General features: G+C 66.1%; 49 protein-coding genes and 1 riboswitch (1 of these 50 cut by a window edge). Of the genes, 16 read left to right on the forward strand and 33 right to left on the reverse strand.

The features are described 5' to 3' along the window. The first annotated feature begins 23 nt into the window (after window positions 1-23). Genes C8J25_RS05975 through C8J25_RS05990 form a run of 4 tightly spaced genes read left to right on the forward strand, consistent with a single transcriptional unit; the run spans window position 24 to window position 5307 of the window. Window positions 24-1388, forward strand: coding sequence for a lipopolysaccharide biosynthesis protein (locus C8J25_RS05975; RefSeq protein ID WP_244186823.1), 1365 nt, complete (start codon window positions 24-26; stop codon window positions 1386-1388). Then, entirely contained in the window at window positions 1385-1942 is a 558-nt protein-coding gene (locus C8J25_RS05980; protein ID WP_244186825.1) for an RNA polymerase sigma factor, read from the forward strand. Before C8J25_RS05975 ends, C8J25_RS05980 begins: the two co-directional genes overlap by 4 nt. Beyond that, on the forward strand, window positions 1932-2927 hold the full coding sequence (locus tag C8J25_RS05985; RefSeq protein WP_167397670.1) for a FecR family protein: 996 nt from the start codon (window positions 1932-1934) through the stop codon (window positions 2925-2927). Before C8J25_RS05980 ends, C8J25_RS05985 begins: the two co-directional genes overlap by 11 nt. Further along, window positions 2887-5307, forward strand: a complete 2421-nt coding sequence (locus C8J25_RS05990; RefSeq protein ID WP_167397671.1) for a TonB-dependent receptor — start codon at window positions 2887-2889, stop codon at window positions 5305-5307. Before C8J25_RS05985 ends, C8J25_RS05990 begins: the two co-directional genes overlap by 41 nt. A gap of 4 nt (window positions 5308-5311) precedes the next feature. Here the strand turns inward: C8J25_RS05990 and C8J25_RS05995 are convergent, their stop codons facing one another. Continuing rightward, window positions 5312-5809, reverse strand: a complete 498-nt coding sequence (locus C8J25_RS05995; RefSeq protein ID WP_244186827.1) for a DUF2141 domain-containing protein — start codon at window positions 5807-5809, stop codon at window positions 5312-5314. Between the two features lie 233 nt (window positions 5810-6042). Between C8J25_RS05995 and C8J25_RS06000 the strand changes: the two genes are divergently transcribed. Further along, window positions 6043-6264, forward strand: coding sequence for a hypothetical protein (locus tag C8J25_RS06000; RefSeq protein ID WP_107953156.1), 222 nt, complete (start codon window positions 6043-6045; stop codon window positions 6262-6264). Window positions 6265-6311: 47 nt separating this feature from the next. Here C8J25_RS06000 and C8J25_RS06005 read toward each other — a convergent pair whose 3' ends face one another. The 3 genes from C8J25_RS06005 to C8J25_RS06015 form a co-directional block, all read right to left on the reverse strand. Further along, window positions 6312-7208 (reverse strand): glycoside hydrolase family protein, encoded by an 897-nt coding sequence (locus tag C8J25_RS06005; protein ID WP_107953417.1) that lies wholly within the window; start codon window positions 7206-7208, stop codon window positions 6312-6314. Continuing rightward, on the reverse strand, window positions 7208-7981 hold the full coding sequence (locus C8J25_RS06010; protein WP_107953158.1) for an SDR family NAD(P)-dependent oxidoreductase: 774 nt from the start codon (window positions 7979-7981) through the stop codon (window positions 7208-7210). Before C8J25_RS06010 ends, C8J25_RS06005 begins: the two co-directional genes overlap by 1 nt. Before the next feature lie 69 nt (window positions 7982-8050). Continuing rightward, on the reverse strand, window positions 8051-8959 hold the full coding sequence (locus tag C8J25_RS06015) for a LysR family transcriptional regulator (protein WP_107953161.1): 909 nt from the start codon (window positions 8957-8959) through the stop codon (window positions 8051-8053). 100 nt (window positions 8960-9059) lie between these two features. Between C8J25_RS06015 and C8J25_RS06020 the strand changes: the two genes are divergently transcribed. Beyond that, a complete protein-coding gene (locus C8J25_RS06020; protein WP_107953163.1) occupies window positions 9060-10265 on the forward strand; it encodes an MFS transporter in 1206 nt (401 codons plus the stop codon). 91 nt (window positions 10266-10356) lie between these two features. After that, entirely contained in the window at window positions 10357-11274 is a 918-nt protein-coding gene (locus tag C8J25_RS06025) for an EthD domain-containing protein (protein WP_107953165.1), read from the forward strand. 4 nt (window positions 11275-11278) lie between these two features. Here the strand turns inward: C8J25_RS06025 and C8J25_RS06030 are convergent, their stop codons facing one another. The 3 genes from C8J25_RS06030 to C8J25_RS06040 all read right to left on the reverse strand — a co-directional run bounded on the left by C8J25_RS06030 (window position 11279) and on the right by C8J25_RS06040 (window position 14350). After that, entirely contained in the window at window positions 11279-13447 is a 2169-nt protein-coding gene (locus tag C8J25_RS06030; RefSeq protein WP_107953167.1) for a histidine kinase dimerization/phosphoacceptor domain -containing protein, read from the reverse strand. 174 nt (window positions 13448-13621) lie between these two features. After that, window positions 13622-14065 (reverse strand): hypothetical protein, encoded by a 444-nt coding sequence (locus tag C8J25_RS06035; RefSeq protein ID WP_107953169.1) that lies wholly within the window; start codon window positions 14063-14065, stop codon window positions 13622-13624. Window positions 14066-14158: 93 nt separating this feature from the next. Beyond that, window positions 14159-14350 carry a hypothetical protein gene (locus C8J25_RS06040; protein WP_107953171.1) on the reverse strand — a complete coding sequence of 64 codons (192 nt, stop codon included), beginning with the start codon at window positions 14348-14350 and terminating at the stop codon, window positions 14159-14161. A 273-nt stretch (window positions 14351-14623) separates the two neighbouring features. Here C8J25_RS06040 and C8J25_RS06045 point away from each other — a divergent pair, with 273 nt between their 5' ends. Next, window positions 14624-15340: a prolyl hydroxylase family protein gene (locus C8J25_RS06045; protein ID WP_107953173.1), complete on the forward strand. Its 717-nt coding sequence runs from the start codon at window positions 14624-14626 to the stop codon at window positions 15338-15340. A 144-nt stretch (window positions 15341-15484) separates the two neighbouring features. Here the strand turns inward: C8J25_RS06045 and C8J25_RS06050 are convergent, their stop codons facing one another. The 12 genes from C8J25_RS06050 to C8J25_RS06110 form a co-directional block, all read right to left on the reverse strand. Further along, a complete protein-coding gene (locus C8J25_RS06050) occupies window positions 15485-16207 on the reverse strand; it encodes a L,D-transpeptidase (RefSeq protein WP_244186828.1) in 723 nt (240 codons plus the stop codon). A gap of 1 nt (window position 16208) precedes the next feature. After that, a complete protein-coding gene (locus tag C8J25_RS06060) occupies window positions 16209-19061 on the reverse strand; it encodes a two-partner secretion domain-containing protein (protein WP_208622523.1) in 2853 nt (950 codons plus the stop codon). 55 nt (window positions 19062-19116) lie between these two features. Further along, window positions 19117-20799 (reverse strand): ShlB/FhaC/HecB family hemolysin secretion/activation protein, encoded by a 1683-nt coding sequence (locus tag C8J25_RS06065; RefSeq protein WP_107953175.1) that lies wholly within the window; start codon window positions 20797-20799, stop codon window positions 19117-19119. Between the two features lie 549 nt (window positions 20800-21348). Next, window positions 21349-22731 (reverse strand): PepSY-associated TM helix domain-containing protein, encoded by a 1383-nt coding sequence (locus C8J25_RS06070; protein WP_107953177.1) that lies wholly within the window; start codon window positions 22729-22731, stop codon window positions 21349-21351. Window positions 22732-22745: 14 nt separating this feature from the next. Continuing rightward, complete coding sequence (locus tag C8J25_RS06075; protein WP_107953179.1) at window positions 22746-24971, reverse strand: TonB-dependent receptor; 2226 nt, start codon at window positions 24969-24971, stop codon at window positions 22746-22748. 147 nt (window positions 24972-25118) lie between these two features. Next, window positions 25119-25556, reverse strand: a complete 438-nt coding sequence (locus C8J25_RS06080; protein ID WP_167397672.1) for a DUF2946 family protein — start codon at window positions 25554-25556, stop codon at window positions 25119-25121. Window positions 25557-25620: 64 nt separating this feature from the next. Continuing rightward, window positions 25621-27015, reverse strand: coding sequence for a PepSY domain-containing protein (locus C8J25_RS06085; protein WP_244186829.1), 1395 nt, complete (start codon window positions 27013-27015; stop codon window positions 25621-25623). A gap of 34 nt (window positions 27016-27049) precedes the next feature. Continuing rightward, on the reverse strand, window positions 27050-29230 hold the full coding sequence (locus C8J25_RS06090) for a TonB-dependent receptor (RefSeq protein ID WP_107953183.1): 2181 nt from the start codon (window positions 29228-29230) through the stop codon (window positions 27050-27052). A gap of 232 nt (window positions 29231-29462) precedes the next feature. Next, a riboswitch (cobalamin riboswitch) is annotated at window positions 29463-29693 on the reverse strand. Next, window positions 29657-31612: a glycoside hydrolase family 9 protein gene (locus C8J25_RS06095; protein ID WP_167397674.1), complete on the reverse strand. Its 1956-nt coding sequence runs from the start codon at window positions 31610-31612 to the stop codon at window positions 29657-29659. Its footprint overlaps the riboswitch before it by 37 nt. Further along, the gene (locus tag C8J25_RS06100) at window positions 31600-34128 is read right to left on the reverse strand and encodes a glycoside hydrolase family 3 protein (protein ID WP_107953185.1); all 2529 of its coding nucleotides are present in this window, start codon (window positions 34126-34128) and stop codon (window positions 31600-31602) included. The genes C8J25_RS06095 and C8J25_RS06100 overlap by 13 nt, the downstream gene beginning before the upstream one ends. Before the next feature lie 86 nt (window positions 34129-34214). Next, a complete protein-coding gene (locus C8J25_RS06105; protein ID WP_107953187.1) occupies window positions 34215-35309 on the reverse strand; it encodes an SGNH/GDSL hydrolase family protein in 1095 nt (364 codons plus the stop codon). Window positions 35310-35344: 35 nt separating this feature from the next. Continuing rightward, window positions 35345-36682, reverse strand: a complete 1338-nt coding sequence (locus C8J25_RS06110; protein ID WP_107953424.1) for a glycoside hydrolase 5 family protein — start codon at window positions 36680-36682, stop codon at window positions 35345-35347. A 279-nt stretch (window positions 36683-36961) separates the two neighbouring features. On the opposite strand from C8J25_RS06110, the gene poxB reads away from it, so the two are divergent. Continuing rightward, window positions 36962-38710 (forward strand): ubiquinone-dependent pyruvate dehydrogenase, encoded by a 1749-nt coding sequence (gene poxB / locus C8J25_RS06115; RefSeq protein ID WP_107953189.1) that lies wholly within the window; start codon window positions 36962-36964, stop codon window positions 38708-38710. Between the two features lie 30 nt (window positions 38711-38740). Here the strand turns inward: poxB and C8J25_RS06120 are convergent, their stop codons facing one another. The 4 genes from C8J25_RS06120 to paoA form a co-directional block, all read right to left on the reverse strand. Further along, on the reverse strand, window positions 38741-39700 hold the full coding sequence (locus C8J25_RS06120) for an NAD(P)H-dependent flavin oxidoreductase (RefSeq protein WP_107953191.1): 960 nt from the start codon (window positions 39698-39700) through the stop codon (window positions 38741-38743). 91 nt (window positions 39701-39791) lie between these two features. Continuing rightward, a complete protein-coding gene (gene paoC, locus C8J25_RS06125; protein ID WP_107953193.1) occupies window positions 39792-41984 on the reverse strand; it encodes an aldehyde oxidoreductase molybdenum-binding subunit PaoC in 2193 nt (730 codons plus the stop codon). Window positions 41985-41989: 5 nt separating this feature from the next. Next, the gene (locus C8J25_RS06130) at window positions 41990-42940 is read right to left on the reverse strand and encodes an FAD binding domain-containing protein (RefSeq protein WP_107953195.1); all 951 of its coding nucleotides are present in this window, start codon (window positions 42938-42940) and stop codon (window positions 41990-41992) included. Next, window positions 42937-43584, reverse strand: a complete 648-nt coding sequence (paoA, locus tag C8J25_RS06135; protein ID WP_107953197.1) for an aldehyde dehydrogenase iron-sulfur subunit PaoA — start codon at window positions 43582-43584, stop codon at window positions 42937-42939. Before paoA ends, C8J25_RS06130 begins: the two co-directional genes overlap by 4 nt. 110 nt (window positions 43585-43694) lie before the next feature. Here paoA and C8J25_RS06140 point away from each other — a divergent pair, with 110 nt between their 5' ends. Beyond that, the gene (locus C8J25_RS06140) at window positions 43695-43895 is read left to right on the forward strand and encodes a hypothetical protein (RefSeq protein ID WP_107953200.1); all 201 of its coding nucleotides are present in this window, start codon (window positions 43695-43697) and stop codon (window positions 43893-43895) included. A 167-nt stretch (window positions 43896-44062) separates the two neighbouring features. Here the strand turns inward: C8J25_RS06140 and C8J25_RS06145 are convergent, their stop codons facing one another. Then, window positions 44063-45478: a dihydrolipoyl dehydrogenase gene (locus C8J25_RS06145; RefSeq protein ID WP_107953203.1), complete on the reverse strand. Its 1416-nt coding sequence runs from the start codon at window positions 45476-45478 to the stop codon at window positions 44063-44065. A 102-nt stretch (window positions 45479-45580) separates the two neighbouring features. Here C8J25_RS06145 and C8J25_RS06150 point away from each other — a divergent pair, with 102 nt between their 5' ends. Beyond that, entirely contained in the window at window positions 45581-46207 is a 627-nt protein-coding gene (locus C8J25_RS06150) for a glutathione S-transferase family protein (protein WP_107953205.1), read from the forward strand. Between the two features lie 27 nt (window positions 46208-46234). Here the strand turns inward: C8J25_RS06150 and C8J25_RS06155 are convergent, their stop codons facing one another. The 3 genes from C8J25_RS06155 to C8J25_RS06165 are packed head-to-tail and all read right to left on the reverse strand — an operon-like array spanning window position 46235 to window position 47903. Beyond that, window positions 46235-46804: a DUF1190 domain-containing protein gene (locus C8J25_RS06155; RefSeq protein WP_107953207.1), complete on the reverse strand. Its 570-nt coding sequence runs from the start codon at window positions 46802-46804 to the stop codon at window positions 46235-46237. A gap of 11 nt (window positions 46805-46815) precedes the next feature. After that, window positions 46816-47229: a DUF350 domain-containing protein gene (locus C8J25_RS06160; RefSeq protein ID WP_056049217.1), complete on the reverse strand. Its 414-nt coding sequence runs from the start codon at window positions 47227-47229 to the stop codon at window positions 46816-46818. Between the two features lie 32 nt (window positions 47230-47261). After that, on the reverse strand, window positions 47262-47903 hold the full coding sequence (locus C8J25_RS06165) for a DUF2491 family protein (RefSeq protein ID WP_056481639.1): 642 nt from the start codon (window positions 47901-47903) through the stop codon (window positions 47262-47264). 128 nt (window positions 47904-48031) lie between these two features. Here C8J25_RS06165 and C8J25_RS06170 point away from each other — a divergent pair, with 128 nt between their 5' ends. From C8J25_RS06170 to C8J25_RS06185, 4 genes are read left to right on the forward strand one after another with little or no spacing between them, the layout of a single operon-like run. Continuing rightward, window positions 48032-48466, forward strand: coding sequence for a YjfI family protein (locus C8J25_RS06170; RefSeq protein ID WP_107953210.1), 435 nt, complete (start codon window positions 48032-48034; stop codon window positions 48464-48466). Between the two features lie 25 nt (window positions 48467-48491). Next, complete coding sequence (locus tag C8J25_RS06175) at window positions 48492-49241, forward strand: PspA/IM30 family protein (RefSeq protein WP_056049207.1); 750 nt, start codon at window positions 48492-48494, stop codon at window positions 49239-49241. Further along, entirely contained in the window at window positions 49241-50410 is a 1170-nt protein-coding gene (locus C8J25_RS06180; RefSeq protein WP_107953212.1) for a glutathionylspermidine synthase family protein, read from the forward strand. The genes C8J25_RS06175 and C8J25_RS06180 overlap by 1 nt, the downstream gene beginning before the upstream one ends. After that, a complete protein-coding gene (locus C8J25_RS06185; RefSeq protein ID WP_107953426.1) occupies window positions 50403-50921 on the forward strand; it encodes an ankyrin repeat domain-containing protein in 519 nt (172 codons plus the stop codon). Before C8J25_RS06180 ends, C8J25_RS06185 begins: the two co-directional genes overlap by 8 nt. A gap of 82 nt (window positions 50922-51003) precedes the next feature. Here C8J25_RS06185 and trhO read toward each other — a convergent pair whose 3' ends face one another. The 5 genes from trhO to hppD form a co-directional block, all read right to left on the reverse strand. After that, window positions 51004-51978 (reverse strand): oxygen-dependent tRNA uridine(34) hydroxylase TrhO, encoded by a 975-nt coding sequence (gene trhO, locus C8J25_RS06190; protein WP_107953215.1) that lies wholly within the window; start codon window positions 51976-51978, stop codon window positions 51004-51006. Window positions 51979-52033: 55 nt separating this feature from the next. After that, window positions 52034-52399: a Rieske (2Fe-2S) protein gene (locus C8J25_RS06195; RefSeq protein ID WP_107953218.1), complete on the reverse strand. Its 366-nt coding sequence runs from the start codon at window positions 52397-52399 to the stop codon at window positions 52034-52036. Beyond that, a complete protein-coding gene (gene maiA / locus C8J25_RS06200) occupies window positions 52396-53040 on the reverse strand; it encodes a maleylacetoacetate isomerase (RefSeq protein ID WP_107953220.1) in 645 nt (214 codons plus the stop codon). The genes C8J25_RS06195 and maiA overlap by 4 nt, the downstream gene beginning before the upstream one ends. After that, on the reverse strand, window positions 53037-54371 hold the full coding sequence (gene hmgA / locus C8J25_RS06205) for a homogentisate 1,2-dioxygenase (protein WP_107953222.1): 1335 nt from the start codon (window positions 54369-54371) through the stop codon (window positions 53037-53039). The genes maiA and hmgA overlap by 4 nt, the downstream gene beginning before the upstream one ends. A gap of 203 nt (window positions 54372-54574) precedes the next feature. Beyond that, window positions 54575-55645: a 4-hydroxyphenylpyruvate dioxygenase gene (hppD, locus tag C8J25_RS06210; protein ID WP_107953224.1), complete on the reverse strand. Its 1071-nt coding sequence runs from the start codon at window positions 55643-55645 to the stop codon at window positions 54575-54577. A 79-nt stretch (window positions 55646-55724) separates the two neighbouring features. On the opposite strand from hppD, the gene C8J25_RS06215 reads away from it, so the two are divergent. Beyond that, on the forward strand, window positions 55725-56225 hold the full coding sequence (locus C8J25_RS06215) for a MarR family winged helix-turn-helix transcriptional regulator (RefSeq protein WP_208622524.1): 501 nt from the start codon (window positions 55725-55727) through the stop codon (window positions 56223-56225). On the opposite strand, the gene C8J25_RS06220 is transcribed toward C8J25_RS06215, so the two are convergent. Continuing rightward, a protein-coding gene (locus tag C8J25_RS06220; protein ID WP_107953226.1) for a LysR family transcriptional regulator crosses the window boundary here: on the reverse strand, window positions 56180-57045 show its 3' portion. Its footprint extends 10 nt past the window's final position; the window shows 866 of its 876 coding nt (coding positions 11-876); its start codon lies off the right edge, out of view; its stop codon occupies window positions 56180-56182. The genes C8J25_RS06215 and C8J25_RS06220 overlap by 46 nt on opposite strands.

Raw genomic sequence — 57045 nt, forward strand, 5'->3', positions numbered from 1 at the left:
CGATGGGCGTCTAAGCGCTCGCGATGCGTTCGCTTCTCCACCGTATGACGTCCCGGCAGGCGGACTCCGCCAAAGCTGGGGCGAGACGCGGCGATCGGTCGGGGCTGTGGCTGGTGCTGGCGAACCTCGGCCACCTGCTCGGCGGTAAGGCGGCGGCGGGCGTCATGAGCCTCGTCTACCTCGTACTCGTGACGCACCGGTTGGGCGCGGCCGAGTACGGCGTGCTTGTGCTGGTCAACGCCTACGCCGTCCTGATCGGCAGCGTCCTCGCGTTCTCTGGATTCCACGGCGTGGTGCGGTATGGCGGGCTGGCGCTGGAGGCGGGCGATCGGGCCGGGTTCGCGCGGATCGTCCGGTTCATGGCGGTGATCGAACTCGGCTGCGGTGCCGCCGCGGTGGTCGTGGCGGCGCTGCTGGTGCCGCTGATCGGACCACGGCTCGGCTGGTCGCCCGACACGATCCGGATTGCCATTCCCTATTCGCTCGCGGTGATCGCGACGGTCCGCGCGACTCCACAAGGACTGCTGCAGATCGCCGACCGGTTCGACCTGATCGGCATCCACCAGGCGGTGTCGCCGCTGATCCGCCTGATCGGCGCTCTGGGAGTCTGGTTCGCGGGCGGTGGGTTGGTCGGCTTCATCGCCGTCTGGCTGGTCGCTGCCGTCGCCGAGGGCCTCGCAATGTGGGGATTCGGCTGGGTCGCATGGCGCAAGCTTGCCGCCGGCGAGCGGTTGCGCGGACCGTGGCGCGGTGCGGCGCGCGATACCGAGGGGCTCAAGCGCTTCATCCTCATCACCAACTTCGACATCACTGTCCGGGAACTCGCGCCGAACCTCGCGCCGCTGACGGTCGGCTGGCTGCTCGGGCCGGCGGCGGCAGGATTGCTCGCACTGACGCAGCGCGCGACGTCGTTGCTCGCCCAGCCGACGGTGTTGCTGAGCCAGGCCAGCTACGCCGTGCTCGCGGCCCAGGTCGCGCGCGGCGATCTGAAGGCGTTGCGGCACACGGTCTGGCGCAGCGCGGGGCTGGCTCTCGCAGTGGCGCTGCCGATCGTTCTGGTACTCGCCTTTGCGGGCAATCGCCTGCTCGTGACGCTCGGCGGCGCGAGCTTCGCGGGTGGCACGGTCCTCCTGATCCTCATTGCCGGAGCGCGTGCGGCGGGGCTCGCAAGCGCACCACTGGCCTCGGGTCTGACCGCACTCGGGCTGCCGGGCCGATCGATGACTATAGGCCTGGTCACCAGCCTCGCGCTCTACCCGCTTCTGCCCGCGATGCTGTGGGCGTTCGGGACCGACGGGGCAGGGTGGCACGCGCTGCTCCAGAACGGTGTCGCGATCGTCGCGCTGGCGGTGCTGTTCCGCCGCGACGCAAAGGCCGACCCGGCGTGACCTTGGGCGGACTCCGTGCCGTGTTCCTCGCCGAGCGTGCGATGCTGCTGCGGCTGCTGGTCGCGCGACTGGGCAGCGTCGAGGAGGCGGAGGATGCGTTGCAGGATCTGTGGCTGAAGCTGGAGACGGTGACCGGCGGCCCGATCGCCGAACCGCTCGGCTACATCTGCCGGATGGCGAACAACATCGCGGTCGACCGCCGCCGTCGCGCGGCGCGGCGGGCGGACCGCGATACCGGCTGGATGGAAACGCAGGCCGGCGCCGACGAGCAACCCGACGCCGAACGCGCGATGATCGCGCGCGAGCGGCTGGCGCGGGTCGAGGCGACGCTGACGGGCCTGCCCGAGCGGGTCGCGACCGCGTTCCGCCTCTACCGGTTCGAGGACCTGCCGCAGAAGGCCATCGCCGAGCAGATGGGCATCACCGTTAGTGGCGTCGAGAAGTTGCTGCACCGCGCGTATTTGCGAATTCACTTGCAACGAAGCAATTCCGGTGCGGATATCCCGCAGGCAGGACGTCTCACTCATGAGGAGGACCAGCGAGATGGTCGATGAGTGGGGCAAGGACGGCGATTACGGCCCTGGTTACGGCGAACACGCCGCGGCCGAGGCGGTCGCGTGGCACCTCCGCTTGCCGACTGCCGATGGTGGCGCATGGACGGCGTTCGCCGACTGGATTGAGGCTAACCCGCAAAACGCAATCGCGTATGACGCGCTGGCGGTCGCGGACGCGGAACTGACCGACGCGCTGAGCCCGCCAGACTGGTCGCGAGCAATACCGCTGGTTGCCGCCAACGACGACCGACCGACACCGCGGCGGCGCTGGGTGTTGGGAACCGTCGGCGGACTGGCGGCGGCGGGGATCGTCGGAGTCATGCTGCCGCTCGAAAACCCGTCAAAGACGGCGGCGCGGATCATCGAGACACCCGCCGGGGTTCGCCGCAGCGTGACGCTCGCCGACGGCAGCCGTATCGACCTGAACGGCGGCACTAGGCTCGCGGTCGACGACAGCAGTGCGCGGCTGGTCACGCTGGAACGCGGCGAAGCGATCTTCCGCATTACGCACGACGCCGCGCATCCGTTCGTCGTCCAGTCGGGGACGATGCGGTTGCAGGACGTCGGCACCGTCTTCAACGTTGCCCGCGTGGGCGCGCATCTTGGCGTCCAGGTCGCCGAGGGTGCGGTGATGTTCCAGCCCGAACAGGATCGCATCATGCTGACCGCGGGTGCGGCGCTGTCGCATGTCGATGGCGGCGCACCGCGGATGTCGGGTATCGCGATCGACGACGTCGGCAGCTGGCGTAAAGGTCGGCTGGTTTTCCAGCAAACGCCGGTGCGACTCGTGGCTGCGGCGCTGGAACGCAGCACCGGCACGGTCGTGCGCGTCGCACCCGGACTTGCGGAAACGCGGTTTACCGGATCGATCGGCATTACGGGTGGTGCCGACAGCCTGATTCCTCGCGTCGCAGCGCTGATCGGCGCTCGGGCGGAGCATGTTAATGGCCGCTGGCGTCTGGTCGGAGGCCATGCCGGTCCGTAAATTCAACCTGGCCGTATCACTCGTCGCCGCCACCCTGATCACACCGTCGCTGTCTACGCCCGCTCATGCAGCGGAGCGGCGGGCGATCGCCGTCGCGCCAGAGCCGCTCGATCGCGCGATCGCGGTGCTTGCGCAGCAGGCGGGCGTCGACATCGGCAGTGCGGAGCCCGGATTGTCGCGGGTCATGACGCGGGGCGTAAAAGGTCGAATGACCGCGGGTGCAGCGCTCGACCAGATACTCGTCGGCACGCCGTACACAGCGCAAAGACTGGGCGAGGGCAGCTTTCGGATTATTCGTCGCCCGATCATCTCCCAGCCAGTCGCACGCGAACGCCAACCGAAACCGAGCCCCCCCCTGACGCCGCCGCCGGTCGAGGTATCGCCCGAAATCATCGTCACCGCGACCAAGCGCGCGACGTCGCGACTACGCTTCCCCGGTGCTCTCACCATCCTGCGGCCGGCAAGCGGGGTGAACATCCGCAACGATGCCGCGAACGGCATGGACGAGGCGATCGCCGCGACGCCGATCCTGCAGAGCACAGCGCTGGGTGCGGGTCGCAACAAGCTGTTCATCCGCGGGGTCGCGGACAGCAGCTTCACCGGCCCCACGCAATCGACCGCCAACGTCTATTTCGGGGAGGTGCCGGTCGCGTATAACGGTCCCGAACCCGGCCTCAACCTGTACGACGTCGATCAGGTCGAAGTCCTCGAAGGGCCGCAGGGCACGCTGTACGGCGCAGGCGCGATCGGGGGAATCGTCCGGCTGGTGCCGCACGCGGTGGATCTGTCAGGGGTGTCGGCCAATGTGTCGGGCGGCGTCAGCGCGACCAAGTCGGGCGATCCGGGCGGCGATATCGCCGGGATGGTCAACATACCGATCAAGGCTGGCGTCGCTGGCGTACGCGCGGTCGGCTACCGGGTCGTCGAAGGTGGCTATATCGACGACGTGCGTCGCGGCCTGCGCAACGTCAACCGAGTGGCGACGACGGGTGGACGTCTGGACGTGCGCGTCGCTCCGGCGAGCGGGTGGACGATCGACGCGGGCGGAGTGATCCAGAACGTGACCGCGCCCGACCTGCAATATGCCGAGCGCGGTATGGGATCGCTCTCGCGCGCGTCGCTGCTGGCGCAGCCGTTCAGCCAGCAATATTTTCTCGGGCGTGTTGTGGTCGACAGGCGTTGGGAGGACGGGCTGCACCTCGTCTCGGCGACCGGGTTCGTCCACCGCGATGCGGAGAGCCGGTTCGACGCCACGCGGCCGATCCGTCCGAACGCGCCGATCGCCTATGACACGGACGAACGCAGCCGCTTGTTCTCGCACGAGACACGGCTCTCCCGCGCAAAGCCGAACGGCGCCGGTTGGCTGGTCGGCGTCGCGCTCATTCACGCGCGCGACGCCTATGCACGCAGATACGGTGCGCCCGACAAGCTGCGCGACATCGTCGGTGTGACCAACCGGACGCTCGATGCGGCGGTGTTCGGCGAGGCGGGAATCGCGATCAGCCCGGCGTTGACCATTACCGCGGGTGCACGACTGACGCATCAGCGCACCGACGGCGACCCGATCGCCAAGCTCAAGACGACGACATACATCCGCGGACTCAGTTCGACCCGGCTCGATCCGACGCTCGGCGTATCCTGGCTGCTGACCCCGACGCTGGCAGCATATGCGCGCTATCAATCGGGTTTCCGGACCGGGGGGATAACCGTGGCGCCGGGCGTCGGCCGCGTTACCGATCTCGTTCGCGATACCATTCACGTCGGGGAGATCGGCCTGCGCAAGGAGCGGCATGGACCGCTTGGGCTTTCGGCATCGATCGGTGCATCGCTGACCGACTGGCGGCACATCCAGGCGGATCTGGTCGACAAATCCGGTTTTCCGTTCACCACCAATCTCGGCAACAGCCATATCTATGGACTGGAGGCGAGCGCCAACTGGGTGCCGCTGACCGGCTTGAAGATTGACGTGGCGATGTTTCTCAACGAGACTCACGTCGCCGACCCAGACCCTGCACTACGCCGGCAGGTCGGCGCGCGACTGCCCAACACGCCGCCGTTCGCGGTGTCGGGGAGTGTCGGCTATGAATGGACGCTCAGCGCTGATACGCACGCCAGCGTCGACGCGGGATGGCGCTATGTTGGGCGATCGACCGTCGGCACCCAGGCGCCACTCGACGTGTCGCAGGGCGAATATGGCAGCGCCCATCTTGGCGGTACGTGGACGCGGAATAGCATTCGTCTGACCGCCACCGTCGAGAATGTGTTCGACGTCAAGGGAGACCGCTTTGCGGGCGGCAACCCGTTCGCGCTGGCGGCGCGTAACGAATACACGCCACTGCGGCCGCGCACGTTCCGGCTAGGCGGCGCGATCGGCTGGTGATCGATCAGCGGATCGGCTGCAGCGATCCGCCTTGTAGGTAGGTAAGGGTAACCGGCACGACCGTCGTGCCCGATCCGACACGCACCTGGACGATCTTCGGATCGGGCTTGCGCGAGAACAGCATGTCGAACAGCGTGACATGCGGATTGCCCGACGCCCCGCCGCCGTCGCTGCGGTCGGTCTTGTCGTTGGCATTGATGTCGTGGCGCACGTCGACCGCATAGACGCCCGGCCGATCGACTGGCATACAGATCGCGACCCGGCCTTCGCGCGGCGTCGGAACTTCGGTGCGCAACAGCGTCTTTTTCTTGTCGAAATAGGTTGAGGGCGATCCCCCGAACGTGCGGACACGAACGGTTCCGGTCCTCGCCCTGAACCCTTCGACGATGACCAGCATCGCCGGATGGGTGCTACCCGCTGTGCATTTCGCCGCGTCGGGACCGATCGGTTTCAAGGCGGCATTGGACGTCATCGACAACGCCGCGAGATACAGGGCAATCATGGTTCGTGGCTTTCGACTCTTTCGGATCGGGGTGCAACGCGGGCGCGTCATACCCCGGATCGGTGGATGTACCGCTCGTTAGAGGACTACCGCATCTTCAATATCTTACGGCGGACAGTTCGTATCGTTGGCGAGAACCTCGCGCATGTCGATCATGACGAATTTCTCACGGAACACGGTGGCGGCTTGAACAGTATTTCAGGTCTTCATGCAGTGCTTTCAAGGATACCGCCATGCGCTTCATCACCCTGCTCGCTCTTCCGCTCCTCGCGATGACGGCGTCGCCCGTATTGGCGAAGGGCTGTATCCGCGGCGCTGCCGCTGGCGGCGTTGGCGGGCATTTCGTCGGTAAGGGCCATGCCGTTGCTGGTGCCGCCATCGGGTGCGTCGTTGCGCATCACCACTACGCCAAGCAGGCACGCGCGCAGAAAGCCGCTGCTCGCACCCACGGCTGATGATCAAGGGTCGCGGACGGTACGCCGTCCGCGACCCTTCTCCGTAGTCAGCGGCTATAGCGTCCGATCAACGCGCGCCGCAGCATGCGGTCCTCGAGCGAATAATATAATGCGATCCGGTCGCCTTCCGCGACGGAGGACGCGGCGAACGCGATATCGGTCGCTTCGCGGCTCAGCGCAGGTGGCGGCACGAGGAGGGGTTCTAACCCGCGCCCCGTGACCCGTGTCAGATCGGCGCTGAAGCTGATCCAGCCGATCCGCCACCGCGCATCGTGCGTTGCGCCGTTGTAGAACATCACCGGGTCGGCGCCCTCCGCCTGCCAGATCGGCCCGGTCGACAGATGCCAATTGTCCCAGCTGTCCTCGCGGATGCCGAACGGATCGGGCAGCACGGTCCACGGTCCCTTGGCGGTAGGACCGCCGGCCATGCCGATCCGCGACGCACCATTCGCGGCGTATTCGTAGAACAGCCGCCAGTCGCCCGCGCTGGTCTGCACGAGCGTGGCCTCCTTGATATTGCCCTCGCCCGGCGGTGCCTTCAGCACCAGATCCTCTTTGACCAGCGCCGTCAGGTCGCGGCCCGCGGCAAGGATCATGCAGCCTTGCGCGCGGTCCGCATCGACGCCAGTGTAGTAGATCAGATATTCGTGATCGGGCGTCACCAGGACGGTCGGGTCCTCGCATCCCCCCATGTCCTCGGCGCCGGGACCGGGGGTGATCGCGAGCCCCGGATCCATCGTGAACGACAGGCCGTCGCGACTTTCGCCGCGGGCGATGATCCCGGTCGGGTCGTGCGGTCCGAGCGGATGGGGAACACCGCGGACCATGATCCGGTAGAGGTTGCCTTCCTTCCATACGAACGGGCTCATCAGGTCCATGCCGTCGATCACCGAATTGGCCGAGATCGCGACGGTGTCGAGCTGCTCGACCGCGTAAGTGACCATCACGCGCCCTGCGCCACGGTCAGCGACAGCGCGCCGTCGATCGTCACCGTCGTGCCGGTGATATAGTCGGCGGCGGGCGACAGCAGGAACGTCACCAGCGATGCGACCTCGTCGGGCCGCCCGGCACGCTTCCAGGGGATCGCGGCCTCCTTGGCGGCGAGCTCCTGCGGATGATCGAGCGCGGACTGGTTCATCGGCGTCAGGATCATGCCCGGTGCGACACCGTTGACCGCAATGCCCTTCGGCGCAAGTTCCAGCGCCAGCGTCGCCGTCAGTTGCGACAAGCCTCCCTTCGCGGAGTCATAGTCGACGCCGCCGGGTCGCGGTGCGCGTTCGTGGATCGACGAGATGTTGACGATGCGGCCCTTGGCGTTCTTGGCTTCGAGGGCGCGCACCATGCGGCGGCAGGTCAGGAACGGGCCGTACAGGTCGGAGCGGATGACCCGGTCGAACTGAGCCAGTTCCATGTCCACCAGCATCACGCCGCTCATGTTGAGGCCCGCAGAATTGACGAGCAATGTGACCGTGCCGAACGCTGCTTCCGCCTGCGCGAACAAATGTTCGATCGCGGTCTCGTCGCCGACGTCGGCCTGGACGGCGATGGCGCGGTCGGATCCGCCGATCGCCACGCATACCGCGTGCGCCGCCGCCGCGTCCTTGAAATAGGTGATGGCGACGCGCGCGCCGGCCTCACCTAGAGCCTTGGCGCAAGCGGCGCCGATCCCGGATTCACCGCCGGTGACGATAGCGATTGGATCGTTGAAGATGGTCATCCTTCCCCAACAGGCGATGCCACCCCGAGTTGCAGGAAATGGCGGGATGACGCGCTTTTCACCTCGCCGTCATGCAATCCGAAGGCCGCTGGTCAGTGCGTCGAGCAGCGCATCCACCTTCGGACTGAGCTGCCGCCGACGGGGCCAGACCAGATGCAGCGGAAGCCCCGCCGTCGCCAGTTCGGGAAGAACCTCTACCAAGTCGCCACGCGCGAGTTCGTCCTCGATCAGCCAAGTCGCGAGTTGCGCGATACCGAACCCGGCCTTGACCGCTTCGACCTGGGCTTCGGCACTGCCGAGGACGATGCGGCCCTCCATGGCCCGCTCGTCGATACCGCCAGAGCCGTCGGCGAAGCGCCACTTGATCGTGCTGCCGTCGCCGCGCCCGTAGAGGATGCAGTCGAACCGGGCGAGATCGTCCGCCGATGCCGGTGTCCCGCGCCGTGCGAGATAGGCGGGGGCGGCGCAGATTATGACGCGTTCGCTGCCGAGATAGCGATGGCCGAGATTGTCCGGCCAGGGCTCCGACGCGCCGATCCGGATCGCGACGTCGATGCCCTCCTCGACGATGTCGATCTTCCGATCGGTGAAGGTGATGCTCGGGCGTAAATTCGGATGGCGTTCGGCGAAGGCGAGCAACAGCGGCATCGCCTGCATCCGCCCGAACGCGATCGGCACGTCGACCTTCAGCCGCCCGACGATCTCCGACCGGTGCGCCGCCAGCACCGCTTCGGCATCGGCGAGATCTTCGAGAACGCGGACGCAGGTCTCGTAGAAGGCGGCGCCGACGTCGGTCAGCGTCAACCGGCGGGTGGTCCGTTCGAACAAGCGGCTACCCAGCCGCGCCTCCAGCCTGGCGACGCTCTTGCTGACCGCCGAGTTGGTCAGGTTCAGCCGTACGCCCGCCGCGGTGAAGCTGCCGGCGTCGGCGGTACAGACAAAGGCTTCGATGCCCTTGAGGCGTTCGGAGGGGATCATGCGAGTCCATTCTGGAATTATTGTCCCGCCATACGCGAAAACATGCCGCAGGACGTCGCTTTTCGTCGCGCGTAGAGACGGCACCTACAGGAGTTTGCCAATGTCGTCCCCCGTTCGTCCTCTCAATGTCGCGCCACCCAGCGCCAAGTCCGCAGGGCATGGCTTGGCCGTGCTGCTGCTGGCGATCTCCGCGTTCGTGATCGTCACGACCGAGTTCATCATCGTCGGCCTGCTCCCGAGCCTGTCGCGCGACCTGGGCATCTCGATCGCCGTCGCGGGGCAACTCGTGACGCTGTTCGCGTTCACCGTGATGCTCGCCGGACCGTTCCTGACCGCGATGCTGTCGCACTTCGAGCGCAAGCGGCTGTTCGTCGTCATCCTCATGATCTTCGCGGGCGCGAACGCACTCGCCGCGGCCGCGCCGGACATCTGGGTACTGGGCCTCGCGCGGTTCCTGCCGGCGCTTGCCCTGCCGGTGTTCTGGGGCACCGCGAGCGAGACCGCGGGCGAACTCGCGGGGCCCGAGAAGGCGGGGAAGGCTGTCGCCAACGTCTATCTCGGCATTTCCGGCGCGATGGTCCTCGGCATTCCGCTCGGGACGCTCGCATCGACCGCCTTCGGCTGGCGTGGGACGTTCTGGGGATTGTCGGGACTGTCGCTGCTGATGGCGGTGCTGTTGCTTGTCGTGATGCCGACGCTGGCCCGCCCCACGCGCGTCAAGCTGGCCGAACAGGCGCGTATCCTGAAAGATCCGTATTTCCTCGGCAACGTCGTGCTGTCGGTGATCGTCTTCACCGCGATGTTCACCGCCTATACCTATCTCGCCGACACGCTGGAGCAGATCGCGCACATTCCGGCGGGGCAGGTGGGCTGGTGGCTGATGGGCTTCGGCATCGTCGGTCTCGCAGGCAACTGGCTGGGCGGACAGTTCGTCGGCCGCGGACCGTTGCTGGTAACGGCGATCACGTCGCTCGTGCTGGCGGTCGGCATGGCGGCGACGACGTTGGTCGCGGGTTCGCATGCCTGGCTCGCGGTGGCGCTGGCGGTCTGGGGCATTGCCAACACTGCGCTCTACCCGATCTGCCAGGTCCGCGTGATGCAGTCGGCGAGCCACGCACAGGCACTGGCCGGCACGCTCAACGTGTCGATGGCCAACGCCGGCATCGGTCTCGGTGCGATCATCGGCGGCTCGGTGATCCAGCATCTCGGGCTAGGCGCGGTCGGTTATGTCGCCGCCGCGATCGCGATACTCGCGGTGCTCGTGACGCCGGTAGTCAACCGGCTGAAAAATCAGAGCATCGCGTAACGATCGGGTTTGGTGCGGAAATTAACACGCCTGCACGGACCCTGCATCCTGCCTTCGACCGTTCGACCTTTCCGTCATCAGGAACCCAGCCATGCCCAAAGCTTCGACCACGACCGACTATGCACAGCGCGATGCCAGCATCGTCATCAACAGCTACACGACGGTATTGCGCCGTCCCCGGGTGCCGCACGAAGTCTTCGCGACCTATTGGCGCGACGTCCACGGTCCGCTCTGTTCGCGCATCCCGGGGCTCGGTTGGTACGTCCAGAACCATCTGGACCGCGAGCAGGACGCGCATCTCTGGCCGGTGATCGACGGTATCGCGCCGTTTGCGGACTATGAACTCGATGGCGGGGTCGAGATCGGCTTCGCATCGAAAGCGGACCAGGACGTGTTCAATGCTGCGAGCCACATCCTGTTCGCCGACGAACAGAACATGTTCGCTGCCACCGTCGCCTATGCGCTGCCGAGCGGATCACGCACGCTGGTCGACCGGATCGCGGATCCGATCCCCAACAGCGACGACGGCTTCGACCGTATCCACGTCCATTTCGGCGCGGCGGGCGACGATGCGGACGCGTTCGGTACGTTCATGACGAGCTTTGCCGAAACGCTCGCCGCGGACCCTGCGGTGCTAAAACTGCGGCTGCACTTGCCGGACCGCTACGACAATGCCGAGCCCGCCCCGCCCGCACCCAATGTCGATCATCTCGTACCGGCCGAGCGTGCGCTGATCGCGGTGATCGAGCTGGCCTTCGAGAGCCCGCTCGCACGCCGCGCTTTCTTCGAGTCCGACATTTTCGTCGCGACGCAGGCTGCGCAGAAGGCGAACATCGCGCATGTCCAGGCGTTCGCGGTCAGCGGCGTCTACACCTATGTCCGCGACAAGCAGCTGACGACGGCAGGCCTGCGGGGCAGCCGTCAGGCGCAGTTGATCGAGCGCCTCGGCGCCAACAACCAGGTCGCGGACGATGTGCGTCACCTGATGCATACGGGCTCGCCCCAGTAGCGGATCAGGCGTGCGGCGGGTCGTCGGCGATCGGCGCGCCGATGGTGACGCGGAGGCCGGGATCGTTGTCGGCCTCCTCGATCGTGCCGGACAGTCGCGCGACCATCGACGTGAGCATTCGCGACCCGAACCCGGTCCCGGAACTCGCCTTCCCACGACCGCGATCGGCGACGATCAGGCGGAAGCGATTGCGGTGCTGTTCGAGCGCGATCGTGATCGGTCCCGACGCGCCGGCATAGGCATATTTGTTGGCGTTGATCACCAGTTCAGTCAGGATCAGCCCGACGCTGACCGCACGATCGGTGGAGATCAGGATCGGCGCGAGCTCCAGCTCGATCTGGCCGCCCCATGACTTGTCCATCGTCGATTTGATCTCCGTGCAGAGGTCGCCGATGTACCGCGCCAGATCGACCGCCTGGACGTGCTCGTCGGAATGCAGTCGGCGGTGGACCATCGCGACCGCCGAGAGCCGACGCTGCGCCTCCGCAAGATGCGCGGTCAGCACGTCGTCTCCGACCGCCCGCGCCTGAAGGCCGAGAAACGCGGACACGAGTTGCAGGCTGTTCTGGACGCGGTGATGGACCTCCTTGATGAGATAGTCCTTCTGCAGCAACAGGCTTTCGTTATCGGCGATCGTCGCGGTCAACTCGCGGTTCACCTCGAAAAGGCGGCGGTTCTGGCGGGCATCGAACATCGTCCGCTTCAGCCGCCCGGCGGCCTCGATCTCGAACAAGGTCCACGGTACCGATCGACCGCGAACCGCCTCGCTCCAGCTTTCGAACGACGCGCGGGGTGTCAACGGGATGTGAGGATCGACGCCCAGATCTTTGTGCGGGTTGCCGGCCCAGTTCATCACCTCGATCTGCTCTGCGCGAAACCAGATCAGGATCGTCGGCTCGTCGGTCGACATCGTCACCGCGAGAACGCCGCTGGCGAGATCCTGGAAACCGGTGGCTGCGGGCAGCTGTTCCGACAGCCGGTCGGTCGAGAAGGGGAGCGCCCGGCCGAGATCGATCACATGATCGGCGACCGCGCGGATGTCGTCATGGCGCGGCGAGCGGCCGGCGACGAACAATTCGGTCCCGCGAACCGCCGCGAAACTGTCGGCGCCCAGCATCCGGCACATGTCGTCGCCCGCGGTCGCGAAGAAGCCGGCGAGCGAGATGTCGCTGCCGAGCCGAAGCACGACCGCGTCCTCCGCGGTACGGAGGCGAATGCGCTCGCGGTAGAGCTCGGCATCCTCCTTCGCGCGGATCTGGCGGGCAAGGCTCCCGGCGAGAGCACGGCAGGCCATGCGGACATGCAGTGGCAGGAACTTCGGCGTCGGATGGTGGCAGGCGACAAGGCCCCACAGCGCGCCGTCGCGGACGATCGACACCGACGCCGACGCCGCGACGCCCATGTTGGCGAGATATTGCAGGTGGATCGGCGATACGCTGCGCAGCGCGAGATCGCTCATGTCGAGCGGTGTCGCACCGGCTGGACGGAGCAATGCGGGTTCATAGGTGATGTCGGGAATGATGCGGACGCGGTTTCGGACGTACAACGCGCGCGCCTGCTTCGGAATGTCGGACGCCGGGAAATGCTGGTTCAGGAAACTGCCGAGCGCGGGATCGCGGTCCTCGGCCAGGACGACCCCGGCGTCATCGTCGAGAAAGCGGTACAGCATCACCCGGTCGAACCCGGTCAATTGGCGAAACGTTCTCGCCGCGCGCTCGCACAGTTCGCGTAAGCCAAACGCCTGTTCGAACGTTGCCGCGGCTTCCTCCATCTCCACCAGAACGTCGATCGGGGACGGCATCGCTATGGGGGCGGGCTCGAGTTCGACGACGATTGTGTTCGACACGCGGTGTGCGATTGCGTCGAACGGCGTTTCGAGACCGACCACCCGCGTGAGCACGACCGTGCTGGCGTTGGGCTTGGCCGCAAGTTGCGCCGAGACGGTTTGGCCGAGAAGGTCGTCGAGGTTCGCGCCGAGCCAATGCGGCGCCAGCAATTTTTCGATGTCGCCCGCGCCCGCCATGATCTTGAAGGTGCAGGCGTCGGCGACGAGGACGAGGCCGTGCGGCTGGATCGATCCTGGCCGGTGGATAGGTTCGCGGTCGCAGGCGGAAACGTCAGGGCCGTGCGATCGTGCACCGCCGTCTATCGCCTCGGGTAGAGAACCAGGCATGGCGTGTGCAATCCAGACGGAGGCGATCCGACACCGTAATGGGCCGTATCGTTACGCTAACGATACAGAAGCCGTCGGTAGGATCTTGTCAACGACCTGGATCAGCCGGAGAATACTTATTACGTTGTCGGCACATGCAGTCTTGAGTGTCTACTTTTCAACGTGCTCGCTCGACTATCGTGCGAAGCAGGCGTCCATTGCCACGACCCGCGCCGCGCCGTCGGTATGCGTCGCGTCACCTGGATAATAGCGCATCGTTCCACCCAGCTTCGCCAGTTCGTCTCGTGTGAGCCAGCCCTGGATCTTGCCCTGTTGTACCGCCCAGCAATCGGCGGCGGCTTCGCCCGGCCCGAAGATCTGGTGCGCGCATTCGTGCGTGTACCAGAAGAGTTGCTGTGCGCGCGGCAGGTCGAGGACGCGCGGGTGCAGGATGATGCGCCCCTTGTACGCGGCGGCGATGTCGTTGATCGGCTGGATCATCGTGTCGACCGGTCCGCAGGTCGCGCGGTAGCCGGCGAGCAGGAGCGCGCCCGGCAATACCACCGTCTGCGCGGCTGAGGGTTGCGGGATGACTGCGAGGAACGCCGCGGCGGCGCCGGCGAGAAGATTTTTGAACATGACTATCCTGGCCCCGCGAGGCGCGAGGACGAGCAAGAGCAGATTTGGAGAAGCGTCGGTGGGTCGAGCGTTTGGCGCGCGACCCGCGAGCGCCTACCGAAAGCGCTCGGTGTCCCGGTTCTTGATCCGCTGCGAGACGCGCTGGTCCTGTGCTTCCGCGGCAACCGCCGTCGCCATCGCGCAGGCAGCGCCGCGCTGGAATGCGGCGGTCGAGCGCGGTCTATCCGCCAAGGGTGCGCGCGTGCCGGACCGCAGTCCCGCACCCACGAGATACCTCGTGTTCATGGTAAGTCTCCGCCGATGTCGTTCAATCGCGTCACCCAAGGCTCACGCCGGCAGCGGAGCGGGGGATGTTTCCGAACTCTTCGGTAGGTGCGACTTATGCGCATCCATGAGGGCTGCGGTTCGCGATGTAGTCGCGCAACCGGCCTAACCTATGTTGGTCGTACATGAGAAACGTCGGTTATCTGATAAGGATGCACGTTGTACGAAACTTAACCTGCTTTATAGATCCAAGTCATAATCCTCATCGTGATTCTTGTGAGTATTGCGGACTTTATGACTAATCTTGACAGCCTAGGCGCCAATTCGGACGCACGATCCACCGATCGTCGCGATGGTCAAATCGAGGCGCTTGGCAGGGCGAACTCCGCCGAGCAGGTGCGCGATCGGATCCTGTGCTATCCCGGCGCGGTCCGGATGCCGGCGAACGGCGTGGAGCTTTACATCGTTCGCGATTTTCTCACGCTCGACGAATGCGCCGCGGTCATCGCGCTCATCGAGGCCAATCGCGTGCCGTCGCCGGTCGTCGGCGATGCCCCGGTGTCCCCGCACCGTACCAGCGAGACGTGCTACCTCTATCCCGGACCGGAGCCCGTGACCGCGGTCGAGAGCAAGCTCGACCTGCTGACGGGGCTCGAGTCGCGCTACGGCGAGGCGTTGCAGGGGCAGCGCTATGCCGTTGGGCAGGAGTTCAAGCCGCATCACGACTTCTTCGACACCGAACAGCCCTATTGGCTGGATCAGGTGACGATGGGCGGCCAGCGGAGTTGGTCGGCGATGACCTTCCTCAATGAACCCGAGGCAGGTGGGCGGACGAACTACCCGACCGCGGGGGTGATGATCGCGCCGAAAGCGGGGAATCTCGTGATCTGGAACAACATGGACGAGTATGGCGCGCCGAACTCGGGGTCGCTTCACCAGGGCATGCCGGTCGAGCAGGGCGTGAAGTACGTCCTGACGAAATGGTACCGCGAACGGCCTTGGTGTCAGTGACGTAACGTTTGATCCTCCCCCGCAAGGGGAGGTGGCGCCGAAGGCGACGGAGGGGGAGGGCACGATCAGGCCCGTTCCGTGTCCTCCCCCTCCGTCTGGCAAGCGCCAGCCACCTCCCCTGGCGGGGGAGGATCGAGAGTTCGGTCAATTAGCTCCGACCGGCACGGCGAACACGCTCCGCAACGGCTTAATCTCAGGCAGGATATAAACAATCCCCACCGTGCCGGTGAACAACGGCTTCACCACATCGTCGTAAAATCCCGGCGGCACGTTGACGCAGCCATATGATATCCGGTTGTCGCTCGGCGTCACCGACGCGAGCCGTCCGGCGCGGTCGTCGACGCGGCGCCCTTTGATCACGCGGTGCAGCGAGAGCGCGGCACCATAGTCGATCCACAGGATATCCTGTTCGAAATCGCGTCCTAGCGAGGCTTGGAAGCGACCTGCCGGCGTGGTGCGCTCGGCGGGCGTAATGGTCGCGAGCTTACGCTGGCCGATACCCGGCACGCTGGCGTCCCCGCGTGCCATCCCGAGCAACGCCGGCGCCCGCCCGCGTAAATTGCCGCTGCCATCGAACGCGAGCACGACCGCGTTCACCTTGTCGATCACGACGAACGGCAGCGCGTGATTGTCGTGCGACGTCGACACCCAGTTCACCGTGTCGCGCACGTCGTCGGACGTCGCCATGCCGCCGAACCGGCCGGCATCGTCCGGCGCCGCGGTCGCGACAATAGCAGCCGGCGCCGGGGACGCCGCGAGGCCCGGTACGGCGGCGGCGCTCGCAACGATTCCCCAGCCTAGCAGTGCCTGCCAGCGCGAAAACCAGCGAGCGGGCGCCGAGACGCCACGCCGCGCGGTCCCGATCATCTCAATGACGCGCCTGCTTCCGCGGATAATTGGGTACGGCTGGCGTGTTGGGCGGCGTAGGCTGCACGAACGGGCGTTCGACGACCGGTTGCACGACCTGCGGCGTTTCGGGCGTTTCTACGATCACGGTGCCGGGCCGTTCTGGCGTCGGATACGTCACGCCACCCTCGACCACCTCGATCGTCGGCGGCGTCGGTACGCGCACCGTCACGGGCGGAACCTCCAGAAACGGCCGCGTAGCATTGGGCAGGTTCGGAACGGGGGTGAGGGGCGGCGTCGCGGTAGGGGGCGGCGCGAGTACTGGCGGAGGCGTCGGGGTTGGCGTCGGCGTCGGCGTTGGTGCCGGTGCTGGAGCGGGCGCCGGTGCTGGAGCGGGCGCGGGTGCCGGAGCGGGCGCTGGTGCCGGTGCCGGAGCGGGCGCCGGTGCCGGGGCAGGCGCTGGTGCCGGAGCAGGCGCTGGCGCTGGCGCCGGAGCAGGCGCTGGAGCCGGGGCGGGCGCTGGCGCTGGCGCTGGCGCTGGCGCGGGCGCTGGAGCCGGAGCAGGCGCTGGAGCGGGCGCTGGTGCCGGAGCGGGCGCTGGAGCGGGCGCTGGAGCGGGCGCTGGAGCAGGGGCAGGCGCTGGTGTCGGGGCGGGCGCTGGTGCTGGAGCAGGCGCGGGTGCCGGGGCGGGCGCTGGAGCTGGGGCTGGGGCAGGCGCTGGTGCCGGAGCGGGCGCTGGTGCCGGGGCAGGCGCTGGTGCCGGGGCGGGCGCTGGTGCCGGGGCAGGCGCTGGTGCCGGGGCGGGCGCTGGTGCCGGGGCAGGCGCTGGTGCCGGGGCGGGCGCGGGCGCCGGTGCCGGAGCAGGCGCCGGGGCCGGGGCGGCAGCCGTGATCGTCCCCGTCGTCCGGAACCCGGCGACGCAGCACGAGCTCGCCAGCGCATATTGGTTCGCGTTGGCGCCGGTCAGCGTATAGCCGCTGAAGCTCACCCCGATCCCCGTGCCTTCGCCGGTGCTGTCGAACGTCGCGGTCGCATTGGTACCGGCGACCAGCGATACGCCGGTCGGCGTCCCCGACGTGCCGTTGGTGTTGAAACCATTCAGCACCGCCGCGTTGGTGCCGTCAGCGACCTTCTGCGCGGTCGGGAACAGCAGCATGCGCTGGGTGATCGCCGCGCCCTCGGTCAGCACGAACTCGGTCGAGAAGTCGGTTGGCGTGGTGTACGAGACCGGGTTGTAGTTGATCGACACCGGTGCCGCAGTGACCGTGGTCGGCGGCGACAGCGCGGAGAACACGATCGTGCCGCCGTTGACGCCCGGCCCGGTGCCGTCCGACCCAGCGATCAGCGTGAGGCCTACCGGCAGGCCGAGGCTCTGCGCGGGGATCGTCGTGCCGCGGGTCAGCGTCACCGCGGCGTCGATCATCACGTCATGGCCTGCACACAAGGCGATGTTGCCGTCGGTCGTCGTGATCGCGTGGAACACCTGCACGTTGCGCCCGGCGTTGAGCAGGATGCTGCCGTTGGTCGTGGTCAGGTCCGCGTTGACGTTCACGTCGCGGCCACAGCAGGCGACGATGTTGCCGTTGGTCGCGGTGATCGGCGCGTTGATGTTGACGTCGCGAAACGCGTTCATCGTCAGCGTCGTCGGCACGCCCGACGCGGTCCACGCGACCGCGTCGTTGACGAAAATGTCGCCGTTGCCGGTGGTCGTGTCGCCCGCCGCGGGGATCGTGCTGATCGTGATGCTGGTCGTGACGAGCTGCGCCGACAGCGTCGAGCCCGAGATGTTGCCGCCTGCGCCGATCACGTAATCCTGCGGATCGATCAGCCACATGCCGGTCATGCCACCGGGTGCGAAGGTCGAGACCTTGACGCTGTCCGCGACGTTGACGGTGGCCGCCGACGTCTCGATGAAGCCGCCATTGCCGCCGACGGGTGCGCTCGCATCGAGTTCGCCGCTGACGGTGACGGTGCCGGTCTTCATGTCGCCGAGCAGTATGATCGTGCCACCGCGGTTCTGCAACGTGCGCGCCTCGACGATGCCGGTGTTGTTGACCGCGGTGTGGAGCAGGTCGCCGGCCCCTTGCGCGGTCATCACGACCTTGCCGCCGTCGGCGCGGATCAGCCCGCCATTGCGGACCAGGGCGCCGACCGCACCCTTGTCGACCGCGACGTTGAGCAGCCCGTCGCCCGCCACGTCGAGCGTGATCGCCTCGCCGCCCGCCAGCACGACCGTACCGAAGTTCGCCTTGATCGTGCCGCCGTTACCGACGTTCGCGCCGAGCAGCGCGACATAGCCATTCTTGGCAGTGATCGTGCCGTCGTTCTGTACGCTCGCGCCGCTTGTGCCCGCGAAACTGTTCTTGCCCGCAAGGAAATCAGAGTTGGAAATGTTCAGCGTCGAGGCGACCAAGCCGCCGACGTTGACGTTGGCGGTCTGGCCGAACAGGATGCCGTTCGCGTTGACCAGGAACACCTTCCCGTTCGCGGACAGGTTGCCGAGGATCACCGAAGGGTCCGAACCAAGCACGCGATTCAGCGCGACCGAGCTGCTTGTCGGCTGCTCGAAGACGACGCTCTTGCCCTTGCCGATCGAGAAGGACTGCCAGTTGATCGCCGCACGGTCGCTGGTCTGCGACACGGTCAGCGACTTGGTGCCGGTCGCGATGCTCGCCTGGCCCGCGACGACTTCGCCACCGGTCGGGAGCGTCTGCGCCTCGACCGGACGTGCCACCACGGTACCCGCAAGGCTGAACCCGATCAGCCACGCGAACCGCGCAAGGCCGGTCGTGCCGAACAAGCCGCCGCGCTTGGTGCGCGTGACGGTGGGAGCGGGGCGACTGGTGTTTCTGATCGACGAAGGGATGGGGGTCATGTGCGGTATCCTCGGTGGCGGCGGATGGCCGCTAAATTTTGGGGGGCTGGTGCGCTCAGAAGGTCTTCGAGAGCTGGAACCAGGCGCGGCCCGACTTGTCGGGGGCCGACGTCGCATCGGCATCGCCGAGTTTCCGCGCATAGGTCGCCTTGGCGGCGATCCCGTACGGTCCCGCCCAGCTCAGGCCGGCGCCGTACGCGCTACGCTTCGCGTGGTTCGATCCGTCGAAATACGGGTGTTTGACGTAATCGACCTCGCCGACGTCGACGAACCCGAACAGCTGGAGCGCACCCGGCACGACCTGCGGCAAAGCCAGTCGCGCCTCGGCGGTGGCGACATAGCCCTGGTCGCCGTACGCCTCGCCCTCGGGATAGGCGCGGACCGCATAGGCGCCGCCCAGCTCCATCTTCTCGGAGATGTCGAGGTTGCTGAACGCGATCTGTCCGCGAGCGGACGCGAACAGCGACAGCGGGCCGGCAATCGTCTGCAACCGCGCGAAGCTGAACTGGACCTTCCCGTAGCTGCCATCGGTGCGTGCGGTCAGCGCGTCGACCGAACGCTCGTACGCGCCGCGGATGTCGAGATTGCCGACCGAATAGCTCAGCGAATACGCGCTCCAGCCGCCCCCGAGCAGCGTGTCGTGCTCATCGCCGCTGAGGCCGGCAGTGACGACCTGCGCGCGGCGATAGGTCGTGACGTCGACGATGCCGATCTTGTCCTCGAACCATTTCACGTCGCCACCGAGCGTCACGTATAGGTTGTTGTCGCGCGACCGGATCAGCGGATAGCTGGCATAGACGCTCGCGACGTCGGCGTTGCCGCTGCCGTCGAGGCTGTCGAATTCCTTGCCGAGCGAATAGTCGAGATGCGCGAACGCGACGCCCAATGTGACCTGCCCGATCGGCGCCTGGTACGATGCGCGACCGTAAGCGAGCCCGGAGAACGAGGTCAGCGCGCGCAGGCTCAGCACGTCGCCCGAGCCGGTCGGGTTGTTCCAGTTGACCACGCCGCCGACGCGGTAGGCGCCGGTGTAGCGGTTGCCGGCGTTGTCGGCCTCGACACTGCCGGTGATGCTCTGGCCTGGGGTGATCGCGACCAGCAGGTCCGACGTACCGACCGCGGTGCCGGGGCTGAGCGTCGAAGATACGCGCACGCCGGGCAGGTCCGACAACATTAGCAGGCGGCGCTCGAGCGGCGCGACCGCGACCGGATCGCCAACGTCGAGCCCGGCAAGAATGCCGTTCGCGACGCTGTCGGAAAGTCGTGACTCGTTCTTGACGCCGACCGCGCCGAAGCGTCCCTCGATGACGGCGATCGTCACTGCGCCGCTCCGTACGTCCTGCTCGGGAAGGTAGGCGTTCGCGACGAAATAGCCGCGGCTCGTGTAATAAGCGGTGATCCGCGCGGCGAGCGTCTTCAGGTCGGACAGGTCGAGCTCGCTGTTCGGCGTGAACTGCGATGCGGCGATCAGGTCGGCTTCTGGAAACAGCGTCGCACCGGTCACACGCAGCGACCGGACGAGCGTCTTCGGGCCACCCGTGGCGGCAACGACGACCGGCGTCTTGCGCTCGAACCCGAAGTCTGGCGCGGGCGTCTCGTTCAGCGGTACTGGCGGGATCTGCTGGAGCTGTCCACCGGCCCCGACGGGAACCTGCGCCTGTGCCGATTGCGTCGAAATCAGCAAGGCAGCCGGGCTCACAGCCGCAAGCGCGGCCGCCCAAAGGGTCGACTTGTACATGAACACCTCGAAAGTCACCGCGGATGGAAGGCACGAGTCTCCCATCCGCAGCAGCGGGAGCCATGTTCAATGAATGTGGGGAGAGCGTCCGAAGCAAGGACGAAGCCTTCGAAGATACTGGAGCGCGATTATGATCGGGTCTCAAGAATCCGTATGCGAATCGGCGTTATGCGGCTGAAAAGGTCCGTCGCGACGTTCGCAACGCTTGGCCTATTCCACTATACTTGATCTATGTATGGTACCAAGATCAATTACAAGCTAAATATCTGATTAATTGTTCGTTAATTTACAATTATTGCAATCGAGTAGCAGCCTCCGGCGTGACTGGTCCTCGTCACGTCAGTCTATAGATGACGTTGACGTAAAGAGCAGGGGGATACTGCCTTTCAGGACGACGGGCAGCGGTATGCCGTTGCTGGAAGTGGAGAGGCGCCACCAGCCACGGTGTCGTGAGTAGCAATTCTCGCACGCGGGGGCCCGGTACGCTCGCTACCGACTGTTTCACGGCCATGTCGCAATAGCGCGCCGCAGCTATCCTCGATCGTTCCGCTATCGCCTCACCCCCGCGAGCAACACCAAGCGGTCGATTAGGAAGATCACAACTACCGACACCCCCAGGATCGGGAATACCACTCCCGCGACGATGAGAATGGCGACCGCGCCCTTGATCCTCGTCGGGGACACGCGAGCGGGCGCGGCGAGGCGGCCCGTCGGGCGGCGCTTCCACCACATCACGACGCCGCTGATCACGAGCAACACGATTGCGATGCACGTCGTCAGCATCACGAGTTGGTTCGCTAGTCCGAAGTAATTGCCCATGTGCAGTTGGACGCCGAGCTCGATCGCTTTCGTCGCCCAGCCATAATCGGGGTAGCCGACCTCGCGGATCAGGCCGCCGGTCCAGCGATCGAAATACAGCGTGCGCTGCCCCTGCGGCTGATCGGGATAGGTGTAGGCGGTGTAGACGCCGGTCGCCCCACTCGGCAGGAACAGGCGATACGCGCCCGCGACGTGGTGATCGCGCGTGACGGAGGTTGCGATCCGGTCGATCCCTGCAACCGCCGCATCGTCGCGGACCGCCATGGTCATCTCGTGGCCGGCATGACCGGCATGCTCGGAGGATGCCGTCGATGTCGGCATCGGTGCGAGTTCCATCGTCCACGGTGCTTCGCCCAGTGCGGTCTTCATCGGCACGCTCTTCGGGGCATTGTGCGTCCGGTTCGATGCCGGGTAGCCGATGCCGAGCGCCGCCGTACCGCGGTTGAGCAGGTCGCCCTGGATCCCGGCCCAAGGAAGGCCGGTCAGCAGCAGGAACGCGATGAACGCGACGGACCAGACGCCGATCACCGCGTGCAGGTCGCGCCAGAACAGGCGTCCCCTCGCGCCGAGCCTGGGATAGAGGATCCCGCCGAGCCCACCACGCCCGCGCGGCCACCACAGATACATCCCGGTGACGATCAGGACGAGCGCCCAGCATGCGGCAAGCTCGACGATCCGGTCGCCGACCGTGCCGAGCGTCAGCGATCCGTGCATCTCGTCGGCGAACCCTACCAGCGTGCGGGTATAGATCGTCGAGCCGAGCACGCGGCCCGTTCCCGGATCGACGGCCACGCGGAGCGGTTCGCCATGATCGGGGGTGACGAATACGACCGCCGAGCGGTTGGGCGCACCCGGCAGGTCGATCCGCGTCGCTGCCCCCGGATGAGCCTTCAGCGCGGCATCGATCATCCGCGATGGCGGCACCTGCGTTGCATGGACCGCGACGAAGCGCTGCGCTGGATACAGCGCATCGTCGATCTCGTCGTTGAACAGGTAGATCGAGCCCGTGACGGCCAGGATCAGCAGGAAGGGGGCGACGATCAGGCCGGCATAGAAATGCCAGCGCCACAGCGCGCGGTACGCTTTCGGATCGACCGAACCGGTGAATGCCATCTGGAAACCCCTGCTCAGAAATGCGTGGAAAGCGCGATTTCGACGCTGCGTGGCGCGCCGATATAGACGTTGGTCGTCGGGTATCCCGAATACTCGCCGTAGAACGCGTCGGTCAGGTTGCGGCCGCGGACCGAGACCGAGGCCTGCGGTGCGACCTGATAGCTGATCGACGCGTCGACGGTCGTATGCCCGTGGACGAAATAGCTGTTGGCGGTGTCGGTGTAGAAGCCGGACACATGCCGGACGAACCCGCCAAGCGTCACCGGGATAGACTTGATCGTATAGAGCGCCGAACCGCTGACGGTGGTCGACGGCGTGTTGATCGGCCGATTGCCGGCGCGGTCGATGCGGGCGCCGGCGATCAGTTCGCTCAGTTGATCGTACTGCGCGTCGGTATAGGCGGCACCCGCGAACAGCGAGAGCGCGTCGGTGACTGCTGCGCCGATGTTGAGCTCAACGCCCTGCGACGATTGCTTGCCGCCTTGAATGGCTTGCTGCGGATTGTTCGGATCGCGTGTGAGGATGTTGGTCTGCTCGATCCGGTATGCGGCGCCGGTCATCGTCAGCCGCTTGGCGAACGCGGAGGCCTTGAAACCGACCTCGTACGAGCGGCCCTTCGTCAGCTTGTAGGTCGTGTTGACGATCGACTGGAGCAGTATCGACGATACCGGCGTCACCGCGGTCGTATATTGGCCGTACAAGGTTATGTCGGGCGTAAGGTCGTAGGTCGTGCCGATCCGCCACGAGAACGGATCATAGGTCGGCGCGCCCCGCGTCACCGCGCCGTTCGCGTTGGAGTTGGTTATGACGCGGGTTAGGTCGATATAATCGTACCGCGCGCCGCCGACCAGCAGCCAGCCCGGAGTCAGGTTGAGCGCGTCCTCGGCGAACACCGACGCCGTCTTGAGCTTCGAGTCATAGACGACGTTGGTCGTCGAATAGGCGGCATCGCCGGTCGGGAAGACGCCGACGATCGGCGCGAACGGATCGACGTTCGCGATCCGCACGGCGGCGTTGCCACCGACCGGGCTTTGCTGGCGAGGGTTGACGAAGTTCGTGTCGTTATATTCCCCGCCCAGGCTGAACCGGTTGCGCAGTCCCGCGATCACGCTGTCGTTGGCGAACACGAGCCGCTCGTTCCAGAACTTGTGGTCGTGGTAGATGCGCTGGACCGACCGCGCGAAGCTGCCATTGGGGAAGGCGGCGGTGGGCGCGGTGAAGTTCTGATCGCCACTCAGCACGAAGGCGCGCTTGGCGTGATACCAGGTGAAGTCGTTCGCGACCGACCAGCCGCCGCCGATCGCATAATCGATCCGCGACCGCAGCGTCGTGTCGCGTGCGCCGGAATAGGCACCGTACGGATTGTAATTGCGAAGGCGCAGCGCCTTGTCGATCACCATGCCGTTCTGGCTACGCAGCGCGTCGCTCGGGTCGCGTGCAACGGCGGCGGAGACGAACGGCAGCCCTTGATAGCTGCTGTCGTACCGGTCCTCGTAATGGTCGACGGCGAAGAGCAGGCTCAGGTCGGCCGACGGCTTGAACAGGATGCTGCCCGTCAGTCCGACCGAGCGCGTCGCATTGTCGTCGACGTCGTACAGGCTGTTGGAATGCATGTAGCTGGCGTCCGCACGGACCGCGACGGTGTCCGACAGTTTCAGGTTCACGCCGCTGGCCGCGGTCACCGTGTCGAAGCTGCCGACGCTCAGCAATCCATCGAGATGGTCCCCGTCGAACGTCGGCTTGCGGGTGACCTTGTTGATGACGCCGGCCAGCGCGCCTTCGCCGTAGAGTACCGAGGCTGGCCCCTTGATCACTTCGATCCGGTCGAAATGCCACACATTGGTATCGCGCTGGACCACGGTCGAGGTGGAGATACGAACGCCGTCCTGCAGGATCGAGACGGCGCCGCCCGAAAAGCCGCGCAACGTCACGACCGCGGGGTTGCCGGGGACGTTGCCCGCGATCGCGCCGACGACGCTGTTGAAGGCCTCGCGCGCGGTGCGCAGGCCCTGCACCTGCATGTCCGCCTGTGTCAGCGTCTCGACGGTCGCGGGCGTCTCGCGGACCGACAGGCCGAGCCGGCTGCCGGTATCGGATTTGCGATCGAGCTTTAGCTGGTCACGCTGGCCGGTGACGACGATCTCGGCCTTCTTGTCGATCGCGTCGTCCTTGTCAGACGCGTGGGCGGTCCCCGAGAACGCGACGATCGATGCCGACGCGAATACTATGGTTTTGAACATGTGAATCCCTGCTGGACCCGTCCGCACATCGTGGTGCGGATCGGATACCGTCATCCCCGCGGACTTGCCGCGCGTGTCGAAACCGGTCCGCCGACGTGGTGGACCAGCAGAAGCATCGTGATCGCGCGGGGTCCGAAGACCGACGGATCACGCGGCGGGGAGGGGCGGGGGGCCTCGCAAGGGTGGCCGAAGATAGGGTTGCGCGGCGATCGATACCGCGGTTCTCACGCGGAAGACGAGGCCGACGATGAACGCGATGGCGATCGCCAGTAGCACCGGATCGACTGCTGCCAGCGACGGCGCGGTCAGGCCGGAAAAGGCGCAGGGCATCTCCCGCTCCTGATGATCGGACTTGTCCGAATGATGCGCCATGCCCGGCATCGTCATCGGCATCGTCATCGCCCTCATCGGTACCATCACCGTCTGCGCGGGCGTGATGCCGCCGCAGATCTCGATCGTCACGCGCCCCCCGGAGACGACCGGCATGAACCCGGCGGGCACCAGGATCTTCATCGCCAGCGCGCACGCAAGCACCCACGCCGCCAGTTGGCGATGGTCCAGGAGAAGGCGACGGAGTGCTGCCACGGCGCACGACTACGCGCTCGCGGTGGCGCTGTCACGTGGACGAAACGTCTCGTCGCAGCCTGGATCAGCCGCGTCTCAACCGCTTCCAGCCGAGCCAGATGCCGCTGACGGACGTCACCATGCCAACCAGCGAGAACAGCCAGATCAGCAGGTCCCACGCCGGTCGGTGCCGCGTCAGTATGGTCAGATCCCATTTGTGCAGCAGGTCGAACGCCCAGCGGTATGTCCGCCTGCGCCGATCGATCCTGGCCAGCACGTCGCCGGTCGCGGGATCGATATACAGCCACGTCGCGGCGGGATCGTCGAAGCGCAATCGCAGCATCGGCAGGCGAGGGAGACCACCGGAATCGTACCAATATGCGTCGGGCTCGGTCAGCCGGTCGATCGCGACCGGTTGCGTGCCAGCGACGAGCACCCGTGCGGCGGCAGCGATCGCATTTGGCTTTGGCTGGGACGGCACGAGCGTCGCGGCGTCGAGGATTCGACGTCGACCATCCGGATACTCGAGCACCACGAGGGGTGTCGCCGCATAGTCAGTAATCCTTGCGCGGATCACTCCCGCGCCGACATGGCGCAACCGGTCGAGGGGGACGGCCGGCATCACGCCAGCAGCAGCATAGGCCCGCACCGCTCGCGCATCCGGTTCCGCACTTCGGAACAAATGCCAGGGATCGACCGACAACCATCCGCTGAAGATCCACGCGATCAGGAAGCCGCCGCCGACCAGCCCCGCGACATGATGCCACAGCATCCACCCGCGATACGGCGTCATCCGTCCACCCTTGAACCGGCGCGGACCGATGCGCGCGCGGAGGATACCGATCCAGATGCCCGCGAGTGCCGCGGCGATACATGGCCCCGAAACCCACATGACGACCTGTCGCCAGGCGGCGTTGTCCTGCCGCAGGACGGTCGGATACAGCCAGTGCGGCACCGACCCCAGCCAGTTCCAGAATCGCTCGGTCCGGTCGGTCGACTGGACGATCCCGCCGGTAGAAGACGACACGTAGAGGTCGGTGCCGCCCTCGTCCTCCAATGTCGCTCTCCACAGCGGACGATGTCGGTCGAAACCACCCGACACCGTCCACTGGTCCCGCATGCTCCGCTCGACATTCAGGACGCGTGCTCGCCCGAAACGGCTTGCGACGCGGACGGCATAAGCCGCGTCCACCGGAGCAAGATGCCGGCCCTTGCTTGCGGAAACGGTATGCCGCCCGTCGTCCCAGCCCTGGCTCCGCCAGACCGGTACGCCGTCGCGCATTTCGAGCAACAGGTCTTGCGGCAATCGCCCCCCATCGAGCGGTGGCGGCACGGTCACGGCGGACCAGTCGATCGCATCGGCTCTAGCCAGCGCTTCGGTCGGCGAGAGCGAAGGATAGGGCACGTACAGCATCACCAGGCCCGACCCGAACCACATCGCGAAGAACAGGCAACTGGCGATGCCGACCCATCGGTGCACGAGGTACAGCCACCGGCGCGCTAGCCTGCCGGCGTCAGAAACCGGCACGAAGCGACACGTCCAAGGCGCGCGGCCGTCCCAGCACCCATTGCTGCGCGCCGTAGCTGTTGATCGCATAATCCTCGTCGAACAGATTATAGACATGCACGTCGATCGCGACCCGCGGCGTCACCGCGTAGGACAGCGTCGCGTCGACCGTCGCATAGCCCGGAATGCGGAAAACATTGGCGTTGTCGGAGAATCTTCGCCCGACATAGCGCAGTCCGACACGCGCCTGGACCGCCGGTGTCGCGGTCCAACCAAGCCACAGGTTCGCCGTCGACCCGGGGACGTCGGGTGGCGTGTTGCCGGCAAAACTTCTTTCGCCCGAGACGAAGTCGTCGAACCGCGCTGCCAATATACTGCCGTTGGCATCGATCCCGAACCCTGCCGGCAAGTCCAGCGACACCGCGGCCTCGATACCCTTCGCGGATCGCTGCCCGACCTGCTCGATCGGGCTCGTCGGGGTCAGTTGCGACAACAGTCCCTTCTTGACGATGCGATAGGCGGCGATCGTCGCGGTGCCGCGGCCACCCAGGAACACGGCCTTGGCCCCCGCTTCGACCTGGTCGCCCGTCGCGTTGCTGAACTGGACCTGCCCAGTCGTATAGGTCGTCAGCGTCCCCAGCGGATCGACGCCGGTGGCATATTGCGCATAGAACGAGACCGTCGGGACTGGCTGATACACCGTCCCGACCCGCCAAGTCGTGTTGCCGAGCCGCTTGTCGAGCGCGAAGCTTTCGGTCGGGACGGCGACAGTCGAGTCGATCGTCCAGCGCCGTATCCGATCGCGCTCATAGCGGATGCCGCCGACGATCGAGACGTGCTCGCCAAGCTTCAGCCGGTCCTCCGCGAAAATCGCATATTCGTTGGTCCGCGTGCGATACCGCGGTGCGATCCCCTGCGTGTCGACGATCACGCCAGGGTCGAACGCGAACGGATCGACCACCGAGACCTGCGGGTCGGCGCCGAAATTGTGCGAATAGGTGAGCTTGACGAGGTTCGCGTCGAAGCCCGCGACGACATCGTTGGTCACGCCGTCCGCGATCCGCGTCTTGAGCGTCACGCTACCCTGGTCGCCCCATTGCGTCTGATCGTGGACGATCCCGGTCATGTCGGTGCGATAGATGCGCCCGGGCGTGGCGCGCACGTCATTCGCGCCATTGGGGCAAAAGCCGTCCGCCGCCACCCAGCAATAGCTTTCGAGGTTGAGCCATTCGCGCTTGGAGGTGAGCCGGTACGCTTGATTGCTGACGGTGAGCGTCTCGCTCGGCTGCCAATCGACCTGGAAGCTGGTCCGGTTGTCGCGGTAGCGGACATGGCCGTCGCGCGTGTTGTAGTTGCGGTCGCGATTGTCATGGTCGAGCCGTCCGTCGATCAGCGGCGTGCCGAAATAGCGCATCGGGTTCTGGTTGTCGTAATCGTCGCGTACCGTGACGACGAGCCGATCGGTCGGTGCCCAGCGCAACGTCGCCGACAGCGCGTAGCTTCGTGATTGCCCGCGATCGACATATCCGTCGGACCGCCTGTAGCTGCCGTCGACGCGGTAGGAGAGATGCTCGTCGAGCGGTCCACCGGCACCGGCTGCGACGTGGAAACTGTCCTGCGATCCATAGCCGATCTCGCCGTCCACATCGGTATGCCGTGTATTCGGCTTGCGCATCAGCACGTTGACCGCGCCGCCTAGCGCACCTTGACCGTACAGGACGGAGGCCGGACCGCTGAGAACGTCGATCCGCTCGACCATCCACGGATCGCTCGGAAAGGTGATCGTGCCGGCCGCAGGAAAGAGGCGAATACCGTCGACCAGTTGCAACACCGAACCCTGACCGCTGAACCCGCGCGCAGCGAGCGCAGTGCCACCATTGCCGAGATTCGCGACGCTGGTGATGCCGGGCGCGCGGGTGGTCGCGTCGTTAACGGATACGTCGCCGCGCGCCCGGATGGTATTGCCGTCGATCGTCGACAGCGTCGCCGGCGTTTCGAGCGGCGACAGGTTCAGGCGGCTGCCTGTCGAGTTCGGAACCGTCAGGTCGGCCTGATGGCGGCCGGTGACGAGGATATCGTCGGCGCTACCCGCCGAACGGTCCTCCCCGGTCTGCGCGCTGGCCAGGGATGGTAGGAAGGTAACGAGCAACGACGCGGCAAACGCGGCATACGGTGATGGAAACGACATATAAAAGACCCCGAGGCGTCGGACGAACCGGCAGGGGCCTGTCACCGAGCACGAGGCTCGAACGTGCGCCGGCGAGCGCGCCACGAGCGGATTGCCCGAGCACATCCAAGCGAACGGGAGCAGTCGTACCCGACGGACGCCATCGCGACCGGCACGCCTGCTCATGCGGTCCCCACCGCACACATCGTCGCTCAGACGGAGTACCGTGCCTCGGCCATCCCCTGGACCAGGCAAGAGCGACCACACGCCGGCAGGTCTCCTGGCTCACGGGTCAACGCCCAATGCACAACCTTCCCAGACCGATCGGTCCAGTGGCTGGTGGCCGGGGACTTTGCCCGACCACGCACGTGCATCACGCTCGCCGCTTACAGTTGCAGGGACAGCCTCGGCATCAGGTGGTCGAAGCCACCCTCACCGCGTTCCCTATTAAGCTCCTCGCGGAGCACCGGTGCGATCATGCCGACCCATCCGAGAACGGACCGACGGGCAGGGTGTAGCGTGACGTTCCAACGCGGGCAATCGACGATCGCGTAACGATCTTGGCGTTTGGTCGACCCAGCGCGCTCGCGTCGCGTCGAGGAAGGCGGCGGTCCAGACGAGCGGCGCGTTCCAGTTTATGGCGACTTCGTTGACGGTGAACGCGCGGTAATCGTCGATCCAGCAGGTTTGCGGTGCGCAACCCTTCATCGGGCCGGGTTCGTTTGCCGCCGCGGAGTTGGGGCCGCCGGAGAGGACGCCGGTGGTGGGCGCGGGATAGCGCTTGTCCGCTGCGGCGGCCCAGAAGCGGTGGTGCGGGTGCTGTACCGGGCGCGTGCCGATGCCGGTGACGTAGGACCGGTCGAGCGGATTGCGGCCGAGGATGTAGTCGAGGCTCGCCACAACCGCGTCGCGATAGGCTGGCTTGCGGTCGATCTGCCATGCGACGCCGAGCACGATCGCGCGGTTGAGGATCGAACTGCTCGAGCCCCAGGGGTAGTTGGTGCCGCCAAAGGGTATGCCGTAGCCGCTGCGATTGCCTGCGGCGACGAAGCCGTCTGCGAGCGCGATGATCCGGCTGCGGAGATTGGCGCGATCGTCTGCGGGCAGCGCGTCGGGCACGGTCGCCAGCGTCAGTGCGCCCGCCAGACTGAGCGAGCCCCAGCCGATATCCGCGCCGGGATCGGTGAAGATCCCGTCCTTGCGCAGGCGATTGAGGAAAGCAGGTTCTTTGGTGGTTGCGTAGAGTTGCGCGGCAGCGAAGGTGAACTCGTCGCGGACATCCGGGTCGCCGTAGCCGCCACTGCCGGTGAAGTCCGAACTGGTGAGCAGATTCGGGTGACGAAGTGCCGCCGCCCAGCCGCGCCGTGCCGCGGTGAGGCATTTGGTGGCGAAGGCGGGGTCGATCGTGCGCCAGATCCGCGCACACTGCGCCGCGACGCCGACCATGTTAAGCGTTGCCGCGGTCGAGGGCGGATAGAGGAACCGCGTCTGGTGATCGTCGGCGGGTGCGGTCGGGATGCCCGTCCAGTTCTCGTCGGCGATCTTGGTGTGGACCAACCCGCTTGCGTCGATCGTCTCGAACCGGGTGATGGCCTTGCCCGCGACGCCGGCGTCCGGGGCAATAGCGAGCTTGGTGCCATCGGGAATCTGCATGGCGAGCAGGAAGCCAACTTCGACGCGCGCTTCGTCCAGAAGGTCATCCTTGCCGTTGGCGCGTTCTGGCAGCGCGAGGCGGCCGTTGGCGAAGGCGTTGGCGTCACCGAACGCGGCCAAGCGCTCGTGGAGGTCGAGCAAGGTCCAGGTCGAAACGCCACCGTTGACGACGTACTTGCCGTGGTCGCCGGCGTCGTACCAGCCGCCGGTCGCATCGAGCTTATAGTCGCAACCGGGCCATTTGACGCCCTTCTGATCGCGACCGGCAAAGCAGGTGGCGATGTCGGGGGCATGACCGGCGGGGCGAGCAAGGTCCTTGCGCTCGACGAACGCGGGCAGGATCGGCACGCCGCTGCGCTGTTGGTAGAAGAACGCCATGGCGGCGGTGGCGACGGGTGCGAACGGGCGGTCGGCAATCGCGAAGGGGTGGCTGGCGGTCGCGCCGACGTGCAGGCGATAGCCGGTGCCGGGCGTCCTGAAGCTGCCCAAGTCGATCCGGTGGACGCTTTCGCCCGAGGCTGCGTCAGCGCCTACCGGTATCGTCTGTCCCGACGCCACCGTCTTGCCGCTCGCATCGGTGAGCGTCCACGCAAGCGCCCTGGCCTGCGTCGATGGCAGGACGGCGATCTTGGGACCGCGCGTCTCGAACCCCGCCTGGCCGATCCTGATCGGCGCGGGCGGGGCTTGCGTGGCAGCCGTCGTCAGCAGGACGGCCGCCGCACCGAGCAGGGAGGGACTCAATCGCCGCATTTGGTCATCGGTACCGGAGCGGAGTCGATCTTGACGTCGGAGATCGACAGGCCGAGCTTGCCCTCGGTGGCGATCACGAACGGTGCGGTAACGTGCGCCATGTCGATGCCGCGCTTGGCGAAGCACTGGAGCGGCACGATGGCCTGCTGCCACTCGCCCGGCTTGCCCGCGGCGAGCGTCCTGGTGATCGGGACGGTGACTGCCTTGCCGTCGTTGCTGACCATGCCGATACCGACCGGTGCGCTACCCGCGCGATCGACGCGGACGTCGACGACGAGACTCAGTTCGCCGTTGCTCTCACGTGTCAGGTCGAGCGGACCCGACGCCTCGACCCGCGTTTCGGCGGGGCCGCCGGTCCAGACGAACGCGCGCGCGTCTTCCTGGCGGCGGCGGTCGACTGCGGAGGCGGTGAGGCGCTTGGTGGCGGTCGTCGCGTTGACGCCGAGCAACCGGACCTTCGACTGGCCCTGCTCGACCAGCGCAAGCGACCAGCCCTCGGGCACGCGGCCCTTGCCGAAGATCGTGCCGTTGGACGATGCGGCCATGCCGGCGGGGCGCGCCTCGTCGAGCTTCGGTACGCTGCCCGGCTTGGTGTAGCTCAGCCCGTAGCCGAATGCGAACAGCGGGTCGTAGCCGGGGTCGGAGCGATTAAGGACATACTGGTCGGGACGCTTCGGCCAGGAGAAACTGAGCTTGCCGCGGAAGTCGTTGGCGACGCTGCCATCCTTCTTGCGGAACAACACGTCGGCGACGCCGCCGCCTTCGCTGCCCGGCAGGAACGCCGCGACGAACGCATCGGAGGCGTTAAGTTCGGCGTTCACCCAGAGCGGACGCCCCGACAGGAACACCGCGACGACGGGGACGCCCGCCGCCTTCAGTTTCCGCAGGAGGTCGAGGTCGGACTTGTCCTCTGGGCTGTATTCCAGATTCGGGCGATCGCCCTTGAACTCGGCATAAGGCTGTTCGCCGAACACGACGATCGCCGCATCGGGCTTGTTGGCGAAGCTGCCGTCCGCCGACAGCGTCGCGGTGCCGCCGGCGTCCTTGACCGCGGTGCTGATCCCCGACCAGATCGTCTCGGCATTGGGGAAGTTCGCGTTAGTGGTGCCGCCGCCCTGCCACGTCAGCGACCAGCCACCGGCCTGTTGCGGAATGTTGTCCGCACCGCCGCCCGCGACGAGGATGTTGGCGAATGGCTTGAGCGGGAGCAGACTGCCCTCGTTCTTGAGCAGAACCATCGATTCCCGTGCCGCGCGGCGGGCGATCGCCCGGTGGTCGGCGGCACCGATCAGGTTCATCTTGCCGGCGAGCGCGCGCGACGACGGGCGACCGCGATCGAACGTGCCGGCGCGGATCTTCACGCGGAGAATGCGGCGAACCGCGTCGTCGAGCCGCGCGGCGGGGATTTCGCCCGATTGCGCCTGCTTCAACGTGCTGGCGTAGAGCGTCTTCCATCCGCTGCCCGAATACATGAACATGTCGAGCCCGGCGTTGATCGCGGCGGCGCAGCTCTCGTTCGAGCAGCCATCGACCTGGCCGTGGCCGTTCCAGTCGCCGACCACGAAGCCGTCGAAGTGAAGGCGATCCTTGAGCACGCCGGTCAGCAGGCTCTTGTTGCCGTGCATCTTGGCGCCGTTCCAGCTCGAGAAGCTCGCCATCACCGACTGCGTGCCGGCCTCGATGGCAGCCGGATAGCCGCCGAGATGGATGTCGCGCAGCGTCGTCTCGGGGATACGCGCGTCGCCCTGGTCGCGCCCGCCGGTGCCGCCATCGCCGAGGAAGTGCTTCGTCGTCGCGATGACGTGATCGGGGGCGAGAAACTCCTTGGTACCGACCTTGCCCTGGACGCCTTCGATCACCGCGCCAGCGTAATCCGCCTGGATCTGTGGCTCTTCGGAATAGCTCTCGTACGTCCGCCCCCAGCGATCGTCGCGGACGACGGCGAGCGTGGGCGCAAACGTCCAGTCGATCCCGGCGGCGGCGGTCTCGATCGCGGTGACGTGGCCGATCTCGCGCATCAGGTCGCGATCACGCGCGGCGCCGAGCCCGATATTGTGCGGGAAGAGCGTCGCGCCTGGGATGTTGTTGTTGCCGTGGACCGCGTCGGTACCCCAGATCACCGGGATCGCGGGACGGCCGTCGCTGCGCGCCATCGACGCATCGTAGAAGTCGTCGGCGAGCTTGAGCCATTCGACCGGTGGCGCGAGATCGTTACCGTGCGGGCCCGCGTTGCCGCCGTTGAGGATCGAGCCGAGCTTGTAGGTGCGCAGGTCGGAGGGCTCGATGCTGGCGATATCGACCTGGATCAGCTGGCCGATCTTGTCCTCGACGGACATGCGCTTCATGATCGCATCGATCCGTGCCTCGACCTTCGGGTCGCGCGAGGGGCGCGCGTTGGCGGTCGGCCAGATTTCCGGATGCGCGACGGGTGAAAGCGGCGCGGTCGGTGCCGCTACGGGCGTCGCCGCCGATTGCAGCAGAAGCGCGATCGTGAGGCTGGAAAAACTGGCCGACATCTCATTCTCCCCGGACGGTACGCTGACGCGACCCTGTTCTCGTATCCTCGCTACCGGGTGAGGGCAGCGCGGTGCAAATCATTTGGCTATCGATGCGCCCACATCTCGGGATGCGCGTCGATATAGCCCGACAAGGCGGTCGTGATCCGCGCATCGTCGGCGGTCGACGGATGCGAATGGCATCCCGTGAACGCAAGCCCGGTGACGGGCACGAACGCGATATTGCGCTGCCCTTCCGCCTTCAGACGCGCGGCAACCTTGCCCACCTCCGCCGCGATCTCGCCCCCGGCCATGTCGGTCGCCCACAGGACGACATGCGCGTCCGGATCGCGCGCCCGGAGGCGTTTGACGAAGTCGACATAACGCTGCTCGTAATCGGCATGGAGCGCCTCGCGCGTCGTCCACGGCTCGCCGGGGTGGAGCGGCGTGGTGAAGTCGTTGGTGCCGAGCGCGATCACGAACAGGCGCGGGTGCCACGCCGGATCGACGTAGCGCGTCGCCTTGTCGAACAGCGTGAAGGGATAGGCAACGGGAAGCGTGTCGGCCGCCATGCCATTGTAATTGCGGACGATCCCTCGACCCGAGATCGCATTGACCTGATAGTCCGCGCCGTATCGCCTCGCCGCCAGCGCCGGCATGGCTTGCGAGGTGTCGGTCGTCGCCCACACCTCCGCTTCGGTGCAGTCGCGCTGGGCTGAGACGTTGCCATAGCCGACGGTATGGGAGTCGCCGATGAACTCGATCTGCCGCGCCCGGGCGGGGGTGGGCAACGGGCGCGTTCCGGGCGCCGCGTAAAATCCGCCGAAGACGGTCGGTGCGGCCTGGCTCTCGCTGGCGACGTCGACGCGTATTGCGTGGCGCCCGTCGGCGAGGCCGGTGACGCGGTAGAGCCCTGGCTTGGGCTTGAACAGCGTCGTCGGGGAGGATGCGTCCACCGTGACACGCAGGATGACATCCCCGTCGCCGATCTTCAGCAAAATGCCTGAGCCCCGAAAATTCGTCTCGAAATAGGTGCCCGGCCATTGGCGTCGATAGCCGTCCGGCGTCCGCTCGACCCGGCCGCCGATATGCATTGGAAGCGCGGCACCGGGCTTGCTCGATACCGCAGTGACGGTGATCGGCGTCGCGACCGCCGACGTCGACAGCAGCGCTGCACCGAGCAGGCCCAGAACCGTACGCATACCATGTGCTCCAGTCCGATCCGACAAGGCCGGCATCATAACGCCGCCATTGCTGCGGCATGCGCCCGGATCACGTCTTGCGTCGAGGCGTCGCTGTCGAACACGCCGTACCAGCCCTGCGGCTCGTGCGGCGGGTCGCCCATATAGGCGAGGTCGCCGCGCTGGAACCGGTGGTCGGCATGCGGTGTACGCGCCTCGCCGTTCCACGCCCAGAAGTTCGAGCCCGCGAGTGGTCCGCCGGACTTGGCATTGGCTTCGATCGCCGCATAGATCTGGCGATAGAAGCGATCCTTATAGACCGTCGTGATGGTCGGATCATAGGCGGTCTTCCCGTCGCGCGGATAGCCGAACTCCTCGATCACCAGCGGCTTGCCGAGCGTCGTCGCCAGCCGGATATGCGCGTCGATATAGTTGGCGACCTTGGTCGCGCCCGCGTCGTAGGTGCCGGCGAGATCACCTGCGTCCATCCAGGTCCAGTTGTTGGGCCAGATATGCGTCGTGAGGTAATCGATCGACGGTGAGCGGTGCGCGGCGAGCACGACGTCCTCGCGCTCGATCGAACCCTTTAGCCCCTCCGAACCGGTCGAGACGAGGTGGTTGGGATCGAGCATCTTGATGTACCGCGCGGTCTCGTCGATCCAGCGGTAGAAAGCGGGCAGGTTGGGTATGGCCACCGCAGGTCCGCCGGCCGGACGCGGCTCGTTCGCCAACTGCCACGCCATGATCGTCGGATCCGCGGCGTAGGCGACGCCCGTCACGGTGTTGGTCCGCGAGACGACCGCGCGGATATAGTCGCGGTACATCGCCTGCGCCTGGCCGTCGGCGTAGAACGCGGCGTTCCAATCGGCGAACGCAGGCCAAGGGTGCGCAGGGTCGTTCATGTTGATGAACTTGCCGCCGTTGACCCACGACAGATACGTCATCATCCCGCCCGACCATTCCCAGAAGTTGGTCAGGTAGATCACGCCGGTCATGTCGCGCTTCGCCATCTCGGCGAGCATCCAGTCGAGGCCCTTGAGCAGGTCTTCGTTGTAGGTCGCGGTCTTGTCGCGGAATCCGGGCGTGATCGAGTTCTTCAGCGGCGACAGTTCGGCCGAGCCGAGGATGCGGAGGTTGCGCACGCCGAGCGCCTTCAAGCCGTCCAGTTCGCGTCCGAGACGCGCGCGGTTGCCGTACGCGGTCTCCGCGCCAAGCCATGCGCCGTACCAGATGTTGGCGCCGGCATAGCGGTAGGGCTTGCCGCCGCGCCGGAAGTGGGTTCCGTCGACCGTGACGAACGCCGGCGTTGCGGGCAATCCAGCCAGCCGACCGTTGTTTGTGCAGCCAGCGGTCAGGGCAACGCCCCCTAGCAACGCCGCACGTCGACCGATCATCGCGTTGTCCAAGCCATCCCCCCTTATACCGCCACCGCGTCGAGCGTCTCCGCCGGGCGATTGATCGACCGGTCGGGTTGTTTAGCGCCAGAGCCATTGTCTTTAGGATTGCATGGCGCGGCGCGCTACCGGGATTTATCATACTTGGAGCAGAACGCGTCGGACGCTGTCTGCCGGGATGATGCACCTGCATTCCGTGCATCCCAATCGTACCAGAACGCGTTTGTCCTCTGCCGTCTCGCTAGCCGAGTTGGGTCGCCATCACTGCCGGAGTTGCTCATGTCCAAGACCATCATCGCCGACCTGTTTGCCGAGACGCTGCACCTGGCGGGCGTCGAGCGGATCTACGGCGTCGTGGGCGACAGCCTCAACGGCCTGACCGACAGTTTGCGGCGACAGGGCAAGATCGAGTGGATCCATGTTCGCAACGAGGAGGCCGCTGCCTTTGCGGCGGGTGCGGAGGCGCAACTCACTGGCAAGCTGGCGGTATGCGCCGGATCCTGCGGTCCCGGTAACATGCACCTGATCAACGGGCTCTACGACTGCAACCGGACGCGCGTGCCGGTGCTGGCGATCGCGGCACAGGTGCCGAGCGGGGAGGTGGGCTCGAACTATTTCCAGGAGACGCGGCCGGAGGCGCTGTTCCGCGAATGCAGCGTCTATTGCGAGACGATCTCCGACGCCGACCAGATGCCGCGGACGCTGGAGACCGCGATCCGGGCGGCGGTCGGCCACCGCGGCGTGTCGGTCGTCGCGATGCCGGGCGACGTAGCACTGCGATCGACGACGGGCACGCTGGCACGGTCCAAAGGCGCACTCCTGCCGCCGCCTTCGGTGACGATACCGGCTGAAGCGGACATCGCCGAACTCGCCGCGCTGTTGAACGGTGCGCAGAAGGTGACGATCCTGGCGGGGCGGGGGTGCCGCACCGCGCATGCAGAGCTCGTCACGCTCGCGGGGATCTTGCAGGCGCCAATCGTCCACGCGCTGGGGGGCAAGGAGTTCGTCGAATACGATAACCCCTATGACGTCGGCATGACCGGGCTGATCGGCTTTGCGAGCGGCTACGACGCGATGATGGCGTGCGACGTGCTGCTGATGCTCGGCACGGATTTCCCGTATCGGCAATTCTATCCGGAGAAGGCGAAGGTCGCGCAGATCGACCTGATCCCGGAAAACCTAGGTCGGCGGACGGCGATCGATATCGGGCTGGTCGGCGATGTCGGCGCTACTCTTGCGGCGCTGATTCCGCGAGTGAAGACCGGGCGCGATGGCAGATTCCTCAAATCCGCGATCGAGAATTACGCCGAGTCCCGCAAGGGGCTGGACGATCTTGCCAACGGGACGCCCGGCAGCGGTGTGATCCATCCGCAGCACGTCGCCCGTGTCCTCAGCGAGCAGGCGACGGACGATGCGGTCTTCGCCTGCGACGTCGGCACGCCGACCGTGTGGGCTGCGCGCTACCTGACAATGAACGGGCGGCGGCGGTTGATCGGATCGTTCAACCACGGATCGATGGCGAACGCGCTGCCGCAGGCGATCGGCGTGCAGGCTGCGTACCCGGGGCGGCAGGTCGTGACGTTGTCGGGCGATGGCGGGCTGGCGATGCTGATGGGCGAGTTGCTGACGGTGCGCCAACTCGGCCTGCCGGTGAAGATCATCGTCTTCAACAACGGCACGCTCGGGTTCGTCGAGATGGAGATGAAGGCGGCAGGCCTGGTCGAGACCGGCGTCGCGCTCGACAACCCCGACTTTGCGGCGATGGCCCGGGCGATCGGGATCCACGGCGTGCGCGTGACCGATCCGGGTGACGTCGATGCGGGCATCCGCGAGGTGCTCGCGCATCCGGGGCCGGCGTTGCTCGATGCCGTCACCGCGCGCACCGAATTGTCGATGCCGCCCAAGATCACGCTGGAGCAGATGAAGGGCTTCACGCTCTATATGGCGAAGGCGATCATCAGCGGGCGCGGGGACGAGGTGGTCGAGCTGGGCAAGACCAATGTCGGCTTGCTCAAACGTCTGTTCTGAGCGAGCCGAGATCGGTCGGTGCCGGGTCCGTCAGAGCGAAAGACGGGCCCGCGCTGCGCGGTATTCGCGTTCGAGACGATCGACGCGGTCGGCAACGCTTTCGACCTCGGTGACTGCACCGATGCCTTGGCCCGAGCCCCAGATGTCCTTCCACGCCTTGGGCTTGGAACCGTTGCCGCCACCGAAGTCCATCGTTTTCAGGTCGCCCTCGGGAAGGTTGTCCGGGTCCATCCCAGCCGCCTGGATCGACGCGCGCAGATAGTTGCCATGCACGCCGGTGAATAGGTTGGAATAGATGATGTCGGAGGCTTTGCCGGCGACGATGCCGTCCTTGTACGCCTGATCCGCGTTCGCCTCGGTCGTGGCGATGAACGGCGAACCGATATAGCCGAAGTCCGCGCCCATCGCCTGCGCGGCGAGGACGGCGTCGCCGGTTGCGATCGAGCCCGATAGCGCGAGCGGGCCGTCGAACCACTGGCGGATTTCCTGGATGATCGCGAACGGCGACAGGCGACCGGCATGACCACCGGCCCCGGCTGCGACCGCGATCAGCCCGTCCGCACCCTTTTCCACGGCCTTACGCGCGAACCGGTCGTCGATCACGTCGTGCAGCGTGATGCCGCCCCACCCGTGCACCGCGGTATTCAAGTCCTCCCGCGCACCGAGCGAGGTAATGACGATCGGCACCTGCCACTTGGCGCAGGTCTCGAGATCGCTCTCGAGCCGATCGTTGGATTTGTGGACGATCTGGTTGACCGCAAAGGGTGCCGCTGGACGATCGGGATTGGCGCGGTTGTGCGCGCTGAGTTCCTCGGTGATCCGGTGCAGCCATTCGTCGAGCATCGCCTGCGGGCGCGCATTGAGCGCCGGGAATGAACCGACGATACCCGCCTTACACTGCGCGATCACCAGATCGGGGCCGGAAATGATGAACAGCGGCGAGCCGATAACGGGCAGGCGCAGGTTTTTTAGAATGGCGGGTACGGTCATGCCAGTTTTCTAGCGCAACCTATTCGCGCGCGCCAGAGCCGCTTTTGCCCTCCACCCCGACCGCTGTCGGGACGGGGTGGAGGGCAGGGTATCAGGCCATCTTGCCGATGACCTTGTCGAGCGTCAGCGGGTATTCGCGGATGCGGACGCCGCATGCGTTGTAGACCGCATTGGCGATCGCCGCGCCGACGCCGCAAAGGCCCAGTTCGCCGATACCCTTGGCCTTCATCGGCGAGGACTTTTCGTCGAGTTCGTCCATGAAAAACACGTCCTGCATCGGAATGTCGGCATGCGCGGGCACGTGATATTCGGCGAGGTCGTGGTTGACGAAATAGCCGAACCGCGTGTCGACGATCGCGTCTTCCATCAGCGCCGCACCGACGCCCATCGTCATCGCACCGATCACCTGGCTGCGCGCCGATTTCGGGTTCAGGATGCGGCCCGCGGCGAATGCGCCGCTCATCCGCCGGACGCGGATCTCGCCGGTTGCCGAGTCGACGCCGACCTCAACGAAATGCGCGCCGAACGTGGCCTGCGCGTACGTCTTGGTCAGGTCGCCGAACTCGATCGAATCCTCGGCGGAGAGGCCGGCATCGCCTGCGGCTTCCGACAGCGAGACGCTGCGGTTGCCCGATTTCACCTTGCCATCCTCGAACACGACGTCGGTCGAGTTGAATCCGAGCTTCTGCGCGACCCGCTCGCGCAATGCCATGCACGCCGCATAGACGCCCGCAGTCGAGCTGTTGCCGCCCCACTGGCCGCCCGAACCCGACGAAGCCGGGAAGCTGCTGTCGCCGAGCAGGACGATGACCTTGTCCATCGGGACGCCCATCATCTCGGCCGCGGTCTGCGCGATGATCGTGTAGCTGCCAGTCCCGATGTCGGTCATGTCGGTGGCGACAGTGACGACGCCTTTCTTGTCTATCCCGACGCGCGCGCCCGACTTCATCGTGACGTTGTCGCGGAATGCCGACGCCATCCCCATGCCAATTAACCAGCGGCCGTCGCGGACTTGCCCCGGAACCGGGTTGCGCTTGTTCCAGCCGAAGCGTTCGGCGCCGGCCTTCAAGCATCCGACGAGATCGCGCTGCGAGAACTGGCGCGTCGGCTTTTCCGGGTCGACCTGCGTATCGTTGATGATGCGCAGCTGGACAGGGTCCATCTTCAGCTTCTCGGCAAGCTCGTCCATCGCGGCTTCGAGCGCGAGCAGACCGACCGCCTCGCCCGGCGCACGCATCGCGTTGCCCTCGGGGAGATCGAGCACGGCGAGACGCGTCGCGGTCATGCGGTTCGCACCGGCGTAAAGCAGACGGGTCGCGTTCGGAGCGGTCTCTGGACCACCACCGGGGAGATCGCCCGACCAACTCTCGTGCGCGATCGCGGTGATCTTGCCGTCCTTCTGCGCGCCGATGCGGAGGCGCTGGATCGTCGCGGGGCGATGCGTCGTGTTGTTCATCACCTGCGGGCGCGCGAGCGCGAGCTTCACCGGACGTCCGCCGATCGCGCGCGAGCCGAGCGCTGCCATCACCGCATCGCTGCGGACCCACAGCTTCGAACCAAACCCGCCACCCACATAGGGCGACATCACGTGGATGCTTTCCTTCGGCAGGAGCAGCGTCTCGCTCATGTCGCCGACTGCCCAGTTGATCATCTGGTTCGACGTCCAGAGCGCGAGCTTGCCGTCCTTCCACGCCGCGGTGGTGGAGTGCGGCTCCATCATCATGTGGCTCTGGTCGGGCGTGGTGTAGCGCTCGTCGAGCTTGACCGGTGCCTTGGCGAACGCACCGGCGAAGTCGCCGACGGCGGTGTCGGGCGTGCCGCTCTTCGGCTTGGTCGCCGATGATTGCGATGCGGCGAGATCGAACCGCCCGGCCGTGCGCGCGTAGTTGACGCGGAGCAGCTTGGCACCGGCACGGGCCTGCTCGAACGTCTCGGCCACGACGACCGCGACGGCCTGGTCGTAATGCTGGACGTCCGGTCCGGCGAGCATCCGCGCGGTATGGTTCTTGGCTTTGCCGAGCTTGCCGGCGTTCTGGTAGGTGACGACCGCGAGCACGCCGGGGGCGGCCTTCGCGTCGGCGTCGTCGATGCTCTCGATCCGGCCCTTGGCGATCGCCGAGCCTACAATGTAGCCATAGGCGGCGTTCGGTGCGGCATCGTTGCGCTCATAGGCGTAGTGCGCGGTGCCGGTGGTTTTCAGCTTGCCGTCAACGCGATCGAGCGGCTTGCCGAGCACCTTCATCCGGTCGGTCGGATTCGCCGTGGCGGGGGTATCGAACTTCATGGCGATCAGGCCTTCGCTTCTTCGAACACGGCGCCGATGGTGCGTTCGACCAACGGCAGCTTGAACGCATTCTGTGATGTGGTGCGGGCGCCGGCGAGGACTGCCGATGCGGTCGCCTTGGCGCCATTGGGCATCTGCGCCTCGGCGGATTCGACGCGCCACGGCTTGTGCGCGAGGCCACCGAACGCGAGACGGCCGCGACCGCCGGGCTGGATCACTGCGGCAACCGAGATCAGCGCGAACGCGTAGGACGCACGGTCACGCACCTTCTGGTAGATGTGCGTGCCGCCGATCGGCTTCGGCAAAGTGACGGCTGTGATCAGCTCACCGTGCGCGAGCGACGTCTCGATGTTCGGCGTGGCACCGGGGAGACGGTGGAAATCCGCGATCGGGATCGCGCGCGTCTGGCTGGCGGCGTTCACCGTCTCGACCGTCGCGTCGAGCACGCGCATTGCCACGGCCATGTCGCTCGGGTGCGTCGCGATGCACGCGTCGCTCGTGCCCATCACCGCCAAGTTGCGGTTGAAGCCGCCGATCGCCGCGCAACCGCTGCCGGGCTGACGCTTGTTGCAGGGCTTGGTGGTGTCGTAGAAATACGGGCAGCGTGTCCGCTGGAGCAGGTTGCCTGCGGTCGTCGCCTTGTTGCGTAGCTGGCCCGACGCGCCGGACACCAGCGCGCGGCTAAGTACGCCGTAGTCCTTCCGCACGCGCGCATCGGCCGCGAGGTCGGTGTTGCGGACGAGGGCACCGACGCGCAGACCTCCGTCAGCGGTCGGCGTGATCTTGTCGAGGCCGAGGCCGTTGACGTCGATCAGGTGCTGCGGCGTCTCGATCTGGAGCTTCATCAGGTCGAGCAGGTTGGTGCCGCCGGCGATGAACTTGGCGCCTGGCGTGCGGACTGCGGCGCTAGCGGCTTCCTTCGCCGAGGTGGCGCGCTCGTACGTGAAGGCCTTCATGCGGAACGCTCCGTACCGGCGACGTCGTGGATCGCGTCGATGATGTTCGCATAGGCACCGCAGCGGCAGATGTTGCCGCTCATCCGCTCGCGCAGTTCGTCGGTGGTCACCGTTGGCTGAGCCGAAATATCGCCAGTCACGTGGCTGGGGATGCCCGCCTTGATCTCGCCGAGCGTCGCGACGGCCGAGCAAATCTGGCCGGGGGTGCAATAGCCGCACTGATAGCCATCATGCTTGACGAACGCGGCCTGCATCGCGTGCAGCTTCTCGGGGGTGCCGAGGCCTTCGATCGTCGTGATCTCTTCGCCTTCGTGCATGACCGCGAGCGTCAGGCAGCTGTTGATGCGGCGACCCTCGACGATGACTGTGCACGCGCCGCACTGGCCGTGATCGCAGCCCTTCTTGGTGCCGGTAAGCTTCAAATTCTCACGCAGCGCGTCCAGCAACGTAGTGCGCGTATCCACGTTGATCTTGGTCGTGCGACCATTCACCTTGAGCGTCACGGGCATGGTCGGCGGGGCCGACTGAGCAGTGCCCTGAGTTTGAGCCTGAGCAGCAGCGGGAGCTGCGACCAACGTAGCCGAGGCGACACCGCCGGCGATCACGCCACGGCGCGACACCGGAAAACCTTCATCCTGATGCATATCAAATCCCTGTATTTGCTAGCGTAACGGGCGAGAGCGGGCAAAGTTGCGCTGCTTCACAATTGGTTCCGTGAATTTTACGTCATAAAAATCTGCGATAGGGTATTGAAATGCGGACAGTTTCTTTCAGCGTGTCGGTGCGGCTGTATCACCTCGACGACAGCGGCGAGGGCGGGGCGGCAACGACACTGTTCTATGGTCCGCTCGGAGAGGCCCTGACGATCGCAGCGCAGCAGGAAGAGGATGTGCAGGCGGGGCTGTATCTGGCCACGGAGAACGACGTCGTCGCGTATCTCGATCTGGAGGAGTAGCGCTAAGCTAGCGATCTTTTATTGCGATCCGCTACCCCGATAGCACCACCCCGGCGAAGGCCAGGGCCCAATTGGAAGGCTGGCCGTAACGGAGCGCTGCCAGCCGTCACTAGGCGCTCCCAATTGGGCCCCGGCCTTCGCCGGGGTGGTATTTGTGTTCAAATGCTTCAAGTTCCCGGCGTGAACCCGTCATCGCGGTCGGGCGGGGTGGGCGCATGCACTTCGCCGCAGATCGAACGAAGCGCACCCTTCATCCCCTCCTCGAACGTCGGATGATAAATCGGCAGGTCGAGCACCTCGGTCGCGGTCCACCCGCTCTGGATTGCCCACGCGATCAGGTGAGCGCTATGCTCGACCGCAGGCCCCGCCATGGTCGCACCGGTCAAGCGCCCGTCGCGGCGATCCGCGTAGAACCGCACCAACCCGGCATTGCACGCCTCGACCTTAGCGCGGCCCTGATCGTCATACGACGCGGTACCGATGACACTGTCAGCATCGTCGTCCTTGGCGATCTTGCCGATGACCGCGACGTTCGGGTGCGTGAAGGTGATCGCGAACGGCACGGCGCGCTTGCCCGGCGTTACCTCGGGGTAGCTCGCCGCGTTCCGCCCCGCGATCATGCCCTCCGCCGATGCCTCGTGCAGCACCGCGCGGTCATGGTCCGCGTCGCCGGCGATGAAGATCGGTGCCGTGCCGCACTGCATCGTCTCGGGGTCATAGTCTGGCATGCCATGCTCATCGAGCGTGAGGCCAGTCGTCTCCAGTCCAACGCCCTTGATCCGCGGCGGCCGCCCGGTCGCAACGAGTAGATAGTCAAAGTGCTGCTCGCCCGATGCAGAACCACTCCAGGCCAGCTTGACGCCATCGCCGTCCGGCTCGACCGTCAGTTCGACGCCGAGCAGGATCGGCATCTCGCGCGAGAGGATCGCGTGATACGCCTCGGCGACGTGGCGGTCCTTCAGTCCGCCGATCGTCTCGCCCGTGTCGAACACCATCGTGTCGACGCCAAGCCGTGCCATTGCCTGCGCCAGTTCCAAGCCCAGCGCGCCCGCGCCGATGACGCCGAGTGATTTTGGAAGGTCCTTTAGGTCGAAGATGCTCTCGTTGGTCAGCACTCGGTCGCGTACGCCATCGAACATCTCGGGGATCGCAGGGCTCGATCCGGTGGCGATCACCACCGACTTCGCATGGACCTCGCGGCCATCGCTCAGCGACAGGATCGTCGCACCCGCAAATTTCGCGCGTGCTTCGATCCTCACCTCCTCGGGCAGCCTGTCGATCGACGTCTCGACGCCCGCGACGAACGCATCGCGCTCCCTACGGACCCGCGCCATCACCGCGACGCCGTCGACCTTGCCCGACGCTTCGACACCGAAAACCGACGCGTGCTCGACCGCGTGCATCGCGTTTCCGGCCGCAATCAACAGCTTGGAGGGCATGCATCCCACGCTCGCGCAGGTCGTGCCGCCGAAGCCTTCGTCGATGAGCAGCGTCTTTGCGCCGTTGCGCCGTGCGCTACGTTCGGCAGCAAGACCAGCGGTGCCGGCACCGATGATCGCCACATCGCAGGTCAGCTTCGTCATACGTCTCTCCGTTGCCGGAGAATTCCGGAGCCACGATCGACGAAACCTTCGACGCCGCCCAGCCGTTCCGCGGTGCAGCACATTCCTAGTCGAAGGACGCTTATGTTAACGCTCCACCACCTGAACTACTCGCGCTCGATCCGCGTGCTGTGGCTGCTCGAAGAGCTCGGCATCGAATACGACCTCGTCAAATACGAGCGTGACGAGAATTTCCGCGCACCGTCCGCACTGAAAGCGATCCATCCGCTCGGCAAGGCGCCGGTGCTGGTCGACGACGCGCTGACGCTCGCCGAGAGCGCGCCGATCCTGTCGTATATCGACGAGCGTTACGGCGACCACCGCTTCTCGCCGCCGATCGACAGCGATGCGGCGGCCGTGCATGACGAATGGCTGCAATATGTCGAAAGCTCGGCGTCGTTGCCGATCATGATGACGTCGCTTGGCAAGCGGATGGGCGGTCTGCCCGACGGCCTTGCCAAGTTCACCGGCCCCGAAGTGACCAATACGCTCGACTATATCGGCGCGGGCGTTGGCGATGGCCCGTATCTGATGGGCGAGCAGCTGATGCTGGCCGATATCCAGATGTGCTACATCCTGGCGATCGCCGAGAGCGCCGGATTGCTCAAGGAGCATCCCGACGTCGCGGCGTATCTGGATCGCCTACGCGCCCGTCCCGCATTCATCGCCGCGACCGACATCGGTGGCCCGCTGATGCCGGCCCGCCGCTAAACACGACGGAAGGCGGTAGCGGCCACGTTACCCCCCGAAGCTGCGACCACCAAAGCCGCCGCCGAAGCCACCGCGTGAGATCACCGAACTGCGCGACTGGACGCGGGCAGGGGCTCTCGCTGTGGTCGGGGTGAAGGCGTCGGAGCCCACGCGAGTCCGGCCGGTCACATAGTCCCGGTTGATCCGGCCACCGGCGCCACCGTAATAATTGCCGTCGCGGTCGCGGTACATCGGCGCGCCGCGGTTGCCGAAGCCGCCGTTGAGTGCCTGCCCGACCAGGAAGCCGGTCAGCAGCGGCGTGAAGAAACTGCCGCCATTGCCGTTGTTGCGTGGCTCGCACTGCGCGGCGCCGTATTGCTCTTCGCAAGTCTGTCGGTCCTGAAACCGGGGTGCGGTCTTGGCGGCATCGGCCTTGGCCTGCTCGAACGCGGTGTCGCACTGGACGGCGGACAGCGCGCCCGCCGCGCGGCACTCCTGCACCGACGCATAGCTCTGCGCCTCGACGGGCTTGCCACCGACATCGCCGTCGCAGGCGGTCAGCGAGATGCCCGATCCTGCGATCAGGCTGGTTAGGACGATCGATCTGGAACGCTTCATCGCTATGCCCCTCAGTTCGTCATGCAGGCGGCGTTGAGGATGCCGACGCACAGCGAGATGCTGCCCATATAGGTCGCTGCCGCGATTTCACCGCGGACGATCCGGTCGTTGAAGTCGCGCATCACGAAATGCTGGACCACCAGGAACGTGACGATCTGGATCACGCCCGCCAGCAACGCCCACACCGCGAACTCGACCAGCGAAACGGTATGCGTGAGCGCGGATGCGAGTGGCAGGACATAGCCGAGCAGCGCCGCGCCGAGCGTGATCGCCGCGGCGGTGTTGCCTTCGCGGATCAACGATTTCTCATGATACGGCGTCGCGACCTGATAGACGATCTTGAAGACGATCGTGAACGCCCCCGCCGCGACGAACGCGATCAGGAAGGCGAGCGCGCTGGCGCCGAAGCTGTATTGGTCGATCATGGCATTTCCCCCGGAGCCGTCTGCGCGCGACGCTAGGCCCTGAACTCGCCGAGTTCCAGTGCCACGCCGAGCATGATCTCGAACGAGACGTCGCCGGACTCGGTCTCCATGTCGATCGCGAGCAGCAATTCGCGGCCGTCATCGCCCGGCAGGTCGCGGCTGAACAGCATGCAGGTCTGGAAGATGCGGCGGTCGACGATCCCGTCGCGGTCGTCGTGCAGTTCCTCCCAGAACGTCACCGGCTCCTGCTCGCTCGCTTCGGGGCCGAACCAGGCGCGGCTGTATTCGGGCAGCCCCTCGGCGGTGAATGTGCGTGCCTTGAGCCGGCTCTTCCACGCCGGGCGCTCGGCGGCGGACGACGGATAGCTGCTGTCCCACGGCGCGAACAGCGTGACATCCGTCACGTCCTGCCCGTCGCGGTCGTTCGACACCGCCTGGAACATGATGTCGTCGTCGGTGTAGAACCGGTGGACGAAGCCGCCTTCGTTGAGGTCGATCAGCCCCTGTGCGACGATCACCAGCGTATCGCGGTCGAACGGAAACAGGAGTTCCGACCCGAACCGGCGCCATGCCAGCGGATCGACCGTCACCGTCCGCCCCAGCGTGACGTTGCGGACGACGGGCAGGGCGTTGCCGTCAAGCGCTGGCTTGCGGCCGAACAGGCGATCGAACATGCAATCCTCGCGTGTGTGTGGTTGGCGTGCCTCTTAGGGCAAAGCGCGAGCCGTCGCAAAGCGCCATTGGCGTGCCTCTCGTGCGCGCCTATGTGTCTCCGCGAGCGACAAGCACGGGAGTTCTTGCATTGACCGACATCTGGACCGTCCGCAGCCTGAAGGCCGCGCTCGACACGTCCGAGCCCGCGAAAGCCGGCGAGTTTTCCGTACGGATCCTGGAGGGCGCGGACCCGGTGCTGCTCGTGACGATGCACCACCACGGCGACCTCGAACTGTTCGTCAACGTCAGCGAGGCGCAGATCGCGTGCTCGACCCTGCTGTGGCCGTGCGACGAGCAGGAAGACCAGCTGGCATTCAACACCTTCCTGCTGAAGTCGCAGAAGCTGGTGCCGCTGTCGAACTTCGGGATCGGCACGGTCGATGGCCGCGATTATTACGAGCTGTTCGGCGAACTCGCGACGTCGAGCCGTCTCGATACCGTGATCATCGAACTGCGCACGCTTGCCGAGAATGCGATCGATGCGGCCACCGACCTGCGCCACGCGCAGATTCCCGCCGCCTGATTTAGATACAAACGGAGAGACTGGCATGGCCATCTGGAGCAAGCTTTTCACCCTCGGTCGTGCCGGCGCGCACGAAGCGGGCGCGGCGGTCGTCGATGCGAACGCGCTGCGTATCCTCGACCAGGAAATCCGCGATGCCGACAAGGCGCAGGGCAAGGCACGCGACGATCTCGCGGGACTGGTAGCACGTCGCCGCATCCTCGAAACCGAGGTCGAGAGCTTCCGTGCTCAGGCGACCAAGTACGAGGCGTCTGCGCGCATCGCGGTCGAGAAGGGCAACATGGATCTCGCGCGCCAGGTCGCGCAGCGGATCGCCGATCTCGAGCAGGACATCGCGCTGAAGTCCCCGCAGGTCGAGGACATGCGCGCTGCCGAAGAGCAGATCCATACCGCGGTCGCGCAGACCGATCGCAAGATCGAACAGCTCCGTCGCGAGGTCGAGGTCGTGAAGGTCAACGAGTCGGTGCAAAAGGCGCAGGCCTCGGTCGCGTCGGGCAGCATGGGTGCGGGGAACAAGCTCGGCTCGGCGGCGGACAGCCTCGCGCGCATCCGTGAGCGGCAGGCGATCCGGGGCGAGCGGATCAAGGCGGCAGGCGAACTGGAGGACCGCCGCACCGGCGCCGATCTCGACGAGAAGCTCCGGCTCGCAGGCATTGGCCCCGGCCAGTCGTCGGCTGACGACGTGCTCGCGCGCCTGACGGCACCAAAGACGCCGCAGGTCGGCCAGACGTTGCAGATCGAGCAGCGCGACGACTCCAAGACGTCGGACTCCTGATGCGCCGGATCGCGGTCGACCCGCGCGGCGACTGGCGCGAGCGGGCCGACGCGATCGGGTTCGTCTATCACGACACGGATGGCGAACCCTATTGGGATGAGGGCGCGGCGTATGCCTTCACGCTGGCGGAGATCGAGGACGACCTTGAGCCCGCCGCGGAACAGTTGCACGCGATGTGCCTCGATCTCGTCGACGAGGTGGTCCGCGACCAGCAGTTGATGGAACGGCTCGCGATCCCGCGCGAGCAGTGGAACTACGTCGCGGAGACGTGGCGGACGCGCCAGCCGTCGCTCTACGGGCGGTTCGATTTCGCGTACGACGGTACGGGGCCGGCCAAGCTGTACGAGTATAATGCCGACACGCCGACCTCGGTGTTCGAATGCGCGACGTTCCAGTGGATGTGGCTGGAGGATGGGCTCGCGAGCGGTGCGTTGCCGGCCGGGACGGACCAGTTCAACAGCCTGTTCGACAAGCTGCGCGAGCGGTTCCGCGCGCTGTTCCCGAGCGGCGGATTCGTCCATTTCGCGGCAGATGCGTCGGCGATCGAGGACCGCCAGACGGTGCGGTTCTTCGAGGATCTGGCGAGCCAGGTCGGGATTGAACCTAAGTTCGTGGAGATGAAGGACATCGGCCTCGCCGCCGACGGGCGCTTCGTCGACACCGACGGCTTCGAGGTGCAGGCGTCATTCAAGCTGTACCCGTGGGAGTTCATGCTCCGCGAGCCTTACGCGCCAAACCTGTCGCGTGCCGATGTGCGCTGGATCGAGCCGGCGTGGAAGTCGATCCTGTCAAACAAGGGCATCCTGCCGCTGCTGTGGGAGCGGCATCCGGAGCATCCGAACCTGCTCCCCGCATTCTTTGACGACGATCCCGCCGCCAAGATCCTCGGGCCTAAGTATGTGCGCAAACCTTTGTTCTCGCGCGAGGGTGCCAACGTCGAGGTGATCGGCGAGGATGGCCACGCGGTGCTCGACCAGGGCTATGGCGCGGAGGGTGCGATCCGCCAGGCCTATGCGCCACCGCCGGTGTTCGATGGCCGCCATCCGGTGATCGGCGCGTGGATTGTCGGCAACGAAGCCGCCGGGATCGGCGTTCGGGAGGATGACACGGTCGTAACGCGCAATCTCGCGCGGTTCGTGCCGCATATCATCGAGGCGAATGATGACTGACGCGCGTGAGCTACCCCCGTTGCCGCAGATGGAGCGGCTGGTCGAACTGATGTTCGACGCCGCGCGAACGGGGCGCGACGAGATGATCCCGGCACTGTTGCAGGCTGGGGTCGATATCGAGGTGACCGATGCGAAGGGCTACACGCCACTGGTGATCGCGAGCTACAACGGCCAAGCCGAAGCGACGGCGGCGCTGCTCGCGGCAGGTGCGCAGGTCGACGGCGCAGCGGACGCACGCGGCAACACGGCGCTGATGGGGGTATGCTTCAAGGGCTATGCTGAGATCGCGGAGATTTTGCTCGATGCGGGCGCGGACGTGAACCGGCGTAACGGCGTCGGACAGACGGCGTTGATGATGGCCGCGCTGGTAAACAAGACGGCGATCATCGACTTGTTGCTGGAGCATGGCGCGGACCCGTCGATCGTGGATGCGGCGGGGAACAGCGTGCATTCGCTGGCGGTATCGCAGGGGAACACGGCGTTGGCCGCGCGGTTCGCAACGACCGGTTAGCTATCCCAAAGTGTTCACCCGCGAAGGCGGGTGCCCAGTCTGGGCACCCGCCTTCGCGGGTGAACAAGCTTTTCCTGCTGGGTTAATTATCGACCTTCGAAGCCGTTTCCCCATGCGTCTTCGGCAACACCGCTCCGACATGCGCCTCGCCTCGAGCCTCGGCCAGCCGCACCTGCCGCTCCCGCTCCGCATACCCCGCCCGCTGAACCTCGTCCCGCGCATCATGACACGCCGGGCAACTCACCCCCTCGACATACAGCGGCGACGACCGATCCGCGACACTCACCGGCATCCGGCATGCATGGCACAGCACATGACTTCCCAACGCAAGCCCATGTCCAACCGCAACCCGCTGATCGAACACGAAACACTCCCCCTCCCACAGGCTCTCTGCCTCGGGCACGGTCTCCAGATACTTCAGGATGCCACCCTTGAGATGATACACATCGTCCAGCCCCTCGGCCTTGAGGAACGCAGTCGACTTCTCGCACCGTATCCCCCCGGTGCAGAACATCGCGATCTTCGGCGGCGGGCCGTCCCCGACCAGTTCGTCACGATGCGCGCGAAACCACGCCGGAAAATCGCGGAACGTCCGTGTCTGCGGATCGACCGCGCCGGCGAACGTCCCGACCGCGACCTCGTAATCGTTGCGCGTGTCGATCACGATCGTCCCCGGCTCGACGATCAGCGCGTTCCAGTCCGCCGGCTCGACATAATGCCCGACGCCCTCCAGCGGATCGATCGCAGGCTCGCCCATCGTCACGATCTCGCGCTTCAGCCGAACCTTCATCCGGTGAAACGGCATCGTCTCCGCGCGCGACTCCTTGACGTCGAGATCGGCACATCCCGGCAGCGCACGGATATGCGCGAGTACCGCATCGATCCCCTCGTCGGACCCGGCAATCGTTCCGTTGATCCCCTCCGCGGCGAGCAGCAGCGTCCCCTTCACGCCGTTGGAGCAGCACACCAGCGCGAGCGGTGGCTGGATCACGGCGATATCGGCGAACGGCGTGAAGCGGTACAGCGCCACGACGCGGATGGGCAGGGTTTCAGTCATCGGTTCATCGTGCAGGGGAGGAGGTGCGCTCCCTTAGCGCAAGTCGCCCGCCGCGTCAGCCTGCGGTAACGATCATCCCGTCGACCACCGCGACCGGCCAGGGCGTCAGTCGCGCTCCCCCACACGGCCCGCCGACGCACGCGCCGCTGTCGATCTCGAACAGCCCGGAGTGCCAGCTGCACGCGATCAGGTCGCCGCGCGGCGTGAGATAGTCGTCGAGCATCTGCGCGAGCGGCAGGCCCATGTGCGGGCAGCGATCGACATAGCCGAACACCGCCTCGCCCTTGCGCACGACAAAGCCGTGGAAGCGACCCGCGCGCATCTGGAGCACGAAGTTCCGCGCCTTGCCGTCCGCAATCGCGTCAAGCGGCGCGAGCTTGATGCCGCCGAGTGTTGCACTCAGCCGTTCGCCGTCGCTCATGCGCGGTCGGCATCCGGCTGCCGGTCGGGATGCGCGGCAGCGAAGGCGGGGAGGGCGCGGGCTTTGTCGGCTGCGGCCTTAAGGCGGGGGTAAGGCGAGAGATCGACCGCGAACCGCTCGGCCGAATAGACCTGCGGTACGAGATGGCAGTCGGCGATCGTCGGAGTCGCACCGAACGCATAGCCGTCGCCGTGCCGCGCGATTTGCGTCTCCAGCGCCGCGAAACAGTCGTCGATCCAGCGCGCGATCCAGCGTTTCACCGCAGCCTCGTCCGCCCCAAACTCGGTGCGCAAGGCGTTCAGGATGCGGAGATTGTTCACCGGATGGATGTCGCAGGCAATCGTCGCGGCCATCGCACGGACGATCGCCCGGTCATTCGCGCCAACGGGGAGCAGCGGAGGATCGGGACAGGTCTCGTCGATCCATTCGAGGATCGCGGGACTTTGCGTCAAGATCCCGTCGTCAGTCTCCAGCGCCGGCACCAAGCCCTGAGGATTGAGCGCGCGATACCCCGCATCGCGTTGCGCGCCTTTGCGAAGGTCGTGCGTCACCTGCGCGTACTCGACCCCCTTTACGGCCAGCGCGATCCGGACGCGGTAGGCTGTGGTCGAGCGCCAATAACCGTGCAGTGTCAGGCTCACTTCGGCAGGACCGCTTTCGGGAAGTCCGACCAGACCGCGTCGTAATCGAGCTGCGAATGCTCGATCGCATAGGCGGTCGGCTTGTACGGCCAGCAGCTCTCCAGCATGAACGCCATCGTCCCATCGATCTTGTGCGGCTTCAGGTCGGCCGCACTCGCACCCTGCCAGCTCGCCAGATCCGGTCCGTGGCCCGACATCAGATTATGCAGCGAGATCCCCCCCGGCGCGAACCCCTCGGCCTTCGCATCATACGCGCCGGTGATCAGCCCCATCGCCTCGGACATGACGTTGCGGTGGAACCACGGCGGCCGGAACGTCCCCTCGGCGACCATCCAGCGCGGCGGGAAGATCACGAAATCGGCGTTCGCGCGGCCGGGCACGTCGCTCGGCGAGGTCAGCAGCGTGAAGATCGACGGATCGGGATGGTCGAAGCTGACCGTGTTGATCGTATTGAACCGCGACAGGTCGTACCGCCAAGGCGCCAGGTTGCCGTGCCATGCGACGACGTCGAGCGGCGAATGATCGAGCGTGGTGGTCCACAGCGAACCCATGAACTTCTGAACGACCTCGACCGGCTCGTCGCGATCCTCGAACCAGGCGACCGGCGTCTCAAAATCGCGCGGGTTGGCGAGCCCATTGGCACCGATCGGGCCAAGATCGGGCAGGCGGAACAGCGCACCGTGATTCTCCGCGACATACCCGCGCGCTTCGCCATCGGGGAGTTCGGCGCGGAAGCGGACGCCGCGCGGGATCAGCGCGATCTGGCCGGGGGCGATGTCGATCCGGCCGAGTTCGGTCAACAGTCGTAGCCGTCCGGCCTGCGGCACGAATAGCAGTTCGCCGTCCGCATCCATGAGCACGCGCGAAATCATGTCGGCGTTCGCGGCGTAGACGTGCATCGCGACGCCTTCGAGATCGGCGGGATCGCGGTTGGCGAGCATCGTCGTCATGCCGTCGATCAGGTCGGTACCGGGGGCAGGCGCTTCGATCGGGTCCCAGCGCAGGCGATTGGGCGCGAGCGGCGCGTCGGTCGTGCCGGGGGCGAAGCGCTTTGCGCCGGTGTAACGCTCGAACGGAGGATGCTCGGCGGTCGGGCGCATCCGATAGAGCCAACTGCGGCGGTTCTCGTGTCGGGGCGCGGTGAACGCGGTGCCGGAGAGCTGCTCGGTATAGAGCCCAAACGGGGGGCGCTGCGGCGAATTGCGGCCGATCGGCAGCGCACCGGGGATCGCCTCGGTCGATATGTGGTTGCCGAAGCCGGGCTGATACGCCCTGTCTTCGGTCTGGCCGGCGGTCTCGCCTGCGGCATTGGTCGGCTGGTGGATTGTCATGGCTTCCTCTCCGTCACCTGTTCCGATCAACGCCCGAACCGCCGGCCGTTCAAACTCTTTCCTAATCCCTCTCCCCTCGGGGGAGAGGGAGGCAGACGCGCACTTGCGCGGCGGAAGGGTGAGGGCACGCGCTGGCCTAGCGCGTGCCCTCACCCTCGGCGCTTGCGCGCCTTTCCCTCTCCCCAAGGGAGAGGGCTTAGAATTTACGCGTCGACCGTTATGACCCCGCGACGGATCTGGTCGAGCTCGATGCTTTCGTACAACGCCTGGAAATTGCCGTTGCCAAAGCCTTCATTCCCCTTGCGCTGGATGATCTCGAAGAAGATCGGCCCGAACATGTTCTCGGTGAAGATCTGCAGCAGCAACCCCTCCTCGCCGACATTGCCGTCGATCAGGATGCGGTTGCGGCGCAGGCGCTCCAGGTCGTGGCCGTGGTTCGGCACGCGCTTGTCGACCAGTTCGTAATAGGTCTCGATCGTGTCCTGCAGCTTGACGCCACGTGCGCGCAGCTTCTCGACGGTCTCGAAAATATCGTCGGTGGTCAGCGCCAGATGCTGGATGCCCTCGCCGTTGTAATCCTTGATGAATTCCTCGATCTGGCTCTTGTCGTCCTGGCTCTCGTTGAGCGGGATGCGGATCGCGCGGTCGGGCGCGATCATCGCCTGGCTGAATAGCCCGGTCGCCTTGCCCTTGATGTCGAAATACTTCTGCTCCTCGAAGCCGAAGATCTGGCCGTAGAATTCGGCCCAGGTCCGCATCTGGCCACGCTTCACGTTGTGCGTGAGGTGATCGAGCAGGTCGAGCCCGACGTTGTTCTCGGCTTCCGCTTCGGCCGCGCCCGGCACCGCATTCCAGTCGTCGTACAAGCTGCCCGCCGAGCCGTGCTTGTCGACCAGATACAGCAGCGAACCGCCAATCCCTTCGAGCACATAGCTACCCTCGCCGAGTGCACCCATGCTGGCATCGACCGCCTTGGCGCCGCGTGCGAGCGCTGCGTCGAACGCTTCCTTGGCGTCATGAACGCGGAACGCCATGCCGCTCGCCGACGGGCCATGATCCGCGCGGAACGCCGCCGCATGGCCACCGTCTTCGCGGTTGAGCAGCAGGTTGATGCGGCCCTGCTTGTAGCGCGTGACGGCCTTGGTCGGGTGGGTCGAGGCGGCGACGAAGCCGAACTGCTCGAACTGCGCGGCCATCCGGTCGGGATCGGGCGAGGTGAACTCGGCGAACTCGAACCCGTCGAGACCCATCGGGTTTACGTCCATATGGTCCATGATAACATCCTGACAGTTGGTATCCGTTGTTACCAATCTGGCGGGTTGAACAACTGGTGTCAATCGTTACGATTTTGATATGCCCAACTCCGATGCCTCCCGCGCACTCGTCCTGGACGATTTCATCCCGTATCGCCTGTCGATCACCTCGAACCTCGTGAGCGAGGCGGTCGCGGATACGTACGAGGCGCTGTTCGGACTGACGATCCCGGAGTGGCGGCTGGTCGCTGTGGTCGCCGAAGCGGATGGAATCACGCAGCAGCAGGTCGGCCAACAGACGCGGATGGACAAGGTGACCGTCAGCCGCGCGGCGATCGCGCTGGTCGAGCGGGGGCTAATGCAGCGACATGCGAACCCGGAGGATCGTCGCTCGCATTTGCTGAGGCTGACCGACGACGGTCACACGCTCTATGCATCGGTCGCACCGAAGGCGCTCGATCTGGAGCGCCGGATCTTCGCCGGGTTCTCAGGCGCGGAAGTCGAGCAGTTCGTGGCGATGCTGAGACGGATCGATGCGGTGACGATCGACCTCGTTCAGGATTCCCACGGCGGCACCGGCGACCAGAGATCACGCAGGTAGTCGAGCAGCGCAGAGGTGCCCGACGACACCGGGCCGCGCGCATGCACCGCATAGATTCCGACGTCCGCCGAACCGGCTAGTTCCGGTAGGATACGCACGAGGCGACCGCCCGCCAAGTCCGCGCTGACATCCCACAGCGACCGTAGCGCGATGCCGACGCCGGCCAGCGTGAGTTCGCGCACCACTTCACTAGAATTGGTCGCGACGTAGCTGGGGCGATCGATCGTGACGTCTCCACCGGGGCCGGCAAGCCGCCACGGCATCTGGCCTTTTGCTGCGAGCAGGCAGTGTTCCATAAGATCGGCCGCATCGCGCGGCGCACTGTAGCTCGGAGCAGCGCACAGGACCCGACGGCTGTCGGCGAGGCGATGGCCGGTCAGACTTGGCGGCACGGCCGGAGCTATCCGGATCGCAAGATCCAGCCGGTCGCCGATCACATCCGAGAAGCCGTCCGACAGGTCGAGATCGAGTTCGATTGCCGGATACGCGTCGAGGAACGGTTTCAGGTGCGGCGCGATGTGGAGGCGACCGAACGAGGTGGGTGCGCTGACCCGTAGTGGGCCGGCCGGCGTATCCGTACGGTCCGACACGCGCGCCTCGGCGTCGCGGATCGCGGCGAGGATCTCCACCATGTCGCGGTGATAGGCGGCACCGCGTGCGGTGAGGTCGAGCCGCCGCGTCGTCCGGTTGAGCAACCGCACGCCCAGCCGGGCCTCCAGCCGCGCGATGCGTTTCGAGACCATCGCCGGCGAGATACCCATCGAACGCCCCGCCGCGCTGAGGCTGGCGGTGCGGACGACCTCGGCGAATAGGACGATGT

The sequence above is a fragment of the Sphingomonas faeni genome (genome assembly GCF_003053745.1).
Lineage (GTDB): Bacteria > Pseudomonadota > Alphaproteobacteria > Sphingomonadales > Sphingomonadaceae > Sphingomonas > Sphingomonas faeni.

Bases quoted from the DNA above. Each gene is read 5' to 3' on its own strand.
- paoC (WP_107953193.1), bottom strand. From the start codon at position 41,984: ATGAAGTTCGATACCCCCGCCACGGCGAATCCGACCGACCGGATGAAG.
- C8J25_RS06215 (WP_208622524.1), top strand. From the start codon at position 55,725: ATGCCCAACTCCGATGCCTCCCGCGCACTCGTCCTGGACGATTTCATC.
- C8J25_RS06120 (WP_107953191.1), bottom strand. From the start codon at position 39,700: ATGACCGTACCCGCCATTCTAAAAAACCTGCGCCTGCCCGTTATCGGC.
- C8J25_RS06070 (WP_107953177.1), bottom strand. From the start codon at position 22,731: ATGGCATTCACCGGTTCGGTCGATCCGAAAGCGTACCGCGCGCTGTGG.
- C8J25_RS06010 (WP_107953158.1), bottom strand. From the start codon at position 7,981: ATGACCATCTTCAACGATCCAATCGCTATCGTCACCGGCGGTGAATCC.
- C8J25_RS05975 (WP_244186823.1), top strand. From the start codon at position 24: ATGCGTTCGCTTCTCCACCGTATGACGTCCCGGCAGGCGGACTCCGCC.
- C8J25_RS06090 (WP_107953183.1), bottom strand. From the start codon at position 29,230: ATGTCGTTTCCATCACCGTATGCCGCGTTTGCCGCGTCGTTGCTCGTT.
- C8J25_RS06185 (WP_107953426.1), top strand. From the start codon at position 50,403: ATGACTGACGCGCGTGAGCTACCCCCGTTGCCGCAGATGGAGCGGCTG.
- C8J25_RS06160 (WP_056049217.1), bottom strand. From the start codon at position 47,229: ATGATCGACCAATACAGCTTCGGCGCCAGCGCGCTCGCCTTCCTGATC.
- C8J25_RS06150 (WP_107953205.1), top strand. From the start codon at position 45,581: ATGTTAACGCTCCACCACCTGAACTACTCGCGCTCGATCCGCGTGCTG.
- C8J25_RS06005 (WP_107953417.1), bottom strand. From the start codon at position 7,208: ATGGTCACTTACGCGGTCGAGCAGCTCGACACCGTCGCGATCTCGGCC.
- C8J25_RS06015 (WP_107953161.1), bottom strand. From the start codon at position 8,959: ATGATCCCCTCCGAACGCCTCAAGGGCATCGAAGCCTTTGTCTGTACC.
- C8J25_RS06075 (WP_107953179.1), bottom strand. From the start codon at position 24,971: ATGTTCAAAACCATAGTATTCGCGTCGGCATCGATCGTCGCGTTCTCG.
- C8J25_RS06175 (WP_056049207.1), top strand. From the start codon at position 48,492: ATGGCCATCTGGAGCAAGCTTTTCACCCTCGGTCGTGCCGGCGCGCAC.
- C8J25_RS06020 (WP_107953163.1), top strand. From the start codon at position 9,060: ATGTCGTCCCCCGTTCGTCCTCTCAATGTCGCGCCACCCAGCGCCAAG.
- C8J25_RS06110 (WP_107953424.1), bottom strand. From the start codon at position 36,682: ATGATCGGTCGACGTGCGGCGTTGCTAGGGGGCGTTGCCCTGACCGCT.
- C8J25_RS06065 (WP_107953175.1), bottom strand. From the start codon at position 20,799: ATGTACAAGTCGACCCTTTGGGCGGCCGCGCTTGCGGCTGTGAGCCCG.
- C8J25_RS06105 (WP_107953187.1), bottom strand. From the start codon at position 35,309: ATGCGTACGGTTCTGGGCCTGCTCGGTGCAGCGCTGCTGTCGACGTCG.
- hmgA (WP_107953222.1), bottom strand. From the start codon at position 54,371: ATGACAATCCACCAGCCGACCAATGCCGCAGGCGAGACCGCCGGCCAG.
- C8J25_RS06140 (WP_107953200.1), top strand. From the start codon at position 43,695: ATGCGGACAGTTTCTTTCAGCGTGTCGGTGCGGCTGTATCACCTCGAC.
- C8J25_RS06000 (WP_107953156.1), top strand. From the start codon at position 6,043: ATGCGCTTCATCACCCTGCTCGCTCTTCCGCTCCTCGCGATGACGGCG.
- C8J25_RS06045 (WP_107953173.1), top strand. From the start codon at position 14,624: ATGACTAATCTTGACAGCCTAGGCGCCAATTCGGACGCACGATCCACC.
- paoA (WP_107953197.1), bottom strand. From the start codon at position 43,584: ATGCATCAGGATGAAGGTTTTCCGGTGTCGCGCCGTGGCGTGATCGCC.
- C8J25_RS05995 (WP_244186827.1), bottom strand. From the start codon at position 5,809: ATGATTGCCCTGTATCTCGCGGCGTTGTCGATGACGTCCAATGCCGCC.
- C8J25_RS06060 (WP_208622523.1), bottom strand. From the start codon at position 19,061: ATGACCCCCATCCCTTCGTCGATCAGAAACACCAGTCGCCCCGCTCCC.
- trhO (WP_107953215.1), bottom strand. From the start codon at position 51,978: ATGACTGAAACCCTGCCCATCCGCGTCGTGGCGCTGTACCGCTTCACG.
- C8J25_RS06100 (WP_107953185.1), bottom strand. From the start codon at position 34,128: ATGTCGGCCAGTTTTTCCAGCCTCACGATCGCGCTTCTGCTGCAATCG.
- C8J25_RS06025 (WP_107953165.1), top strand. From the start codon at position 10,357: ATGCCCAAAGCTTCGACCACGACCGACTATGCACAGCGCGATGCCAGC.
- C8J25_RS06040 (WP_107953171.1), bottom strand. From the start codon at position 14,350: ATGAACACGAGGTATCTCGTGGGTGCGGGACTGCGGTCCGGCACGCGC.
- C8J25_RS06030 (WP_107953167.1), bottom strand. From the start codon at position 13,447: ATGCCTGGTTCTCTACCCGAGGCGATAGACGGCGGTGCACGATCGCAC.
- C8J25_RS06155 (WP_107953207.1), bottom strand. From the start codon at position 46,804: ATGAAGCGTTCCAGATCGATCGTCCTAACCAGCCTGATCGCAGGATCG.
- C8J25_RS06130 (WP_107953195.1), bottom strand. From the start codon at position 42,940: ATGAAGGCCTTCACGTACGAGCGCGCCACCTCGGCGAAGGAAGCCGCT.
- C8J25_RS05990 (WP_167397671.1), top strand. From the start codon at position 2,887: ATGGCCGCTGGCGTCTGGTCGGAGGCCATGCCGGTCCGTAAATTCAAC.
- C8J25_RS06035 (WP_107953169.1), bottom strand. From the start codon at position 14,065: ATGTTCAAAAATCTTCTCGCCGGCGCCGCCGCGGCGTTCCTCGCAGTC.
- poxB (WP_107953189.1), top strand. From the start codon at position 36,962: ATGTCCAAGACCATCATCGCCGACCTGTTTGCCGAGACGCTGCACCTG.
- C8J25_RS06095 (WP_167397674.1), bottom strand. From the start codon at position 31,612: ATGCGGCGATTGAGTCCCTCCCTGCTCGGTGCGGCGGCCGTCCTGCTG.
- C8J25_RS05985 (WP_167397670.1), top strand. From the start codon at position 1,932: ATGGTCGATGAGTGGGGCAAGGACGGCGATTACGGCCCTGGTTACGGC.
- C8J25_RS06050 (WP_244186828.1), bottom strand. From the start codon at position 16,207: ATGATCGGGACCGCGCGGCGTGGCGTCTCGGCGCCCGCTCGCTGGTTT.
- C8J25_RS06165 (WP_056481639.1), bottom strand. From the start codon at position 47,903: ATGTTCGATCGCCTGTTCGGCCGCAAGCCAGCGCTTGACGGCAACGCC.
- hppD (WP_107953224.1), bottom strand. From the start codon at position 55,645: ATGGACCATATGGACGTAAACCCGATGGGTCTCGACGGGTTCGAGTTC.
- C8J25_RS06180 (WP_107953212.1), top strand. From the start codon at position 49,241: ATGCGCCGGATCGCGGTCGACCCGCGCGGCGACTGGCGCGAGCGGGCC.
- C8J25_RS06195 (WP_107953218.1), bottom strand. From the start codon at position 52,399: ATGAGCGACGGCGAACGGCTGAGTGCAACACTCGGCGGCATCAAGCTC.
- C8J25_RS06145 (WP_107953203.1), bottom strand. From the start codon at position 45,478: ATGACGAAGCTGACCTGCGATGTGGCGATCATCGGTGCCGGCACCGCT.